This is a genomic window from Paenibacillus ginsengarvi (assembly GCF_003626695.1).
In the GTDB taxonomy this organism is placed as follows: Bacteria; Bacillota; Bacilli; order Paenibacillales; family NBRC-103111; genus Paenibacillus_AB; species Paenibacillus_AB ginsengarvi.
Genome location: NZ_RBAH01000013.1, coordinates 1 through 57,671, shown reverse-complemented (window position 1 = coordinate 57,671; position 57,671 = coordinate 1). Strand labels below are relative to the sequence as shown.

Sequence of the window (57,671 nt, the reverse complement as noted above, 5' to 3'; positions counted from 1 at the left end):
CCTCGTCGTACGCGGGCTTATGAAAGCAGGGATCATGAGCACCCCCGAATCCATGCACTCGGAAGCGGCTCGTTGGCATCTGTTGCTATGGGATCCATGGTGGTTGCTCGGCGGTTTTCTGTTCATTAGGGCGGCCTGGACATTCACCCAGAGTGCGAAATAGCTCAATAGGCTGCCGGTGATGCTAGCAGCCTGAATATGAGAACATCGTACGCATAAAGAAAAACCAAAGCCGCGATACCGGTTGATCGGTAAACGCGGCTTCGGCGCCGGCATCACGAGATAGACGCCGCAAAAGGAGAAGCATATTCGGTAATTCCTTGCAAAATGCGACGTGCGTCTTCGTCCTTCATCGAGCCGAAACGGTTGGCCGCATCCACAATTTTCGGAAACAAATGAATGTCGCCTGCACTTGCCAATGCGACTACCCCGGGGAACGAAAGCGCAAAGTGAACGCAGGCATCGATGATGTCCTGCTGATCGAACGGTTCGTACCAAGTGGAGTAGTTTCGCGGCTGCCCATCGCCCCAAGGGCCTTTCGCAATCGCTTTAATGACTCTGACGGCTGCGTTCTGCTTCCCCGCTTCCTCCATAAACTTATCGAAATCTTCCTTGTACTGCGGGATGGAATACAAATAGTAGTTGAGCGGCAACAGCACCGTATCGAACGGGTATCGGCGAAGCGCTTCCAAATGAGTCGCCGGCGCGCCGTGTCCATGTCCGGTAATTCCGATCGCCTTGACGATTCCCTCTTCCTTGGCTTCGATCAGCGCTTCCAACGCCCCGCCTTTTCTCGTGCATAAGTCCAAGTTTTCGATGTCTCCTACAGCGTGCAATTGAATCAGATCCAGCGAATCGACCCGCAGTCTTTCCAAAGAGCGGCGAATTTGCTCTTTCGCTTTTTCTTTCGAGCGCTCCTCCGTCTTGGTCGCCAAAAAAATGCCGTCCCGAACATTTGGCATCCACGGACCCATGCGCACTTCGGCATCTCCATAACTGGCAGCGGTATCAAAATGATGCACGCCGTTATTCAGTGCGAACGATATCGATGTATCGGCTTCTTCCTGCGAAACAGAGCCCAGCTTCGCAGCGCCAAACATGATGACGGACGTCTTGTAATTCAGCCTGCCCATTGTACGTTCCAGCATAATACCAGCTCCTTGAATAGGATTAAGTATTCCGATACTCATAATTATAAGCTTTCCTGAACCCCCAGTCGAACTGGGGATTAGCAGCTTCTGTTATTAAGCATTTCGAAAATTAGATAATACCCCCATCAGTTGTTTTACGGACGGGGGTTGTGGTTGTTGCTATGATCTCATTCTATTTTATTCGGTTTGCGTGTCGGTATCCTCGTCATCATCAGCGCCTTCGCCAATCTTGTTACCTAAGGCTCCTCCTACGATGCCACCAACAACAGTACCAATAGGCCCTCCTAAAACAGTACCTACTGCAGCACCTACTGCACCGCCGCCGACGGTTCCTACCGCTTCTCCAGCATCAACTCCAGCCGTGTCGGTTGTGTTGCGGTCATAATTATCGTTTCGATTACGTTCGTTGTTTCTAGTCATCTATATCACCTCCTTAGGTTTTAATAAACGAGGTTTTGCAAAAATTATCTTGCCCATACCGATTTAAAAAAATACATCCCCTCCAGCATGTAGTAAGCAGACTGAGCTTTTGGCACTACTCGTTGAGAGGGCAGGAAATAAGGCCTAAGAACGTGACTAATCGTTCATTTCTTGAATTCGTAATGCAGCACCACGTTACCTGATTGGAAAACTCTCGCCTCAAGAAGAGAAAGACCGAACTGGTTTACATGCTGAAACAACGGTTTGCCTTCCCCGGCGACAACGGGTGTCACGATAAAAGAATTTCATCAATCAAACCAGCTTCGGCAAGTTGCTGCACGATAGTCCCACTTCCCATCACCAGAATGTCTGTACCCACTTCCTCCTTCAATTGCAACGCCGTCGCTTTTTAGAGACTCGGGCAGACCTATCGAAATAATAATTTGGATGATCCAGCAAATCTAGTTAAATTCAAAAAAAGCGGTCTTCGTCAGACCTCGCATGGAAAGACCTTTGGTTACAAATTCTAAAACGGTCATTACATTGCCTTATAGGAGGATATTAACCATGAATTGCAACGTTGGTAAAACCGAACAAGCGATTAGAATAACGGTTGGAGTAGCGATTGTCGGTTGGGGCCTGTACGCGAAAAGTTGGTGGGGGCTGATTGGATTAGCACCGATCATCACCGGTGTAACCCGTTATTGTCCGGCGAATGCTGTCCTTGGAATCCAAAATTGTGATGGAAATCGAGAGGAAGGCCGGCGGTTATTATCTTGATGTAGAAAGGCAGCCGATCGTTCTGTCCGGCTGCCGTCATGTCCATTCTTATGTTAAAAACCAAGACTCGTCTATACTGTCCAGCCTATATCGGCCCGTCGGACCCGGAGCCCGGTTAATCCATTTGCCCCTCGTAAAGTCGGGGATGCTGACCGGAGCGCTGCCAAGCGCAATCGAATCTTCGGAAAACACGGTAATCGCCATCCACCCCGCTGTATCGTAGACGTCGATCGGCGTGTCCGTCGCGTTTTTGACGCTTTCGGCAAAGGCGCGGAGCACCAGGTGATCCATGCCGCCGTGACCGCCTTTGACCCCGTCGCGCAAAAATTGCTTCCAGATCGGATGCTCGTATTCCTCGCGGTAGCCGCTGAACGATTCCCACTTATGTTGCGGGCTTCTTCCCTCGATATGAATCGAGTTGTTGTCCTCCATCCACAACCCTTTCGTCCCTTGCACCCGGCCCGCCCGGGAATAGGGGCGCGGAAGCGTCGTATCGTGAACGATCGAGATCGTTTCACCGTCGGCGCATTTGATCATCGTAGTGACGATGTCGCCTTGGGCAAACTCCGTTTTGGCCAGCGGGTCGTTTTCCCCGAACTTGTCCGCTGCCCACTGGCGAATGCCGCGCGCTTTCGACGACATCGAGGTCAAGGTCAAAAGCCGGTTGCCGCGGTTTATATTCAATAGTTTGGACACCGGGCCTAGCCCATGGATCGGATACAGTTCGCCGTTACGATGCAAATAGTTGCTGTAGCGGTTATGACGGTTCTGCTTGCCGAGCGCCACCTGGCTGCGCAGGTCATGCTCGTAGCCGCACTCACAATGAACGAGCTCGCCGAATAACCCCAGCTTGACCATATGGAGGACGGCAAGCTCTTCCCGTCCGTAACAGCAGTTTTCCAGCAGCATACAGGGAATACCGGTTTGCTCCGAAGTCCAGACCAGCTCCCAGATCTCCTCGAGGGCAGCGGCTCCGCCAACCTCGATCCCCGCATATTTGCCGGCTTTCATAGCCGCGCATGCGATCTCGGCATGTGTAATCCAAGTCGTGGCGATAATAACGCCTTGTATGTCGTCGCGGGCGAGCAACTGCTTGTAGTCCGAGTACCCTTCCGCCTTCGGCCTTCCCGTTTCCGCTACAATGTCCAGCGCTTTCTGCAAGCGGTCCTCATAAGGATCGCATACAGCCGGTATTTCCACGTCGTCCATGACTAGCAGATTACGGATCAAGCCGCTCCCTCTCGCGCCTAGCCCGATAACCCCCAATTTAACTTTTGATTCCGATTGCATGAACAATTCCTTCCTTTCAAAGCTCTACTATGACGACGTACTGCCATACGACCGTCACTTCCGAGAGCCTGTCCGACTTGTCGATTAGGTCTGGAGAAAAGCGGACCCCAGTTGATTCAGCTCTTCTTTGGCAACATTCGAAAGCAGCTGTTGCGCAAGAACGGCGGGATCGGAGATATAGGTCAGGAAATCCTGCATATAGGCCGCCGCTTGCGTATCGGCCCCTTGGTCAAGCAGAATGCCGACTATTTGCAGTCGATAATCCAACTGATCGGCAAATACCGCATTCATGTCACCTGTCGTTTCATATTGGCCGATGCGCTCTGCCATGATCGTCAGGATCGTCCGTGCACTCGCAATGGTGAAGCTTACCGAAGTCTCATTTCCGCTAGCACTCTTCACTACGAGCGTATATCTTCCTTCCACACCAACCGTTGTGCCGCTAAGCAGCGACTTCCCATTCAGCTTCGCGGTATACCCCATTACGGAATTGAAAGTTATGGTCACCTCTCCGCTGTAAGTCCCGCCATCGGTCACGCCGCTGATCATCGGCGACGATTTCAATACGGAGATATCTGCAGATCCGTTCGACACGTTCCCGAATAGATCGATTACGTATACCCGGTACAGTTGGGGCGGCAATCCAGTCGTATCCAGCGCCCCGTAAACGTTCTCCACTACCGCAGCCGCTCGTCCGCTGGCCGACTGACCAGCCGTTTCGATGGATGGCCTAGTAGCCTCCGTCTCTTTTGGCACCAAGTACAATATGCCGTCCTTCGTGCTCGTTGCCGACACCGACTCTCCCGCTGTCACCGGACCAGCAGTGACGTTCAGCAATTGCGGGGGAGTGGCGCCTGACGTGTCCTGCCACAGATAAAAGTCATCGAAATAAGCCGTGCCTTCAAAATTGTTCGCATTTAACCAAACCCCGATATAGATGGTGCCATCGTCCGGTATGATGAAGGAGAGCTCATACTTCGTCCAATCGGAATTCGCCGCGGCGCGAATGATGCCCAGATTGCCGCGCAGCAGGTTTTTGGCCGAATCGTATTTGCGCACCATGACTTCGGCCCCGGACGACGAAGACGGGTTCTTTATCCACACATTCAATGTATAAAATTGTCCGGGCAACACCGGCTGCACACTCGCATTGAGCGGGCTCACCGTCGTTTTCGTCGTTGGCGTCAGCGCGATCATCTCTGCCGAATACTGCCCGCTGTGATGTTCCTGGTCATTCCAAGCCATGTTGTTTCGAAAGGTCCAACTGTCCGGCATACCGTTCCTATCGCTGTCCAACTCGAAATCGGGGTTGATCAGCAGATTGGCCGTCTGCGGAGAAGACGATTTCGCCCATCCCGACGAACGGGTAGGTTCCGTCGGAACGTTCCGGACTTGCTCGAAGTCGTACAGAGTATCGGCCCACACGACGTGCCGCGAAGCGCTCTCTTTGCGGAAGGCTTCCAGCTGTTGCAAGCGCTGAACAAATTCCGCCCATGTTGCTTCGGCCGGACGCGTCCTCTCATAGCCGTATTCCACAACATCCCTCGTCAGTTCCAGATTGCGCAGTCCATCGCGAAAGAAGCCGATCCGCGCAAGCGCCTCTGCATCGCCAGTCGCCAGCGCTTCCGCTTGATCGAGTATGGCTCGTGCCTGGGTAAGTACGGTGTCCGTGTACAGATAGGGCAAAATTTCATAGCTGCCGACAATCGGCTCGAGCGTTAATCCATGTGCCCGTGCAAGGGTTTCATACGTTCCGTATGTGTCCCGGGATACCGTCTCGCCCGCATTCACCGTGTAGGCAGCATTGCCTGCGAATTGCTCCCAAAAGTCCAAGTAATCGGCAATCATCGGTTCAGCCGCACCAAACGCCGATGCATATTCCGTCAGCACCTCATCCACCGAAAGATCCGGCCGTTCCGACAGTCTTGCGACGAGGTAATACAAGGGGCCTTGCGTACCCCAGTTGCCCCGCAAGGTGTCGAAATCGAAGCCAACCATCTCATGCTCCCCGGCATACTTGAAGAAGTCGCCCTGCTCATGGAGAGGCAAATAAGGAGCAACCGCTCCGCTATACCACCAATTCGGGCGGAGGAACAGCTTCGCCCCCGCATCGGCCCAGTCTCGCCAGGCGTCATAGGTCCAGTACGTATTCACAAATCCCAGCACCATGCCGCCATTCAGTGTCACTCCGGCTGGAGGTGGTTCGCGGTAAGCGCTGTAAGCATAGGCGGAGAGTTCCACCTCAGGATTAATAAGACGCATTTTCTCCAGCAGCCTGTTCCAGAAGCGGACATACCGGGCGGTCAAATTCGCTTTCCCCGTCCAGATGCCGGCGATCGCCTGTCCGGCCGGCGTATCCATGGCCAGGCATGCCGCACTCACGCAGAAGCCGGTACCGTCATTCGGCGATACATTCCAATTATCGGGTGCTCCGGCCGCTTGCCACTCCTGAATGATCACATCGTCGACGGCGGGGTTACCGATATCCAGCTTGACCCGATCGGTCGGCCCCAAGCTATACCCCGCAGGCGGCATGGCGAAATATTCCGGATGAGTGGCGCTGTACTTGTCCCACCACTTGGTAAACGAATGACCAAACGTATAAGGACTGCGACTGCCCATCTGATGAAGGGACAACCAGTCCACGCCCTCTTGCGGAGTCGGGGCGGGAACTCTCAATCTCCGGTTCAATAGAGAAGGACGATCGATCACATCCATAGCGGGAACGAGGATATCATCCGACTTGGGTACGTACGTCCCGATCTCACCGGGCCAGAGCCAGCGCACGCCCATATAACGGTCGAGAAAATACGTCACGGCCCACAGATCGGCGCGCGACTCGCTTCCCATGAACACGAGATGGTTGCCCGAAGTCACGATCCGATACTCCTCTTCATCAAGCGTATCAGGAACGATGCCCAGCGATTGGGCGAGCGGTCCGGGACCAACGGCGATACGCACCGTCCCTTCCGGTACATGCTGCAGCCCCGCCATATTCACAACCGGCAAAATTACGCCGGTCGCCCGGTAAATGTCGTTCCGAAGCTCTTCCACCGCTTGCGGAAGCTTCGTTTCGCCATTTTGCATAACGATCACGCTGTTCGCCGCTCCGTTCTGCACCAAATACAGCGGATCGCCATATACGGCTCCGGACACCTGCGAAGAGCCTGAATCGGAGGAATTTCCGGTTGGAGCCGGACTTCCCTGCAAATTTTCGCCGCTTTCCCCTATTCCCCGAGCAAACCCGGTTCCAGGCAGCAGCAAACTAAAAAACAGACTAATCGTGACCACAACTGCAAAGGCAGACCTTCCCGCTTTGCCTAGCATACAAACCACCTCCCGAATGATTTATCCTTTCCGTCCAGGGGTTCCTTCCCGCTCCCGGTTCCACCAGCTTGCCTTTCGATTCTCTTTTCGTCGCTTGTCACTGCTTCTTTTTGGCCCGGATCGCCTGCGCCGCCGCATCGTTCGCTTCCCGCAGCACCGTGTTCACATCCGTACCGCCAATAATTTTGCGCTGCGCCTGATCGACGAATTTCACGACATCATCGTAGTACTTTCCTCTGTCTGCCACGCTCGCCTCGAGTTTAAAGATCGATTCGAGATTTTTCCCTTTCAGGAAAGGAAGGTTGCTGCTGTATTCGCTTCTCCATTCCGGTTTATTCAATCCGGGAATTCGTCCTTCCCGATTCATCTCCCGCTGAACTTCCTCGCTGGTAGCAACCGCCATAACCGCAAAAGCCTGCTTTTTGTATTTGCTTGTAGAGGATAAAATGAGCGATTGCGCATCCAGCGGCATCGCTTTGCCGGTACGTTCCGGAAAATCCGGATAAGTGACCATCCCCCAGTTGAACGTCGTACCGGCTTTGTTCATCTGCTTCATCTGATCGACATAATAAACCGATACCCCGGCATACATCGCGACGATCTGATCTTTGAAATACTGCGTTACCGGTACGATCTCGTCATTATTCGGCAAGCTGTAGATGTTCTGCAAGTAAGTGCCTGCTTTCTTCCATTTCTCGGAGTCCAGCAGCGGAGCGTCGGTTTTCGGGTCCGTATAGCTTGGAGTCAGTTGGGAAGCAAATTTGTCCAAGCCTGGGGTTAATAGCGGTCTGTACTTCACGCTGCCATCCGTACGCGCCACCCGTTTCCCCAGATTAATGACTTCATCCCAGGTCATATGATCGGTCGGATACCCTACGCCGAATTTATCGAAGATGTCTTTGTTATAAAATAAAGCCGACCCGTTGAGCGTAAACGGCAATCCAAGCAGCTGCCCCGGCGTTCCTTGACCCTGCAGCCATCCCATGGCAACCGGGTCGAACCGGCTTGTTTCTACCTTCTCCGTCTTCATCAGCTCCGTTATATCCGCTGGCAGCTTCGTATCCAGCAAAGCCGACCAGCCGCCCTGCGAATTATAAATAATATCCATTTGTTCGCCGGCGGCCACCATATCCTGAAGCTGCGTGCCCGTTCCCGCCCGGACCAATTTTAAGGTAATGTGTGGATACTTTTTCTTTACCGGTTTTACAAAATACGCTTCAAATTCCTCATCCGGCAAATCCCCCCTGGCCACATAAAAAACAAGCGTAACCGGTTCCGGTGGAACTTCCGGTTCCTTGGTCGATGGAGCAGCCGATGATGCTTCCTTCGAAACTCCTTCCGCTTGTTGCGGACTGCCGTTACAACCTGCGAGTGACACACTCGCCAAGAAGATGCTGCCAAGAAGCAAAACCAGTGATTTTTCCACAAAAACACCCTCCAATTTCCCTAATTCGAAATCGCTTTCATTTCCTAACGACTTAACACAATCGGTCAATCGGTTATGCCTTCGCGTACCGGAAACATCACCTCCAACCTTTTACTAAACAGTTTACATTCCTTATAAATCATAATAGTATTGGATTTCTAATGCGTATTATACAAAACTGTTACATAATGATCAATCCCATATTTTTTATTATTTTTGAGTTTTCCGGCTTTTTTAAACGTCGATAGACGTTTTTGTATTGCAAACCATGCAACCGTTTCCTATAATAATGATCATCATCCCTACAGAAATTGTGATCGCACAACATAAGGAGAGTTGATTCACCATGACGACGATTCGAGATGTCGCCAAGGCCGCCGGGGTCACCATCGCTACAGTATCCAGGGCACTCAACAATGAACCGGGCGTCAACGAGCTGACGCGACATAAAATCGCAGCTATCGCCCGCGAGATGAATTACGTCCCCAATATGGCCGCCAAACGGCTCGCAAACAAAAAATCGAATTGCATCGGCATTATTTGGTATAACGCGCAAGGTTTGTTTTACAGCCGTTGGTGCAACGACATGCAGCGGCGGGCGGATTTGCGCGGGTTTTCGACGATGATCTCGCTCGCCAAGCCGGATCAAGCGCTTCGACAATTCAAAGAACATTTCATCGACCGGATTATTTATTGGTGCCGTCCGCAATCGACGCCAACCTTGGAGTTCCTTCAGGAAAACCAAGGCTTTGCGGGCTCCGTACTCATAATGGGGGGAAACTCCGTAGAAAACACGCACCGAATCGGCATCAATCGGAAAGACGCCATCTTTAAAGCGGTACAGCACTTGGCAGAGCTCGGTCATCAGCGCATCGCGTTCGTCGGTCAAGACGCGGAAAAGTTGGCGGGCTTTATGCAGGGTTTGCTTGAATTCCAATTGTTTTATCATCCGGATTTCATCATTCATCACAGTTCTCCGTCCCCGCTGCCCGAAGCCAGTTTGTCTGGCCTCATCCGTAAAGGGCCGCAGGAAAGACCGACCGCCTTCGTTGTGGACAGCCATGGTATGCTGTTCGAATTTATTCGGATTACGAAAAAACATAATATTAGCATTCCGAAACATTTTGCCTTGATTGTATATGACAGCATTCCAGAGATGGAACAAATTCTCGACGTCCCGCTGACGACGGTTGGCCCGAGCATCGATCGGCTGAGCGAGGCGGCTCTCGATATTTTGACTGCCGAAGAGCCGGATTCTCCTGACGGCAAATGGATCGACATCACCGTGGAAGCTGAATTGACGATTCGCGAATCGGTGCTTCGCCCCGAGGAGATGATGGACATCTAACTTTTCGATGCTTCGGCTTGAAAGTGCGTTTTCAGCTGATGTTCTTCTCATACGAACTACAAAAAAGACCTAAGTCGCCAATGGCGCTAGGTCTCCTGCATGTATAGGCTTGTACATCAATCGTTACTCATTCTCCATCGTGCTGATATCGATCACAAAACGATACCGGACATCCGAAGCCAATACGCGATCCCAGGCTTCGTCGATCTGTTTCGCGGCTATAACCTCGATCTCGGGGGCAATGTTATGTTCGGCGCAAAAATCCAACATTTCCTGAGTTTCGCGAATACCGCCGATCATCGATCCGGCAAACGAGCGACGATGCGGGATCAGGGAGAATACCTGAACCGGCAGCGGTTCTGACGGCGCACCGACGTTGACCAAGGTACCGTCTAATGCCAGCAACGAAAGGTAGGCATTAATATCGATCTTCGCACTCACCGTATTCACAATGAGGTCGAATGAACCGGCGAGCCGCTTAAACGTCTCCTGATCGCTCGTGGCAAAATAATGGTCGGCCCCTAGCCGCAAACCGTCTTCTTTCTTCTTCAACGATTGTGATAATACCGTAACCTCCGCCCCCATAGCATGAGCGAGCTTCACAGCCATATGCCCAAGTCCGCCCAGACCGACAACAGCAACCTTCTTCCCGGGAGCGGCCCCCCAGTGGCGCAGCGGCGAATAGGTGGTGATGCCGGCACACAAGAGAGGAGCGGCGACGTCAAGCTCCATACCGCCAGGAATTTTAACCACGAAGTCTTCGGTTACGACGATGTGCGTGGAATAGCCACCCTGTGTATAGTGTCCATACCGGTCGATCGCTCCGTAAGTCCCCGTATTTCCACTTAGACAATACTGCTCTTCTCCCTTATGGCAGTTCACACACTTCCCGCAGGAGTCAACCATACAGCCTACCCCTACCCGGTCGCCTACAGCATACTTGCTGACATCCGAACCAACCTGAGTGACAATTCCAGCGATCTCATGTCCCGGAACGAGCGGATATTGTACCGGTCCCCAATCGCCGCGAGCGGTATGGATATCAGAGTGGCATATACCCGCGTATTTTATCGCAATGAGAACATCATGAGGCTTGAGATCCCTGCGCTCTATCGTAGTTTGTTTGAACGAACCTTCTGCGTTGAATACAGCACGTGCACTAGCAGTAATCATATAAATCCTCCTTGAAATAAACAACGCGAAGCCAATAACCAAATCACATTGTTTAATCAACTTATGTCTATTATTATAAAGTGTAGAGGAGCAGATTCAATGGTTAATAAAACGTAAAACGTTGATAAATCAACAAAATATATAGAAAATGTTCATTAACTCAGAAGGCCAGGTGAATGTTGATCGATGACCAAAGTGGACCGGAGAATTGTTAAAACGCAAGAATCCTTGAAAAAAGCGGTTATTGAGCTAATGTCTGAAAAAAACTTTGACGAAATTACGATTCAGGATATCGCAGACCGAGCCAATGTAAACCGCGGAACCATCTATCTTCATTATCAGGATAAATATGATTTATTGGATAAACTCATAGAAACCCACTTCATTCAATTAGTTGAAATGGATAAATGGGCTTGTGAATTGGATTGGACCGATGCTCTTGTGCCCTATTTTGAATATTTCGAGCAAAACTATTTGTTTTTTTCGACGATGCTGGCCAGTAAAGAGGCTAAAGGCGCCCCATCGTCGTTCAGAACACGGCTGCTTGCTTCTTTTATCGAAGGATTCAAAGGAGAGATTGACAGAGAAAGCGGCAAAAATGCTGAATTAAGTGAAGAGGTTCTGCTGCATTACGCCGGAACGGCATATGTAGGGGTTATTGAATGGTGGATTCGGAATGGTATGCCGTATCCGCCGCAAGTCATGGCCAAACAAGTCGGCACTTTGTTAGGGAGAAGTCTTTAGATCATGCGATTGTGCAAAAAGAAGCCCGCAGGCCAACAAGCCGCGGGCAATTTTATATAAAAAAGGGGGTCAACTACATCTTAACCGCGGAATGTTAGCGGAATATAAACCGAATGTTACATTTCGATTACACTCTAAAGCTCAAGCGGCCAATCCATGCTGCCCCTATTTTCGAAATTGAGGATTATTTTTTAACCACAGGCACCCAAAATTCGCCGTAGAAAGTGCCGTCGCCGTTATCCTTGCGATAAGTCGCATTTGGACCGCCGATGTAGGCATAGTCGGTGACTTGGGCCAAGACTTCACCAAAAGCATGGTAAGTCAGCTGATCGAACAAAGTTTCCTTGTCGCCATTTCCTGCGACCACGATGTACTCGCTCTCCGGAAACTCGATGAGGCGCGTTGCGTCAGCTACTGATTTGCCAGCTTCTACCGCGAAATAATTCCACGGTTTCCCTTGATAAACCTCGTTGACTGACCATTCGCGATCGTTTTTTGCCGCGTCTTTGAGCTTCGCGAAACGCCCGTCAGCCTTGAGTCCGCCCCAGAACTCGGATTTTTCCTTCTGCATAGCCGGAACGTCTTGGAAATTCGACCGGATTGAAAAACCATAACCGGTCAATGTGAACGATTTTTTGTGCTCAAGTGTGTAAGCTGCCATGGGAATGCTCCTTTTATCCAAGTTTAACTTCTGCGGGTTGGTTAGCGATTAGCCTTCGACTTTCTTTACGCGAAGCCACATTTCGCCGTAAAATTCACCGTTCTCAGCGGCTTGGACGAATGTGGAGTTACCAGGACCAACGTATTGGTAGTTTTTGATTTCTTGCAGCATGCCGCCGAAAACTTTGCCTGTGATTTCGTCAGCAAGACGGTCTTTGTTTGCGCCTGTGCCAGGTACGACAAGGTAGTCGCCAGCGAGAAAATCGAGGACGACCGCGCCTTCCACCTCGAACTCCCCCATCACGCCGAAGCCGCGCCAAGCCTTGCCGTCGACGACATAGTTGATTTGATATTCTTGCCCGTCAGCGAGCGCGAGAAGTTTAGCAAGCTCGCCGTTTTCTGTGATTTCGGCTTTTTTCGCCGCAGTTTTTGCAGCATTACCTGCCCAGTCGTTGAAATCTTGAAATGTGACACCGAAAGCAGTCATTTTGTAGTTTTCCGAGATGGTTTTGATGGAGTAGTTAGGCATGTTATTTTCTCCTTTGCGGGTTTAGTTTTTACAAGATTGATAGTACCCCTTGAATGTATCAAAAAATGATACGTTTTTATTGCTACATTTTTGGTACAATAAAATCATGAAGAAAACAGAACGAGTGAACTTGATTATGCGCTACATCAATAACCGCGCGCATTTTACGATTGCCGAAATTCAACGGGAGTTCAAGATTTCCCGCGCGACGGCGATTCGCGACATTAACGAGATTCAGGCAATGGGTTTTCCGCTGACGACTGAGCTTGGGCGCGGTGGCGGCTACTTTGTCCTGCAAAATCAGTATTTGCCCGCCGTCCGCTTCACGCCGGAAGAGCTGAAAGCGATTTTTATCAGCTTTATCGCCTCGAAAAATTCGCAGCTGCCTTATTTGCAAAATCGCCGTTCGATCACTGAAAAACTCATCGGCATCGCGTCGCAAACCCAGCAAGACGAACTTATCGAGCTGAATCATATGTTGCTTTTCGAAAATACAAATCCCGCCAATCCGAATCTTCTCGAGCTCGACGATGCGGCGCCTGCGGAGCTGAACCAGCTGATTTCGCTTGCTGTGCGGGATAGGCATTTGCGCTTGACTTATGAGCTGAACCCGGGCTGGCCGCAGCTCATGGACGTTTTTTTGCTGCATATTTTTAACTCGAACGCTCAGTGGCGGGTCGAGGTTTATGATTTTGATACGGATGAGTTTCGGTATTTGCCTGTTGAGATGCTGCGGGATTCCGCCATTTCCGAGCAGGAGATGAAGTGGTCCGAGCAAGAGATTTTAAGCAAAAAGCGGCTTGGCGCACGTGATGCCAATCTTGTTGTGAAGCTTGATATGACTGGAATTCAGCGCTTTAAGCGCATGCACCCGCCGGGGATTATTTTGTCCTTGACCGGGATGTTTCAGTCAAGCGGGATTTTCAATGTTCAACTGGATGTGACCGATGCGGAGACACTGGCGTATTATGCGGATTGGCTTTTGTTTTTGGGGAAAGGGGTCGAGTTTGAGCGGATTCCTGAGGAGCTGCGCGTGATTTTGCAAGAGCGTTTCCATAAGGGAAAATTTCTTGTTTAAAGTAAACTCACTGCAAACATAAAAACGGCCATCCCCGCCCAGTCGGACGGAAATGGCCGTTATGGCGGCGCCGGAGCGCCTTTGGCCTTCAGTTCGCCTTCGTCTTCGTGAGTCTCGTACCGCGAACGGATGCCACTGCGTATACGACGAGCGCTGACCAGATGAGCGCGAAGCCGACAAGCAGAACCGGCGAGACCGCTTCTTTGAATACGAATACGCTCAAAAACAGCATGATCGTCGGTCCGATGTATTGTACGAATCCGAGCGTGGACAGCGTCATCCGTGCAGCCGCTCGCGCAAAGAAAAGCAGCGGCAGCGCCGTTACCACGCCGGACAGAAGCAGCTCGGAGAAAGTGAACGCAGGCAGCGTCCATGCCGTCGTTTTTCCCACGGCGGCCAAGTAGATCCAGTATCCGAGCGCGAAGGGCAGGACGACCGCCGTCTCCGACAGCAAGCCTATAGAAGCGTCTTGCCCGATCTTCTTCTTCGCTAAGCCGTACAAGCTAAACGACGCAGCAAGCGAGATCGCGATCCACGGGAACCGCCCGTAGTCGATGGCGATGATAAGCACCGCGGCGCTAGCGATGGCAATCGCGAGCCATTGGCTGCGGTTTGGCTTCTCGCGAAGGAAAACGACCGCCAGCAGCACGTTCAGCAGCGGGTTCAAGTAATAGCCGAGACTTGTCTCGACCACATGGCCGTTGTTAACCGCCCAGATGAAGATGAGCCAATTCGCTGCGATCAGCAGTCCGCTGGCTGCGAGCGGCAGCAGATGCGCACGGCTAGCCGCAATCCGCTTCATTTCGCCCCATCGCCGCTGGACGGCGACGAGAATACCCATGAAGACGAACGACCAGACGACTCGATGTGATAAAATCTCGCCTGCCGGGACGTCGGTAAACAGCTTCCAATAAAGCGGGAGTACCCCCCACATGATATACGCGATAATGGCGTTGACCAAACCGTTGTTCATAACCAATTCCCCACTTCTCCCTCTATGTCAGAACGGATTATACGCCTCGCTCCGCGCTTAAGCAAAGGAAATATTTGGTCGGCCTTCCACCCGCGAAAACAAAAAAATCCTGATAGTACCAGGATTTTTTACGGGTTTAACTTATCGGCTCTGCATTAGAGCATACCCGCAGATGCGGCTCGGCTTGTTATTTGGCGCTTTTCGCCAGCATGTCTGCTATCAGATCCGCCTGCCCCAGAATGGAAATCGGATCTTAATACAAATACGTTTTATAATCGAGCGTATATACTTTATTGTTTTTTACAGCCGGTATGTTTTTCCAAATGGGACTGTCCAAAATAGCTTTAACCTGCTCTTCCGTCGTGCCGTCGTTCATACAAATAAAGATTCGGTCGACATTCGCATACGTAGGAAGCATCTCCATCGATATTTCAACGATCTGCTTGCCGCTGTCGATGACCTGCTGCTGTACAAACTCCGGCGCCTTCAGCTTCAGCATGTTGTAAATGACTTCCCCGCCGCGGCCGTAATTATCGCCCAGCAGCGATATTTTTTTCTCGCGGACATTGATGATTACAGCCGTTTCTCCGTCCTTGACCGCGCCTTTAATCTTCTCGCGGCTTTCTTTCGCCTTCTGCTCGTATTTGGCCAGCCAGTCGGCCGCTTCCTTCTGTCTTCCAAGCGTGTCCCCGAGCAGCTTTACTTCTTCCCGGACATTTTTGTAAGCTGTGTACGGGATGAACACCGTCGGCGCAATTTTGGAAAATTTATCGTAGTCCGCTTCGGCAAAGCCGTTGATGACAATCAGATCCGGGTTCATGGAGGCTACTTTCTCCACAGAGCCCGGTGCCCCGATATCTTCCATTTTGGCTTCCTGCTCCTTCAGAAACGGACTGCCCATCCACCATTCCTTATTGGCTCCGATGGCGTTTATGCCCAAGGCGGCCAGCGTACCGTGATAATAGGCGGCAACGACGCGCTTCGGCTCCGCGGGAATCGTTACCTCTCCCTTTTCCGATTTAACTACTCTGGTTTTGTTTCCTTCCGCTTGATTCGTTACCGGTTTTACAGCAGTCTGCTGTTCCGTGTTCGTTCCCGATGAAGTGCCACAGCCGCTGCCTATAACCACAAGCGCCGCCATGCAAAGCGCTGCCCAACCTTTTATTGCCAACATGCACTGTCGCTCCCCTGTCTCTTGTTTGTTTGATAATGATAATTATTATCATAGTCATCATAACAAGTACTACAGGAAGCAGTCCATACACATTCGTGATGGTTACAGGCTACGATTGTGACCGGGACCGGGCAGCACACGCTTTAAGATTTCCTGCATTTGCATCTCAAGCGATAACGGATCGAAGCCGTAAAACAACTCGGGATTGACCTCATACACTTGATTTTTTACAACGGCACTGAACTTCTTCCAGTTCGGATGCGCTTTGAACGATTTCACATTATCTGTCCAGTTGGATTCGTAGTTCATCAGAAACAGATGGTCGGCTGAATAATCGCCTAGCTCCGCAGGCGTAACGCACACATTAAGCAAGCCTTGATCGATAATTCGCTCCTTCACGGCGGCAGGAGGCGGAAGCTGCAGTTCCCGGTAAAGCATCGGTCCGCCCATACTTCTCAAATCGCCATAGATGTACATTTTTCCGGATACGACTTTCATAATGGCGAAAGTGTCCTGCCCGTTCAGGATGCCGCTCAGCTTCTTTTTCGCCTCCGTCAGCCGCTGCTCGAACGACCTCAGCCAATCCTCCGCCTCCTTCTGCTTGCCGACCACCTCCGCCATATACCGGAGCTGCTCCCGCCAGCCGATTTTCTCCATATCGATCGCCGCGACTGGCCCAAGCTGGACCACCTTAGCCAAATCCATCTTATGCACATTGCAGAAGACGAGATCCGGATTCAGCTCGCTGATCATCTGAAAGCTCCGGTCGTCCAAACCCTCTATGGGTAGAAAATCGTGCTTGTCCAGCAAACTCTTGTAATGCGATGCCATCCAATCCGTTAGGATCCCGGCACGAGGAATAACGCCAAGAGTAAGCAAGCAGGAAGTCAAGCCTGCGTACAAGGTGACGTATTTTTTAGCCTGATGAATATAGGCGCTTGGCGATACTCCGACCAGCTGTTTGAATTTGCGGCTGAAATAGTACGGGTTCTGAAATCCGACCCGACCGGCAACCTCGTTAACACTGGATTTGGAAAGCAGCAGCAGCTCTCGGGACTTCTCAATGCGAAACTGGAGTAAGTACTCGATGAAGCTCATGCCCTTCTCCTTCTTGAACAACCGGGAAAAATGCTCGGGCGATACGCCAAGCTGCTCGGCTAACTGATCGCGCGTCAAATCGTCACCGTAGCTTTCATGAATCATTTCAACCGCCTGCTCAATAACGTCAGTAGGATCGCTATCGCTAGGATTCGCCTCCAGCCGGCTGCAAGCGATAATATCCAGCAACGTATAAAATAGCAGCTGCCTCTTGATCGAATTTCGCGGATCGCGGCTGTCGCCCCCTTCGTGGAGCTCCTTAAACAATTGCAGCGCCCGATAAGGTGAATGCAGACGCTTCGGTTCCGGGACGATCGCAGAGAACCGCTCCGAACGGTATGTTCCTCCCGCTGCCGGGCTGCCGGTTCTGCTTACCGCTTCGATAGTCATCCGATCCAGTTGCAGGACGCTCCCGCTAGTATTGACCACATGCATGCCGCTGCCCGCAGGCGCGTATACAACGAGCCCATAACGCAGCTCAATCTTCTTTCCGTCCATATACAGCTCGCCGGTTCCTTCCCGAACTAGCAGCAGCATATCCGCTTCCGTCACATTCCATTCCTTTTGGGCATAAGGCTCATAGGCAAGCATCTTGGTCTCGAGCAAGACCGCAATTTGCGCGTTTCGCTGCAAATAAGCCGGATCGTCCGCCTCGCTGCGGATTGCCCGGTTCTGTATGCCGTTCAGCCGTTTGCGCTGCTCCTTGAGCACTTGCCGAATGTTTGCGGCTTCCTCATCGCTGAGCTTGCCCAAATGTTTAACAACCCGATGCTTATGACACCCTGCCCCGTCCTTGTAAGTCTCGACAATTTTATAGTAGCTGTACGTCCTTCCGCTTTTTGTAAACTGAGACTTCTTAAGAAACATAAGAGCGTTTTCCTCCAATGTTTTGGTCACTTTTTTGGGTAACAATTTAAATTTTACATTTCACTGTGGGATTGGTCTAGCAAAAACAAAAAAATAGGAGTGCTGATAAAACGAGACTAGGAAAACGATCCCAAGCCTCGCTTTTGTCAACACTACCACGGCAGGCGTCGGCGCACTCGCGTACGACATCTCAGCGGCCGTTTATCCACGTACTTGACTCGACCAATCGGTCACAGTGGTTACAGTACGCTTTCTTTCCCGGCGCCGGGGTTGCAGTCCTGATCGAACAACTTCGTCACGGCCGTCGCCATGATGGCGACACCGTGCTGCAGCGCCCCCAGATTAAAGCTCATTTCCGGATGATGCAGCCCCGGGCTTAAACCTGCGCCTAATCCGACCATCGTCGTCGCGAGGCCCGGCTTCGCCAATGCATATTGATGAAAATCTTCCCCGCCCGACGTCAGCACCGGCGGATGGAACGCTTCGTCGCCGAGCGCCTCGCGAATCGCCTGACCGACGATCGCCTCCATCGCCGCATTCGGCATAGCCGCAACCATACGAGCCGTCGGAGCGATCGACACCTCGGCGCCGTTGGCCGCGCCGGCCGCTTGCACCGCCCGCACAACGCCCCGGATCAAATCGTCCATCGCTTCATTCGTCTGCGCGCGCAGATCGATCCCGAAGGAGGCGTAGTCGGGAATGATGTTGATCGTGCTGCCCGCAGCCGCCTGCGTCACTTTCGCCGAACTCGGCACGAGCGGATTCGAACGTACGGCATTAACCGCCTGAACAATAGCAGCAAGAGCGTCAATAACGTTCACGCCGAGATGGGGCCTGGCGGCATGCGCCTGAACGCCTTTGATCTCCCCGCGCATTTGCACCGCAGAGCCATGGTAAATCGCTGCCGATGACTTGCCATACGGCATATCCTGAATCGGACGCACATGCAGGCTGAGCAAATAATCGACATCGTCGATAACGCCTTTGCGGATAAACGACAATGCGCCGTCTCCCGTCTCTTCCGCAGGCTGAAACAGCAGCTTTAACCGTCCTTGCGGCCGAAAGCCGCATTGCTTCAAGCAGCTAAGCGTGTGCAGCACGATCGTCATATGAGCGTCATGGCCGCAGGAGTGGATCGCCAATTGCTTGCCTTTCCACTCATGCGGCAGCGCGTCGATGTCCGCTCTCAAACCGACAGTCGGCCCGGGTACGCCCTCGTCCCAAATGGCGACGACCCCCGTCTGGTCGGGAAACGTCTCGTAGCTGACGCCAATCCGATCCAGCGCGCGGCATAAATAAGCGTTCGTATTTACCTCGCTCCAGCTCACCTCGGCCAGCTCGTGCAGTTCGCGATAAGTCGTCTCCAGCAAAGCCTGCTGTTCGGCTGGCCACTGTTTAATCCGCTGCTGCACGGAGAGGTTCTCCATACCCACATTCCCTATATCCATATCGATATCACCTTCCTTATCCGCATCCGTCGCCTGGATTTATTTCCAGCGCTGCAAATCCGGCATGTCGAAATAGCCGAGCATGCCCGGCATGACGATGCCCTCGCTATCCAAGGTGTCGTAGTAGCGGGAGGAGACAAAATCGGCGATGCTTTCTATCCCGTCTACATGCTCGATCCGCTTCAGCCGTCCGTCCAGCGCCTCCGCCAGCTTGGCGTATAAGCTGAAGCGCCCTTCGGCGCGCAGCGTTATGTCGCCGTTCGTGCCGCCGCCGAGCCAATCGACCATATCGAGCGCGCGGATCACGTCAAACGTACGCAGCGCGGCCAAGCTGTCGTCGATCCAAAACAGATCAATCGTCAGCTTATGCAGCGTGCCGTAAAAATCGTGCAGCCCGTGCGTCGTAATGCTGTTCGGCTGCACCGCCCCATCGCCCGATACGTCAAGCACAAACACCGCACGCCCGGCTTTGCATGTCGCGCGAATCCAATCGAGTCGCGGCTCGATGCTTTTCGTTCCGCGCGGCCACAGCGCGATCGTCACCGGACTGTCCTCGCCCGCGCTTTCGCCGGAGCGAAACAGGAAGCCGTGATTGAACAGCGCCGTCTGGCTCCAGTACAGCACGCTTTCCACGGTCAGCTCCTCGTCCTGCCCAGCCTTGCCGAGATTCATCCGGCGCGGATTGAGCCGGCACGGCTTGCGCCCGCCGTATACTCGATCGCGCAGCCAGGCGAGCGCCCGTTCTTTGCGCGCTTCATCCGGCACAGCGGCGGCGGCCTCGTTCAGCTTGGCAAGCCTGTCGCGATTCTCCTCGTGCACGGCGCGCTGTTCGTCGAAGTCGCCGCGCACTTGTCCGCTCTTCGTCACCCACAGCTGTTCCGGCGCGACCGGAGCGATGCCGTCCCACGAGCAGTTCAGCTCTTTGCATAGCAAATGTTTGCTGAAAAAAGCGGCGGCGGCCTTGGCCATCGTCGGCGAATAATTATGCACCGACGCATCCTCGAAAAGCTCCAAGCGGGTATCGCCGCCATACATCGGCCAAAACCGCTGCGTCCGCTCTACAGACCGGCGCGTGCCTTCGATCGGGAAAAAATCGTATTCCGCCGCCAATACGAGCGTAGGGCGCGGCGCCATCGCCAGCAAAATATCTTCATGGTCGAAGCCGATCTTCGTCAAGCCCGGCCATATTTGCTCGGCGTCCTGCGCCTGCCCGGCATGCATATACGATTCGCGGTTCATGATGAAGGCGCATGGCGCGGCAGCCGCGACACGCGGGTCGCTAATCATCATCATGCTCGTCTGCGTTCCGCCGCCGGAGCAGCCGGTTACGCCGATCCTCGCCGGATCGACTTCCGGGCGGGTACACAAGTAGTCGATCGCCCGCATCGCGTCATGGACAAAATAACGGGCGATATTGTCGCCGAGCGGCAAGCTTTGCTTACCGGCATACTCGTGCTCGCGAGTCGACGCCTGCACGTTCAGCTTCGCCGTGTCGCGCTCGTAATAGCTGAGCCGTTCCCCTTGGCCGATTGGGTCAGTCGTCAGCACAACCAATCCGGCGCGCACCAAATGTTGCGAGACGGTCTGGTACAGATCGGCGTGTTTGGCCAGCGGATTATGCCCGCACAAATGCAGTACCGCAGCCGTAGGCGCAGCAATGCCGCCGGGGATGTACAGATTGGCCGTTACATAGCAGCCCGGACGCGATTCGAACATCACCTTCTCGACCGTATAGCCATCCCCCTGCACCGTACCCGTCACCCGCGGATTCAGCGGAGTATCGCTCGGCGGGATACCGCCAAGCGACTTCATAAACGCCGCCTTGATCATCTGCTTGCGCTCTTCCAGTTGCTCGACCGTCGCAATCGCATCCCGCGCCCGGTCCCCTTCTGCGAACGCTTCCAAAGATCTGCCGTATACATGCTGCTTCAGTTGATCCAACACATCGTGGATGCCTATTCGGTAATGTTCCAAATCGGACAGCTTCATGCGACCGGCTCCTTACTTTTTCGGATTTTCCGCGATGTACTTGTTCAACCTCTCGTCAGCGTCTCTTAATGCGGAATTGATATCTTTTTTGCCTTGATATGCTTGCAAAAACTCGTCGTTCAAAATCGTCCCGGCTTGACCGGCGTATTCGTCGCGGAACGGGGAAATGCCGATGCTGCTCTTGAAGATGCTCGCTATCTTTTTGCCTTTCAGATAAGGCAGATCGGCGCCAAGCTGCTGCTTGAATTTCGGGTCCTTCAGCGGAGACAGCTTCGCATATTTTCTCGCCCCCAGCAATTGTACGTCCTCCGAGGTAAATGTGGCAATCGCTTGCATCGCCGCATCCATATGTTTTGTCGTGTTTGGAATGACAAACTGATGAGCGTCAACGTCGGTGAATACGTTCGGGCGCTGCGGCAAGCTTGGAAACTGCGCTACATCCCAGTTCAGCCCGTCCTTCGTCGCGACCTCCAGCTGCGGGAAGTAGTTGTTCGAGGCGAGCATAGCCAGCACTTTTTCTTTCATAAACGGCCCGTCTCCGCCGTCCGTAGGCGGATTTTTCGTCTCATTGCCGGGGATCGTGTAAATTTTCATAAACGTATCGAAGATGAATTTCCATTCCGGTGAGGTCAGCGTCCCTTTTAACGTTTTCGGATCGTAGTACGTATTGCCGATCACCCGCTGCATCCGCGTCAGCCCATACGCATGAAACCCTCTGTATTGGACGCCGCCGTCGACCCGGGTCAGCCTTTTGCCGATGTCGATCGTCTGATCCCACGTCAAGCCGTCGCTCGGGTAGCTGACGCCGAATTTATCGAACAAATCGGTGTTGTAATACAGCGCGCCGAAGTTCATAGCGAATGGAATGGCCATCAGCTGCCCCGGCTTCGTCAAGTAGATCGAGTCGAGAACGACCGGATCGATCCGATTTACATCAAAGCCGTTCTTTTTGGCAAGCGCGGTCATATCCTGCAATATTTTCAAATTATCGTAGAGGTACATGCGGCCGGTGAACGAATAAATGATGTCGGGGACGGTTTTCGCCGCAACCATTTCTTCAATTTTACCGGTCACGCGCTGCAGCGTAATGTTCGGATATTTTTGCTTCAGCGGCTTGACGTAAATTTCGTCAAATTCGGCATCGGTTGGTACGCCCGTATCGAACAGGATCGACAAGGTCACCGGCTCGTTGCTTGGCGCGGGCGGCGCTTTCGTCTCTGTGCCCGCCGTTTGGGCCGGCTCGCTGCTGCTGCAGCCGACGACCGCGATTAAGGATATGACTGCGAGCAGCGTGCTTCCCGTCTTGTTAGCCATACCAATTCCCCCTAAGATTTGGTTATTACGTAATAGTGAACCGGCTGCTCGGTGCGCCATAGTCCGACTGCGCGATAACCTGAGGAAAATGCCTGCATCATGCTGCTGCGCAACAGGAGGCGCCATTCAAGAGCTAATTCCATCCGTTCTAACTTCAACTCGCGGATCGCCTTCGGCACGGGTACGAGATACGTGCTTTCCGTTAGCTCCTGCGGCTTTGGCGAATGCTGCTGCGATTCCGCCTGCATTCGCGGACGCGGCCTAGGGAAAGCGCTTTCCATCTCCCACTCGCACCAATGCGGCGCCGCTGCCCATGCGGACGAATCGATCGCGATTCCTTGCGAAGCGTCTTTACACTTAGCGGATTGGAGCTCCCATTCGAGAAGAAAACGGTCGGTCGGCAAGCTCGCATTCAGCACGTCGTTCATATGGCCGTAGTAGTTGAGATAATACGTGCGGACCGCTCCTCCGAGCTTATTCAAATTCAAATAGCCATTTCTCGTTTCCAGCGGGTCGTACGTCCAAGCGATTTTGTCGTAGCCGTTCCCGATCGCCCACTCGCGCTGACGGATTTTCAAGCTGCTGCCGAGGCCAGCGTCGCGGTAATCCGGGTCGATCGCCATCATATGCGAGAACAAGTACGGCTTGACACCGTCGTATGCGGGGAAACCGTAAACGAAGCCAACTACCTGATCCGCGTCAAAAGCCGCGATGACGACGCCTCCGTGATGCGTAGCAGCCATCATTTGGTGCATGGACGTCACCGAATCGGCCGACCATACCCGTTTTTGCAATTCGACGGTTTCCAGCAGCGTTTCCACGTCGCTTACCGTTTTGTATTGGATCCCCATACCGATGCCCCCTTTTAGAAATCCCAAAATGGACGCGATGCTTCGAAGTCGGGAGCTCCCCCGAAAGTAATCGGATTAAGCTACGCAGCGTCACGTCCCTTTCGGGGGACCCTTATAGCAGCGCCTTACGCAGCGTGTACCGGTCGAGCGTCCGCTCGCCCACTTCATATCCGATGCCTGCTCCCGCCGGTACGGCCAGCGTCCCCGGACGAATGAACTCGACGCCCGGCTCGACGATATCTTGCACCCAGTATCGGCTTGAAGCCGACGTGTCTCCCGGCAGCGTAAAGTTCGGCAGCGACGTCAGCGCGATATTATGCGCCCGTCCGACGCCGGTCTCGAACATGCCGCCGCACCAGACCGGAATTCCATGCTCCTGGCACAAGTCGTGAATCGCTCGGGAATGGGTCAGCCCGCCGACGCGCCCGACTTTAATGTTGACGATTTTGCAGCTGCCAAGCTGAATCGCCTTGCGCGCGTCCTCCACAGTATGAATGCTCTCGTCTAGACAGATCGGCGTTTCGAGCTGACGCTGCAGCTCGGCATGGTCGATGATATCGTCGTGCGCAAGCGGCTGCTCGATCATCAGCAGCTTGTACGGATCGAGCTGCTTCAATAAGTCGGCATCTTGCAGTGTATACGCCGAATTGGCGTCGGCCATCAGTTGGATGTCGTCGCCGAACTGCTTGCGGATCGCTTCGATCAGCCGGATATCGAAGCCGGGCTTAATTTTCACTTTAATCCGTTTGTACCCTTCCTGCAGGAACTTATCGACGTTGCGGAGCACATGGCCGATCGTAGGCTCGATACCGATGCTTACGCCGACGTCGATCTCTCGCTTATGCCCGCCAAGCGCTTCGGCCAGCGATAATCCTTGCTGCTTACTGTACGCATCCCACACCGCGCCTTCGAGTGCGGCGATCGCCATATAGTTGCGGCGGATCGGCGCCATCAAGCGGGCGACGTCTTCGGGCTTCTCCAGCTCCTTTCCTAACAGTACCGGAATAAGGAAACGCTCCAGCATATGCCATACCGTCTCGGTCGTCTCCTCGTTATAATGTGGGGAAGGGAACGCTACACTTTCGCCATAACCTTTAACCCCGTCGCTATACACCGTCACAAATACGCATTCCTTTTCGGCAAACCGCAGGAAGCTCGTTTCGAACGGCGCCTTCAGCGGCATGCTTAACACTCGCAATTCAACCTTCTCAATCTTCATCGCAGTCCATCCTTAGCGTCTTATTCGATAAAAATGCCAGAAGCGGCGTACAGCTGCTCGAGCTGCTGCTGCTTCGCTTGGAACCGCTGGCTGTCCTTCGTCTTGATGCCGTAAACGAGCAGATTCAGCACACTGATCAGCGAGGCGGCGGATACCATGCCCGAGTCGATATTGACGTCGGTCGTCAGCGTAATGTCCGAGATACGCCCCACCGGCGAAAGCAGCCGGTCCGTTACGGCGATCAGCTTGACGTTATGCTCCTTAGCTTGGTTGGCCAAATTCAATATCTCCCGAGAATAGCGCGGTACCGAGATGATGACGGCAACGGAACGCTCGGTCAAATGCGCCAGCTTAACATAATCGTCTCCCGCCGACTGGCAAAGCTGCACATGGCCGCGCGTCATGCCGAGCGATAACGAAAACCAGCAAGCCGCCGCATACGATGCGCGGTATCCGGCTACAAGCACCTGGTCCGCCTCGATCAAGGCGTCGACCGCTTTCCATATGTCCGCCGGATTCAGCTGCTGCAGCAATACTTGCAGTATCGCGATATCGTTCTCGATCAGACTGGCGAGCGGCATCGGCTCGTCTGCGACTTCTGAAGCTTCCAAAGATAACGTCTGCGGCGCGCTGTTCGTCTTCAGTATTCTTTCGCGCAGCCGCTTCTGCATGTCCGAGAAATTGCTGAACCCGAGCGCATACGATAGCCGAATGACGGTCGTTTCGCTGACGCCCGCTTCCCGGCTAATTTGTTTCGCGGTTAGTAAGGCGCATTCGTCCGGGTGCGACAGCAAATATTCGGCGACTTTTTTTTGCGAGGCGGACAATCCGTTAAATTCACCTTTGACAAGTTGTTCGATGGATATCGGTTCGGCGTTCAATCCAATCCCCCTAAGCGAATCTAATAATTCATAATTTTATAGTTTGTGAATTTTAAAATTCAATTATATCCAAGTTATACCATACTCCCATCCGAAAGGGAATATGCACACCGGAAAAAGATGCAATGGCTCGGCACAAAAAAAGACCGTTCCAGCCATTCATAGCCGAAACGATCTTCCCTTCAATAGGTCCGAGAGATATCTACTGCGGCTGCCCGCTAAAGATTGGTCTTACTTGCCCTGCTGCCCGTCGATTTGCTTGTTGATCGCTTCCTCTGCATCTCTAAGCGCCGTATTGACATCCTTCACGCCGTTCATGTAATCGACGTAGTTCCATCTCAATATTTCGGCCGCCTTCGGGTAGTATCGCGAATATTCCGGCGCGGGAGCCGGAGTGCTTTTGAAAATGCTTTCGATTCGTTTGCCCTGCAGCTCAGGAATGTCTTTGCCAAATTGCTGTTTATATTTCACGTCTTTTAAAGTGGAGACCCGGCCCGTCTTCCGGACCATATTCGTCTGCACCTCGTCGGAGAACAACACCTCCATCGTCCTCATCATGTCGTCCTGGTTTTTGCTGTTCCGATTCGGAATGAGAATATGCAGGTCATACATACCGTAAACGTTAGGTTTATCTGGGTAGCTCGGGAATTGGGCTACATCCCAATCGAGCCCGGACGATTGCTTCAACTGTTGAAACAGATTGATTGTGGCGATCATGGCAACTGTTTGATCTTTAGTAAACCGCTCAATCCCTTTATTTTGGTACTTGACCCCCGTCGACGAATATAACTGTTTCGCCATGTCAAACGCTCGCTTGTAAGGCTCGCTGTTGACGAGCGCTTTATTCGTTTTGGCATCGACCGCTCCGAGGGACAACGGGAACGTGAATCGGACATAATCGTCCGTGTCGAGACCATAGTACTGGACATCCCCTTCCTTGCGGGATACTTTTTTGGCAAGCTCGATGGCATCCGTCCACGTCATCCCGTCTTTCGGATACGTGGCGCCGAAACGATCAAAAATCGTTTTGTTATAGTAAAGCGCGTTCAATTGAACCGCATAAGGCAGCGCGTACAGTTCCTTGCCGTTCTCCGATACAGTCCGGATCGCATCCAAAGCGCCCGGATCGAATTTTTCCAGATCGAAATTATTTTTTTTCGCAAGCGGGGTAATGTCTTCAAAAAAGCCGAGGTCTTTGTAAAACGCCATTTGTCCATTCCATGTTACGAAAAAGTCTACCGCTTCCCCGGCTGCTATCAACTTGTCCAGATCGTTTCTGGTAGCAACTTGCTCTACCGTAAGGTGAGGATATTTTTTCTTGACCGGCTCGGCGATCATTTCTTTAAAATCTCGCTCCGAAATGTACGCCAGATCGTTATATATTTTTAACGTAACCGGCAGCAAAGATTTAGTTTCCGTATTTGTTTCCTTTCCGTCGTTTGCGCTATTTTGCCCGCAGCCCGACAACAATATCGCCATACATGCGGCGCCCGACACCCACTTGTTCATTTTCATTGGCTGATTCCTCCCCCAAGTATCGACCTGGATCCTTTACATTCCAATCCTACGATCGCACAAAATTCATGTGATCCATATTCTCCAGGTCTTTCAAGCTAATAGTATAGCCGCAGGGTAAGCGCCATCAATCATACGATTTTAAAACCTATAGCACGATTTTCATATCCGACCGGTGCCTTTAAACGGACTGGTGAAATCTTCGAAACTCAAGGGGGGTCATGCCTTCGTTTTTGCGAAATATTTTAATAAAGTAACTCGGACTCTCGAAGCCGACTTCGAGTGTTACCGTCTTCACTCCCCAATCCGCGTGCTCGAGCAGTAATTCTTTCGCTTTACTGATGCGGTACCGGTTCAAATATTCGATGGGAGTCATTCCCAGAGCTTGACGGAATATGTGGCAGGTGTACTGCGGCGTCACGAGCAAACTGTCTGCCATGTCCTTCAGCGTAATCGGTTCCCGGTAACGACTTTCTATGAGTGACATAACCGGTCTCAGCCTTTCATACGCATACGGCTTCGTGTCCGTCCCGGTCCGAGACGTGTAGCGGGAAATGTCGATGAGCAGATCATACATAAGCTGAGAGCTGTCGTGGCCAGGCACAATGCTTTTTTTAATTTGAAAAAGCGTGTTGATTTCCTTCACGCGGGCGAGGAGCGTATTCGGTTTGGTTAAATAAAGTACCGCCGTTTCGGGAAAATGCAAAGCCCGGAGCAGCTCGAGGACGAGCGCTCCGTTAAACTCGACCCAATGCATCGTCCACGGTTCCTGCAGGGCATAGTACCGGTGCGGGACGGCGGGGAATAGTAAAATCCCTTGCCCGTCCGAGATGGTTACGGTCTCTCCGCCAAGCTCCAGAACACCCTGCCCGCCCTGGCATTGAAGCCATTGGTAAGCACCCCAGCCATGATCCCGAATCACGATGTGCTGGTTAAGCCAATACCCGGTCGAGATAATATACAGCGGCAGATCGTAATCCGGCTTACTCAGGACGTTGTAAAAGCGATTCGACACGTCATCCCATCCTGTTCATAAGTGAAATCAACTTAGGGCGCCTTGTAGAACGTACCATATCGCTGCGAATATTTCTATTTCCACATCCTCTATTTTGATAATAAATTCAAATTGTGAATTTCCTCGAGGCCGCTGCCCCTATCTCAACTTAATCGACTGAACCCAAATGATGATTCAGGCTGCTAATTTTTGAAAAATATCCATACAAAAGGGAACACCGCTAGTAAGGCATTCCCTTTTCCTAAATCATATAAATTTTCACCAATCGCCGCACAAAAATTGCAGGCCGAAGGATTTAGGGCTTATTGAATGGATGAGGGATTAATCGAATGGCAGGAACATTTTCGACAACGTCACTAAAGCTCGCTTTTATCCGCGATTCGCGTTGCGTCCTTCTGACGTACATTAAGCGTAAAACGTCACCGCGTTCAGTTCGTCCAATTTCCGCTTCAGATTGGCAATTTCATCCCCGGGCAGGTCGAGCTGAGGAGCTCTCATATAACCCGCGTCGATGCCTCTCAGCCTGAGCGCTTCTTTGAAGTAGGACATGTTGCTTCCGCTCTTTAGCGTCTCGCAGTATTGGATGGCTATGCGCTGCAGCTTTCTTGCTTTCTCCAAGTCTTTCTCGAGGAACGCATTATAAACCGCAACGAACGGCTCGGGGTAAACACAGGAGACGCCCGAGATGACGCCTTCGCAGCCCATCGCCAGCGCGGCGAGGAACAGGCGGTCGGAGCCTTGCATGACGGAGAAATCGCCACCATTAATGTTCAAATACTCGTTAGTCCGCAAAAAGTCGGGAAAGCTGTATTTGATCCCGATTACGTTGCTGCACGTCGCCGCCACTTTCTCGGCGACTTCGGTTTTCAGATCGTTCGCCGCACATTGCGGGATGTTGTACAAATAAACAGGGAAAGTCTCGGGAACGCTCGAAGCGATCGTGACGAAGTACTGTTCCAGTTCCCTGTCATTCGATCCGAAAAACGCTGGTGTGACGACGCCAATCCCATCGGCCCCGATCTCGCTCGCATGCTTCGCCAGCTCAACCGTGTCGTTCTGCGTCATCGCCCCCACGTGGATGAACACGGTAACTCTGCCGGCTGCTTGGCGCACGACCGTTTCGGCAACAGCTTTGCGTTCCTGTACGGACAGACGAAGCATTTCACCCGTCGTACCGAGCGGGTATAAACAGTGCACGCCTTTCGAGATGAGGAACTCGGTCAACCGCTCCACTTTGCCGTAATCGATCGTTCCATCCTTATGAAATGGGGTAACCATAGCTGTCGTAACGCCGTATAAATGTTTCATGATCCGCTCTCTCCTCTTTTATTCGTTCCATTCGGTTTGCACGGCCTCGACCTCTTGTCGAGTCGGCAATGAGCTTTGCGCCCCATGCCTCGTCACGGTGATCGCAGCCGCAATCTGCGCCTGCCGGATCGCCGCATCGGCGTCTCTTGACGCCAAATATCCGGCGACGAATCCGCCGATAAAGCTGTCGCCGGCCGCCGTCGTATCGGTAGCCTTTACTTTACGGGCCGGGTAGAGCACCATACGATCGCAATCCGCGTAAAAGCAGCCTTCCTCGCCCAAGGTGACAATGACCGCTCCAACACCATGCTCCATGAATTGACGGGCCGCTTGTTCCAAAGTCTGTTTATCGATCCGATCGAGCTTGGCCATGACCTGCAGCTCATGCTCGTTCGGAATCAAGATGTCTACATATCGCAAAATGTCTTCGTCCAGCTTCCGCGCCGGAGCCGGATTGAGCACGGTCGTTTTGCCGAGTTCTTTGGCCAGCCGCAGCGTATACGCAACCGTTTCGAGCGGGACTTCCAGCTGGAGGATGACAATGTCGCATTGCTCGATCACATGTCTCTGGAAGTCGATATCTTCCTTGCTCAGTTCCCCGTTCGCCCCCGGCACTACGATGATATGATTGTGTCCGTCACCATCGACCGTGACAACTGCGATTCCAGTCGGAGCTCTTGGCGTTTTCATAACCGCACTCGTATCCACGCCCGCATCTTCGAGCGAGCGAAGCAGAGCGGTGCCGTTGCCCTCCGTGCCCACTTTACCGATCATGCGCACCGGCGTCTGCAGCTTGCCGATCGCCGCAGCCTGATTGGCTCCTTTGCCGCCGGGAACTTCCGACATTCCTCTCCCGTGCAGCGTCTCCCCTTCAGCAGGCAGCTTATCTACTGTCACTACGATATCCATATTCAAACTGCCGACTACGGCAATACCCTGCACCATTCGTCACACGCCTTTCCTACAATCGATCCGCGATATTGCCCGACGCATCAAACCGCCACTCCCGAGGAGAACCGTCAAGCCTCATCATTGGATGCGCCTCCGCCTCGCACGCCATATTTTCCGAAACCAATATGTCCTGCATAGCCAACGTGTTCCGGATTCGTATGATCCTTACTTGCCCCGGGTCGCGTTTCCCAGCCGTGTACACCGCAGCGGCGATAGCTTCCCGGTCGCTGCTCAGAATAATCGGCAGCTTGCCTCCTGATAGATCCATAGCGGTTAAAACGTTCGTATACATCGTCGCGAAATCGATTTGCTCCACAACTTGGCTCGTCGTAAAATCGGCGATCCCGATGCCGACCGCGCTTCCTTTCGTTTCCGGGGTTAACCCCCTCACTACGATTTTATTGATCGAAGGGCCGTCGCCGAACGATCTGTTCGCGCCGGAACGGCCGATCACGTTCGGGTCCATCCCGCTGCCGCTTATATTTTTGCCGATCTCGTCCACGACCAGCACATCGATCTCGTCCAGCAAGAAACGGGGCATCAGCCGCTTCGCTTCCGTTAGCAGCTCTTCCTCGCGCCCGGGAAGCATTTCCCGGGGGACGGCTTCGAGGAGCGCCGTCTGATGATACGCATTCTCCACGACGGCTACGCCGAACAAGAAAGGCGTTCGCTCTATAATCAGCTTGCCGACCTCCGGCAACAGCATGCCGAATCTGTCCATGCCGAACCGGTGCAAATATGCGGCGCCCTTCTGTTTGCCGAAGCCGATGCCGAGCATTTTCATAATCCCGCTTTCGATCGATGCTTTAAAATCCGTATGCGGCTTGATACGCGCCACCGCGATAATGCCGTCGGCCTGCTCATAAGAAAAACGGTCAAAGTGCACTTCGACCTCGCCAAGCACGTTTCCTAAACGGACAGTGTCCATTGACGCCGCAATCGGCGCACCTACCCCGGGCTCGGTAATCCCATAACCGGCAAGCACGCTTACTTGTCCTTCCGCCGTTCCCCCTCCATGACTGCCCATGGCCGGCACGATGAAAGGCTCCGCGCCCAGCTTTCTCAGCTCGGCCACTACCGCCTTGACGATGCGGGCGATATTCTCGATCCCTCTGCTTCCGACACCGACAGCAATTCGCATGCCCGGGCGGATTTTGCCGCGAATCGAATCCTTATTGAACTCGTCGCCTACAATCCGCTCAATCCGATCCGGATCGATCCCGCCGGATGCGAACTGCTGGACGACCGGCACCATACAAGGAAGACGTACGTCTTCCTCGCTTGCATAGCTAACGCGCCCCAGATTGACATACATGCCCTTCATCCGGAGACACCTCCTCTATCAAGAAGCTGTCAAACCGGATTCGCCGGCTCCTTGCCCGCGAAAACGTCCAGCAGCGCCTGCGCCGTTACAAGCCCCACTCTACGATACGTTTCGGCCGTTTCGGCCGCCGTATGCGGCGTCGTAATGATGTTATCCAGCTTAAATAAAGGGTTGTCAGCCGATACCGGCTCGGATTCGTACACGTCGATTGCCGCTCCCGCGATAGTCCCCGACTCCAAAGCGCGATACAGAGCCTGTTCGTCAACGAGTGCGCCTCGTGCAGTATTTAGGAAATAAGCGCCCCGTTTCATCATGGCGAAAGCGGCGTCATTCATCATATGGCGCGTTTCTTTTAGGCTCGGCAAGTGCATGCTGACGATATCTCCGCGAGACAATACGTCGTCGGAGGTTACGAGCTCGACACCGAGCTCCTCGGCCTTGGCCGTGTTCGGATATTTATCGTAGGCGATGACCGAGACATCGAAGCCGCGCAGCTTTTTGGCGACCATTTGGGCGATGTTGCCGAAGCCGAGCAATCCGACCGTCTTTCCGGCCAGCTCCTCTCCCACTTGCCGGTCCCAGTAACCTAGTCTGGCCGATTGATGCAGCGATGGGATATTGCGGATAAGCGACAACAGAAGCCCTACGGTCAGCTCCGCCACCGCGTTCGCGTTTCCTCCGGGGACGTTCGTGACCTTCACGCCGTATTCCTTCGCTTTGGCCAAATCTATATTGTCCACGCCGACGCCGAATCGGGCGATCGCTTTCAGTTTCGGAGCCAGCTTGAACACCGGCTCGTCCCAAGTGTCCACTCCGGCGATTACGCCGTCGATATCCGCAACGAGGGGAACCAGCTCCTCGAACGTATGCGGCCTGCCCACTTTGTTTTCGATCATTTCGCAGCCGCCCTCTTCGAGCAAACGTTTCGCTTCCGCGCACAACGCCGAATAATTCGTTGCCGTGACGAGCACTTTTTTCAAACCGCTCATTATTTGACTCCTCCTACGGTCATGCCGCTAACCATATATTTGGAAGTGAACAGGTACATGATGACTACGGGAATGGAAGCGAGGATAGAACCGCCCATCAGCGGCCCCCAGGCGAATACGTCTCCTACGATCATATCCGACAATCCCAGCGTTAACGTTTTGTCAGACCCTTTGGTCACTACGACCAGTGCGTATAAGTATTCGCTCCAGCATAAAGTAAAGGCAAAGATGAAGGTTGCGGCAACACCGGGAGCGGCGAGCGGGAAAATGATGCTCCACATCGTGCGCGCCCGGCTGCAGCCGTCGATCATGGCCGCCTCTTCGATCTCGACGGGGATCGATTTGAAATACGAGATCAGCATCCAAGTCGCATAAGGAATCGTAATCGTCGGATAAATCAGCATCAGACCGTAAATCGAGTTGTTCAGGCCGATCAAGGAAACGAGCATATACAGCGGAATGAACAATACGGCCCGCGGCATCAAGTAAGCGTATAAAATGCTTCTGGAAATGACGCTTCTCCCGCGAAAACGAAGCTTCGCGATGGCGTATGCCGCCAGCATGCTGACTGCAATGGAAGCAAATGCGACAATAACGGAAACAACCAAACTGTTCTTCACGTTAATTAGGAAATCTTTCTCGGTCACGAGCTTGACATAAGCGGACCAAGTAAACTGCTTCGGCCAAAACGAAGGCGTCATGTTATAAATTTCGGCATTCGATTTGAACGACGTATTGAACATCCAGTACAGCGGAAACAAGGCGAAAAGGAGCAAAACGGCCAATGTGGCGTAGACGACTATCCGGTTCGCGATCGATTTATGTTCCATACTCTACTCACCTACTCATTCGAAGATAGCGAACGCTTCGTGACGAAGTTGATCAGCATGATCAAAGGCGGCATCGTCAGAATCGCAATCGCGATCGCTTTACCGAGACTCATATTCAGGAACCCGATCGTGTAGCTGAGCGTAGACAGCACTTGCGTACCGTTGGAAGGACCGCCGCGCGTCAGCAGCCAAATGATCTCGAAATCGTTCAGCGTCCAGATCGTGGTCATGACGGCCGCGAGCACCGTTACTTCCTTGACCGACGGCAGCGTCATGTAAATAAACCGTTTGAACGCCCCGGCTCCGTCCAGCATCGCCGCTTCGTACATTTCTTTGGACAGCGTCTGCATGCCGGCTAGAATGGCGATTCCCATAAACGGAATCCCGCGCCATATATTGACCAAAATAACCGAAAACATCGCAAGATCTGGACTGGCCAGCCAGCCGACCGGCCCTGAGATCAGATGGGCTTTCAGCAGCAGGAAGTTGAGCACGCCGCCCACATCGGAATAAATCCATTGCCAAGTAAAGACGGATACGATTGTAGGAATCGTCCACGGCAGGAACAGCAGTACCCGGAATACGTTCCGGAATACGATTTTCTCATTCAGGACAAGCGCCATGATCATCCCGAACACCGTTTTGCCGATAACCGCCACGAGCGTGAATACAACCGTGTTCCAGACCGCCTTCCAGAACAGCGAATCTTTGATCAGCTCGATATAGTTGCCTAAGCCGATAAACTTCGCCGGCACCCCGACAACCTTGTTCGTGAAGCTTAGGTAAAGCGCCCATCCGAAAGGCACGACCATGACGGCAAGCAGATAGATCAATACGGGACTCATCAGCACGTAGGCAAGCTTGTTGTCCGAGTTCGTTCTCAAGTTTTCATCCCGCCTAACTATCAGACTGCGGAATAACCTATACGATACCGGTTATCCGCAGCCATCATTTTAATGATTACTTTTTGTAAATATCTTCGATCTTCGTCTGCAAATCTTTGATCGCCGTCTCCGGCGTGTAGCTCGTCTCGAGCAGCAGCTTCTGGAAGGTATCGTTCACGATGCGCAGATTGAACACTTCGCCAGCCTTCGGGTTGTATTCGCCAGGGTAGCCGAGGAAATAGAAGCCTTTGACCGAATCGACGAACGCTTTGTTCTTCTCATCCTGCCATACCGGCTCGCTCGTAAGCTTCGTATAAACCGGACCGGTGAGCGGCGCGCCCTTCTCGATCCATGTTTTGTACCAGTCGGTTGCGAGCATGTATTCGATGAATTGCTTGGCCAAATCTTTGTTTTTCGAATCTTTGAAAATGCCGAGGTTGTTGCTGATGCCAGGGATGAACGTGCCTTTCGGTCCGGCCGGGTAAGGAGCGATGCCGGTTTTCTCGTACAGATCCGGATTGTCCTTCTTGATCGTGCTGAGCGTGCTGCCGACGTTGAAAATCATCGCCGCTTGACCGCTCAAGTAAGCTTTGTTGTTCCCGCTGTCATCCCAGCCCAGCGCGCTTGGCGGTGTGCTTTTGTCGGTCAGGAAGATGTCGCGGATAAACTTCGTCGCTTCGACCGTTTCCGGCGTATTGGCGATAACCGTCTTGCCGTCCTTCGTATCGACCGAGCCGCCGTACGACCAGATGATGCCGCGAGTCAGGAATTCGGCGTCCGAGTTGCCTTTGCCGTAACCCATACCCGCGCCATATACGCCTTTACTCGGGTCCGTCAGCGCCTTGGCCATCTTTCTGAACTCTTCCCACGTTTTCGGAGGAGCGTCGAAGCCGGCGTTTTTCAGCAAATCTTTCCGGTAGTACAGCACTTGGGACTCCGTCCAGAACGGAATCGCGTATTGTTTCCCTTGGAACGTAATCGCCTTTTTCATACTTGCCTGCATGTCGCCGTTTTTGCTTTCAATCTTTTTGACCACATCGGTCAAATCCTCAAGCACGTCTTTGCCATAAAACTGGCCGATCTCCTGATAACCGAAGAAGGATACGTCCGGGACGGTTTTCGATTCGATCGCCGCAGACCATTTCGGATAAAAATCTTCATAGGCGATCAGCTCGATATTGACGTTCACGTTGTTGTCGATGCCGAATTGCTTGGCCCGCTCTTGAATAAGCTTGTTTTGATCTTCGAATAACTGCTTTTTCATCCAGAACGTCAGTGTCGGTTTTGTTTTGCCGTCCGTCGTCGTCTCGCCCGCCGTCGTTTTGCCTCCCGTACTGCAGCCTGTAACCAGCGCCGCAAGCAAAGTGGCTGCGCCCGCTTTTTTGATCCAGTGATTCATGCTTGATGACCTCCCATATTTGTTGGTCGTTTCAGGCCTCCGATCCCTATCGGTTCTAGACATCGTCGCCTCATGAATTTATAGTAAAGCGTTTCCCCTGCCGTTAAAATGACAACTATTTAACCTGGATGGCACAAAATTAACGAGATCGGATTCGGGCTGCGACTGATATATGGAGCGCAAAAACCGTCCAGGGATATTCCCCGGACGGTTTCGATCAAGCTACTTTTCCTCCGCCGCCTCCAGCTTTTGGCGAAACTCCTGGGGTGTGAGCGAATAGTACTTTTTAAACACCTTGATAAAATAATTCGGATTTTGATAGCCGAGCTGCAGGGCGACTTCATAGTTTTTCAGCGACGGATCGGCGAGCAGGGCGGCGGCCTGCTCCATTTTGAGGCGAAGCACGAAATCGCTCAGATTATCCCCCGTCTCCAGCTTGAAGATGCGCGAAACATGGACGGGATGCATGTACATGTAGTCGGCGATAGCCTGCAAAGACACATCTTCCACCAGATGCTTCTGCACGAACTGCTTGATGCGCCGGACCGTATTCTCCCGGTCGTTTCTCGTCTCATTCTCCATGCACATCTGCAGCAGCTCGAGCGACTGGAACATCCACTGGTGCAAAGCTTCCAGGGAACGGCTCTGCGTAAGGCCGGTAACATCGGAGAGGTGCGGTCCGATCATATCGGTCAGCTGGCGTCCGTTCTTGTGCGCGAACGAGCTGAACGAGGCATAGATGGAGAAGAAAGCTTCCATCAGATGCTCCTGGGAGTCGGCCCACTTCTGGCTCAGCTCGCTCCAGATGCCGGTCAGCTTATCGTGAGTCCGTTCCCAGTCACCGGATTCGAGAAGGTGGACGAGCATCGGCGGCTCGTAAAGACGCTGCAGAGCATGTACGGGAAGCTGTTCCAGCTCTTCCGAGGCATAGATAAGCAGGCCGCTCTGATTCCCTACCTGCTTGCGCATGGTTAACAGAATTTCATCGTATAAGGGCTTGATGTCGACCGGGAACGATCCCCATCTGCTGATCAGAACGGATACGCTCCCTTTTAGAAAACGATCGACACTGAGCTGCAGCTGGGAAGCCATCGATTGCAGCCGGTTCTCAGCCGGTTCCGCTTGAAACTCCTGCCGTTCTCGATGCTCTTCGGAGAGCGTGACGAGGAATACCAAATAACCGTGCAGATCTTTGCAGCTCCATAACCGGAACTCGTCTTCGAACAACTCCTCCGCCATATTGACGACCGCATACTCCATAAGCGACAAGCTGTAGAAATCGAGCTCGGCGAACCGGTCCTCGAGCCGAAACAGCATAAGGGCGAAACGCTCCCCGGCCGGAATCAAGATTTTGAGCGACTCCAGCTTCTGCCGCAGCCGTTCCGGGGAAATCTTCATACCCTGCAGCAGATCGCCCAGCAAATCTCCCTGAAGCTTCGGCAAATGCTCCTGAAACGCCTTCACGACTCTTTCATAGTGCCGGTTCTCATCCCGTTCCTGTTTGAGCGCTTGAACGAGATTTCCGACTTTGGCGAGCACTTCGTCATCCCCGATCGGCTTCAGCAAATATTCGTGGGCTTCGTACTGAATCGCCTGCTGCGCATAAGCAAACTCCGCGTGACCCGACAGCAAAATGCATTTGACTCTTTTCCACTCCCGACGAACGAGCGCAAGCAGCTCCAGCCCGTTCAAACCCGGCATGCGGATGTCTGTCATCATAATATCGATCGTATTCGTCTTGAGCAGCTCCAGCGCTTCATTGCCGGAATAGGCTTTAAACACGGTCGAGATTCCGATCTCGTGCCACGGAATCGTATCGGCAAGGCTGTCTACTACACTGGCTTCATCGTCGACGATTAGCAACTGAAACATCCGAAACCCTCCCATCTTCATGTACCGTTCAGGTCGCTTCCTTCCGGTACTCCCATACCATCTCCACGCGAAAACCGTTCGGTCCGGGCTGCGAGAAGTAAAGACCCGATCTTCCGCCGTACATATGGACGAGGCGCTGGTGGGTATTCCACAAGCCGAAGCTTGCGTTCTCGTCTTTCGGCAACGCTACTTTTCTTTGCAGTTCCACCATCTTGGCCTTGTCCATACCCGGACCGTTATCCTCCACGATAATCCGGTTCAGCCCGTCGCCCTGTTCGCTCGCAATGCGAATGAACCCGAATTGAACACTGTCTTCCACACCGTGGATAACCGCGTTTTCTACGAGAGGCTGCACGAGCAGACGCGGAATTTCGAGCGAGAGCATACTGTCCGCTATATCGATCTCGTAATGAAACCGCTGCATACGCATCGTCTGGATATTTAAATAGTTCTCGATCAGCTTGGTTTCCTCGGCGAGCGTCGCGGTCGGCTTCTCCAGCCGTGTCGAATACCGGTAATATTCCCCCAGATTCAGTGCCATCGCAACGACCGCTTCCTTATCGCCGAGATTGGCCATATTTTTAATATAAAATAAGCAGTTATACAAAAAGTGCGGATTGATTTGCGACTGGAGCTGCTTGAGCGTCGCCTCCTTGGAACGGAGCGTTTCCTTGTACACTTTCTCGATCAAATCCCCGATTTGCTCCGCCATCTCGTTGAAGCTGTGAAACAGGAAATCGAACTCGTTATTCGTCTGTTTCTTCAGCCGTGAAGAATATTTTCCATCCTTGATGCGCTGCACGCCTCGTATGAGCATCTGGATCGGCCGCTGCACGTTTCGATACAGAAGCAGGGTAACCAATATGCTGAGAGCCATCAGCAGGCAGATCGAAGCGTAGAACAAATTCCGGCTCGTGACGATAGGGGCGAAGATGCTTTGCAAGGGGACGATATCGACGAGGAACCAGCCTAGGCTTTCGGAGCGGATGTAGTTGACGATATATTTGCCGTCGTCCAGATCGATCGTCAAGCTTCCGCCGGGCAGAAGCTCCGCCCGGTTTAACCGTTCCACGGTCCGGCTTACGAGCGCCCGGTCCGCCGTATAGCTAATAATCGGCTCCGCCCCGGCCTGGTACAGGAACGGCTCATGCTCCCCTCCCTGCTTCAGCAAATTCAGCATATTGCGCAAATTATCGTCGGTAAACCGGACCTCGACTAGCAGATTCGGGATGTCGCTTTCCTTGATCCGGGAGAAGAACGTTTGGGTGATGCCGAACGTAACCGCGCTTCGGTGCGTCCATTTTCTCCATTCCGGGCTGCGGATGTAGTTCTCGTCGTATTGTACCGAATAATCGGTCGACAGCACTTCCTTGGAATCGGGTAAATGCAAAATAATTTGGTTGTTCCAGGCGCTCGTCGCGATCTGCATATTCAGCATCTCTACGATCCGGCTTTGCCGCTGAAGCTGAATGAGCCGGGAATCCGTATTTTGGCCGTTCAAATATTCCCGGATGCTGTAATCGCGGCTGGCCGTAACCGAATATTTCGTCAACTGGTCGATCATCATTTCCATTTGGCTCATGAAGAAGGAGAGCCTGTTCCGGTTGCCGTCCTCAATCGTGTCGCGAACAACGTTTACGCTTACTTGATTCGAATATCCATATAGCAAAATGATCGGGATGAGCAGCGAGACGACGAGCAAAATGATTTTACCGAATGTGTTCATTTGACATTCTCCCTATCGATCAGCGCCTGGAACTCGCGGTTCGCTTTGTCCGCTGCCGCGGTTATGTCCTCATCCAGCAGCCCTTGAATGACAATATCGCCGATGATGTCGCGGGCTTGACCTACTTGGACGACCTGCGGGCGGTCATGGCCGACGCCCACCCGCATCGATTGCATGACCACGCTAATGTATTCCGAAGGGAATCCGGTTACGCCTTGCGGATCGTTCCATACGGACGTCCGGGCTCCGGGATTGCCCATTTGCTGAGATTTCATGACGACCTCCTTGCTCGTAGCCCAACGGATAAAAAGCCAAGCGGCATCTTTACGGGTAGAGCCCGCGTTCATCCCCAAGCCCCAGGCAGTAACGTTGAACGGCTTCGAGCCGGCTTGTCCCGCCGGAAACATGGCGATGCCGACATTGTCGGCAATCGACGATTGATTCGAGCCCATCGCGATCGAATAAATCGCGCTAGCATCCGTGTAGAACGCCGCCTTCCCTTGCGAGAATAGTCCGGCCGCCTGCTGCCAGCCTATATTGAACACGCCGGGAGGCCCGTACCGCTTCAGAAGGGTTACATAACGGCTGATCCCTCTGATCGCTTCCGGCGTATTGATCGCCGCCTTGCCGCCTACTTGAAAATCTCCGCCTTCCGAGTACAGAAACGACGATAGCTGCGTCACGAGTGCGTTCCGCTGTCCTCTCGCGACGAAGCCGAATACGCCGCCCGCAGGATCATGCAAAACTTTGGCGGCCGCCTCAAGCTCATCCATCGTCTGGGGAACGGGCAATCCGGCCTGCGCCAGCAAATCTTTGCGATAAAATAAGATTTGCTGCTCCGTAGACAGCGGCATGGCTGCGATCTTCCCGCCATAAGTAACGGATTCGATCACAGTCCGCGAAAAATCAGCGAAGTCGTAGTTCGAATCGTTTGCAACGTATTTGTCCAAAGGCTGAAGCCAGCCATGACGGCCGAACGATTTTACTTCTTCCAATGGCCGGGTCATGAATACGTCCGGGCTCGAGCTGCCGGCTGCAAACTGTACGGAAAGCTTCTGACTCAGCTGCTCGTTCGTAAAACTCGTCAAATCTACTTTCAGACCCGTGCGGGCTTCGAATTCCGGCAATAAAGATCGTATGGCTTCGGCTGCCGGGCTGTTGCCCATATATGCCGTTATACTTCTACCCGTAAGCGTTTCGCCCATTCCGCCGGGGTCGGACTCCGAAGGCTTTCCGTCATCACCGCGGCATCCGGCCGTCAAACATGCCAAAAGCGTAATGCCGGATATCAAGACCGCACGGCGATTGCGGCTGAGAGTATGTTTCATGTCGGTCATCTCCTCGGCATTCTTATCTATTCATTATAAGAATAGCTTTACCCGGTTTGAAAATAGTATTTATTTAATATTCACTATACATTGTTAACAGATTGCCGCCGCGAAGACGCCGACCGAGTCCAGGATGCGTCAAAAAAGCTGCCGGATAAACTGGCAGCTTCTTGTATACTTTTAAAGTTAGGTCCATCCGTCTTCAAGGAACCGCCTTAACCGCGGGACTCCGTCTGGTTTAATTCAGCGGAAACCTCGTAAGATCGCGCTATGACCGTTTGGTTTCGGCCCCTTTTTTTCGCCTCGTACAAGGCTTGATCGGCTTGTAAAAATAAAGATTCCGCCGATAGCGCATGCGACGGATAATGCGCGATTCCCAGCGACAGCGTTACCGGCTTCCCCAAAGGCTCATGGCTCTTCTCCATCGTCAGGCGGATTCGTTCGGCGACGATAAAAGCATCCGTCACCGTAGTTCCGGCTAACAGAATGACAAACTCTTCGCCTCCGTACCGGCAGCAGATGTCGACGACCGGAACCAATTGCTTCATGATTGCCGCAAGATGCTTCAGCACTTCGTCACCGGCCTGATGCCCGTACGTATCGTTTATCGATTTAAACTTGTCCAGATCCGTGACAATAATCGAAAAGGGCGCCTGCTCGGCAATCCACCCGTTCATCGCGTCTTCCATCGTCCTTCGATTCATAAGTCCTGTTAACGGATCCGTAACGGCGGCTTGCGTCAGTTGATCCGCTCGTTTCTGAATATCCGCGACCGCTAGCATAATCGTCCGGGTAAGCAGGTCGGCTTCCCTGTTCCAATGGCTCTGCGGCACAGGCAGATCCACCTTCTCCTTCCCTATTTTGCTGACGAGATCGGCAAGGGAAACGAACGGCCTAGCTAATTTTCGCGCGAGCCATATAGCCGACAGCATGAGGAGCAAAAACGGAGGAAGCATATATATCAGCATCAATCGGGTATCGCGGTTTAATTGCTCATACACTTTTTCAATCGGGGAAACGACTACTATCCCCCAGTTATTCTCTTGGACGGTCGAATAACCGGCAAGCAAGGCCACTCCTCTCGTACTGACGACCTGCTCAGAGCCGTTCAGCCCCTGCATCGTCTTCCCGACGACTTGGTTTCTGCTGACGTTCTCGCCGATTCGGCTTTTGTCGGGATGATACAACAACGAACCGTCTGAGCTAACGACAAAGAAGTAGGTCCCCAACTCGTCCATGTTGTTGCTCCCGAATATCGTATGGATGATGTTATTCTCTTGAAGATAAATCGTCCCTGCGATCATGCCCCGGTATAACCCGTCTTTATCGAAGAGAGGCTCGCTCATAAACATAATGAGTCGTCCGGAGGCGGAGATGTAAGGCTTGGATGTATAGGACTTACGCAAAGACAGCGCTTCTTTGCTCGCATCGGTCGTAAGCGGTGTTCCGGTCGTACCGACCGTTTGCGGCGCTGTAGTTCTCACGATGCCTGTTTCATCCACCGCTACGATGGAATTGAAGTAATTGCTGCTTTTCCTCATCAACTCCAAATACTCGTACCTACTCGCTTCATTCATTAGCCGATTATCCGCCATAATGCCGGCGGTATATTGCAAACTGCTTCGCATCGATTTAAAGAGTGAGTCCATCGTCAAGCTCATTTTCATCGCATTGGAATGATTTAATGTGAGCGTCGTATCGAACAAAGCACGTTTTTTGGATTGATAGGATGCGATTAGCTGAATCGTAATCGTAAGTATGACCGATAAGGCGGCAAGCCCCGACAACAGTGTCGCAAGACTGATCTTTCGTTTCGGGCAACGGGTAGTGTTGCGCGGTGTAAGCATGGATTGCCCCCTTGGCATCGATATCCTAGCTAATTTTTAATAGGACTTCGGCATATTGCCAAGTCCATTTCTTTTATGTTAACACAAAATTCTACATAGCATGGAGTACAAAATGGACAAGCAACAGCTCAATCCGGAGGAACTCCCAATGCAAAAAAACATCAGCCAGGAAAGATGACTGATGTTCCGTTATTTTCGCAACTACCCGTTCGACACGGCCTGCGCAGCCTGTCGCTCCTTATCTCGTTTCTATCGTACCTCAATTGCCCTCCCGAACATCAATTGGCGGCCTTTCGTAACATCGAAGGGGAGCCAGTTTCAAATAAATAAATTCACCTTTGCATCGGTTGCATCGCCTAAATAAGTGGCTACACCGGCATATTCGATGCCGTCCAGCAGCTCTTCCTTCTGCAACCCGAGCAGATCCATGGTCATCGTACATGCCACTAATTTGACTCCCTGCTCCTGGGCCATCTCGATCAATTGCGGTAAAGTCAAAGCGTTATGCTTCTTCATGACATGCTTGATCATTTTAGGACCCATCCCGCCGAAATTCATTTTCGACAAACCCAGCTTATTCGCGCCGCGCGGCATCATTTTGGCAAACATTTTCTCCAAAAATCCTTTCTTAACGTAAACCTCTTCATCCTTACGAAGAGCATTAAGACCCCAAAATGTAAAAAAGATCGTTACCTCATGATCATAGGCTGCCGCCCCGTTGGCAATAATAAAGGCTGCTATCGCTTTATCCAGCTCCCCGCTGAACAAAACGATCGTTGTTTTTTCTTTATTCGCATTCATGTCTGATCCCCATTCCATTTAGACTTTTGCTGCATTTACCCCTTCTTGATCCAAAACTTGAATATGCCGTTTTCTTCGGCGTCGCTGAGCAATTCATGACCGGTGCTCTTGGCCCATGCCGCCAAATCGTTCTTTGCTCCTTTATCCGTTGCGTGTACCTCAAGAACCTGCCCGGATTCCAGCTCGTCCATCGTTTTTTTCGTTTTTACGATCGGCATCGGACATGCGAGTCCTTTGGCATCCAATACTTTATGGCTGTTCATTTCCAATTCCCCCTTATTTGTCGTGAACGGCACAGCGGTTAGGACCGATTTCCATCTCTCGCTGCTCCTCTTCATTCGGCGTTTTTTTCCCCATATTCGTTTGACGAATTTCCTTGTACGCATTTGGCTGCGGCGGCAAGTTTTCCGTTACTGTCTTTCGAAACTCGCCTTCATCCCGAATGTTAAGACCGGGATTTTCTTGATAAAGCTTACCCAAACGCCCTGAGACAAGGCCGCCTTCGCCCAGCTCCGTGACTTTACCGAAATGTGCGGGAAGCACGATTAAATCCTCCGATAGATTTTTATAGCGACTGTAGAGCGTTTCGCGCAAATCGCTTACCCAATCCTCCGCAAGCCCTGCAAGATCAGGACGTCCAATCGACTCGAGAAACAAAATATCGCCGGTTAAAAGGTATTTATGATCCACAATAAAGGAAGTAGAGCCGATCGTGTGTCCCGGCGAATAGATCGGTTGAACGACAAGCTTTTCCTTTCCTACATGAATGTCCTCGCCTTCCACCAGCTTTTCGTATTCAAACGTCACTTCCACAGCATCCTTTGGAGGTAAATGGTACGTCGCACCGAATTTTTGAGCTAATGCTCTTCCTCCCGAGATGTGGTCGGCGTGCAAATGCGTATCGATGGTGTGAACTAGCTTTACGCCGTGTTCCTTCATAAAATGCTCGTATGGATCGATCATTCGGTTGGAATCGACGATCGCCGCTTCCCCGTCCGACAGCACCATGTAGGAAAGGCAGCCTTTACCGATCCGGACGAACTGATAAAGCTCTCCCCCACCGGAGAGGTCGGCTACCTTTACCGGCTCGAGATACTCGCTCCACGATTTCATGCCGCCTTCTAAGTAAAACACATTGCTCCTTCCGGCTTCGGCAATTCGCTCGGCAACGAATTTAGACGAGCCTTCTTTCGCGCAAACGACCAGCACTTTTTTGCCGACCGGAATTTGTTCCAGGGCCGGATCGATCCCGTCCAGCAGATCAAAGTACGGAATGTTGATAATATCTACGCTTTTCCCTTCAATTTTCCAGTCGTTATAATCCGACTCGTTTCTAACATCAAGAATGAATAGTTCTTCCTGATTAAGAACGATTCGAGTTACTTCCTTCGCAGTCATAATCTGTACAGCGCTCGTTGTCATATTTAGTCCTCCTGTGTAATTTAATCCTGCTCGACTTCTCCATGCCATGCAGCCATGCCTTGAACAGCGTTTTTAACCTTCTTGAAGCCTTTGTCCGCGAGCGTCTGGCAGGCCAGATCGCTTCGGTTTCCGGTGCGGCATACGATTACGTATTCCTTCTCAGGATCAAGCACGCTAAGCCTTCCTTCCAGCTCGCCCAAAGGAATGGACTTCGCTCCCGGAATTCGTCCGAAGGCATATTCGGCGGGTTCGCGAACGTCCACAATAATGACCTGCTCACCCGCTGCCAGCTTGTTTTGGATCTCCTCGTTCGAGATCGTATGCGGGTATTTCGTTTCTTCCTTCACTTCGGAAGGGTTGGACTTCCGTATAAAATGACGGAAAACGCCGTTTTCTTCTTTTAAGCCGATATATTGATGTCCCGTTCGTTTCGACCAGCTCTGAAGATCGGCAACGGAGCCTTTGTCAGTCGCCCGCACCTCCAGAACCTCACCTGTCTTAAGCTCCTCCATCGCTTTCTTGGTGCGGACTACAGGCATTGGACAAGCTAAACCTTCACATTCCAAGGTCTGATTCACTTGCAGCGTTGTCATCTTCTTACTCCTCCCGGCCTTATTGATTCGATCAGCCACTTCATGCGGCCGTATTTCCTTCGACATGACATTGCCTCTTAAGTTAATAGATCAAACCAAATTTTTATGACTGTAGCCGCAATGAGTGCCGCCAAAATCCATTGTAAAACTTTGATGTTGAGCTTCTTGCTAAATTTAGCTCCTATTGGAGAAGCTATAGTACTAGCAACAACCATGACAATCGACGGAATCAAGAGCATATGTCCTCCCATAAGCTTTCCTGAGGTCGATCCGATCGACGATATAAATGTGATCGCCAAGGAGGAGGCAATAGCTACGCGTGTAGGAATTTTTAAAACGACCAGCATTACCGGTACCGTGATAAATGCTCCGGCGGCGCCGACAATTCCGGACAATACGCCAATAACCGATGCCAATATCGCCGCCAAGGGCTTATTGAACCGAAGCTTCGTAAAATCGGCAGTTTCGTCGCCCTTCTTCGGAAGAAACATCATGACGGCCGCGATTAAAGCGAGAACGGCATAGGTGAAGTTGATCGCTATATCCGGCAAAAATTTAGAGCCGTATCCTCCGATAAAGCTGCCGATTACGATCGCAATTCCCATATATAAAACTAAGGATTTGTTGATAAATCCGCCTTTGCGGAAGGCGAACATCCCGGCTAAGGTTGCAAAGAACACTTGAACTGCGCTGATAGCCGAGACCTCTTGAGCCGTAAAGACTGCAAAGCCGAGCGCCGGCGGAATATACAGAAGCATCGGGTATTTAATGATTGAACCGCCTATACCGACCATGCCTGATACCAATGAACCTACAAACCCGATTGCAAACAGGGTGATAATCCATGCAATATCCATATCGGGCTCCTTTCCGATTTACTGCACATTGCCATAGCTTGTCATGTGAATTGAAGGTTCTAATACGAAGCCGCCATACCCCACTGGGTATATAGTTGAGCAAAAAAAAATTAAAATTATAAAGTTTAAACAAAGGAATTTTCGGTTCTTCCCCCTTTTTCGTAAAACATATACCCGTATAGGTATAAAAACAATATATTCGATTTCTTCTTAGCCGTCAACCCCCTATACTACGATACTGTCTATAAAATGGTTAATAGGATTAACAAACAAATTTATGAAGCCGGCAGCGAATGGCATCTTTGGCTTCAGCCCAATCGTAGACTTCAAACAAACGCTCCGATAGGAACGCTTGTTTGAGTAAAATGTAGAAAATACAAAAAAGCCCTATGGGGGGCATACCTTTAAAAGGTAATACCTCCCCGAGGGCTTTTAACTCGACAAAAGGCTCATCAGAGCAAATTAAGCAAATTGAACACTTTCATCATATCAAGGCATTACTCTTTGTCCATAGACTGTTTTGCCTGACAAGTGAGAGTCACTTCTTGCATATGTTTGGACGGTCTTTACACCTTCCTCAATCTCTTTCACTCTCCTTCATATTCGCAGTTGCATTATACGTTCTTACTCGACTTGCTTATTACCTGTAATGACGTTGTTTGTTGCACTGCCGCCGAGTCGAATCATCTTTGAAGGAGAAAACTTTTGGATCTTATTATTAGAGATGATATTCGAGCTGGCATGGTCCTGATTGCTTTCGCTACTTCCGAAAGTGTAACCCCTATCGAGCTCACAATAGTTTTTGGCTCCATCACGAGAGCTGAGCCAGATTGAGGGAAGCTTACCGTCATATTTGTGGTAGTAAAAATAATTATTAGAAATTACATTGTAGCTCGGTGTTTGATGGCGAATCGTCCCACCCTCCCCACAATTTCTATAGAGAAAGATTCCGCCATTGTTGAGTCCAAATAGTCTATTGTTTATGATCTGATTATTTGCTGAACCGTCGATGGCAATCACTTCACGACTCTTTGTTGTGACATTGAACTCGTTGTTTTTTATAATGTTGAAGGCGGATTCGGCATCGAGATAAATGACTACGCTGCCGCTGGTTCCTTTAAACATGGAGTTGAGAATTTTTGAATAGGTCACCCCTGGAGATAAGTATAGTGGAATTCTGTTTTTTGAATTGATGGTGAGATTGTTAAATTCAATGTTTCTGGGAGCCGCTTGTTGGGCTCTTGCCGTGTGATCGCTGGAGAGCGATGAAAGTAAGACGCTCTCAGCCTCTCCATTTTGTCCAAGTCCCATTACGCGCACGGAACCTTCAACGATGCAATTCGATATCTTTATATTTTCAGGTCGTGAATAAGCGGAACCGTCTTGGATAGACTTGACGGTTATCATGTCTTTTCCGTCACCCACTCCATCATTGCCTTTCAGTTTAGCATTATTGCAGTTCAACGTCAGATTGGAAGCTCCGGCTCCTTCATAAACCAATCGCTTGGTGATGACGTCGCTGGACTTCAGGGTAAGATTGCAATCCACCCTGACAAAAGCGTTTGAAGAAGTCGCTGGGGCAAGAATGTCCTGAAGTTTTGATGCGGAACAGGCTTTGGGGTCAGAACTTGAACCGGAACTGGAATCCGATCCGGAACCCAAGCCAAAGCTCGATCCATAACTTGAAACCAAACCTGAGTGCAATCCCGAGTTTGAACCTGACACCGCTCCGCTATCGCCGTTTTGGGCTTCCAAGCCTGTTTCAGGGATTACCTCTTCTGAAAAAAGGTTTCCGTTTTGGTCTTCATAGGGTGAAATTTGTGATTCAAAATCGCCGCTGCTACAGCTTTGAAAAAGCAGGGCCAAGGAAAAGCCGATGAGGAAGACAGGCAGTAATCGTTTCATATTTCTGCATCTCATTCTTGGATATTTTTTTCTGAAAGAAAAAATGCACCGGATAGGGTGCTTCTATTTTTTGTTCTAATTTACTTTTATAGATATTAAACCGAAAGAATAAGTTCGAGACTATGCTTTACTTCAATAGCAATCAATTGAACAATCGGCTCAAGGTTACCATGATCCGCCTTTTCAAGAGCGATGTAATACTCCTCCTGGCTTTCTTTTCTTATGATTGCCGGAGGAAGCCCACTCCTCATTAAATGGCGTTCATAGCAAGACGGCTTACTCTTCCGTTTCCATCGGTAAAGGGGTGGATGGCCACAAGTTTATGATGGAACACTGCAGCAAGTTGTACGGGGTGCATCTGATCCTTACTTTCGTGATACCACCTTAACAAGGCTTCCATCTCTGATGGTACTTGAATAGCAGGAGTGTAATGGTGAATGTTCCCTGACAAGGTTAGAACATGATTGTCTTTTTTCTTGTAGTTCCCTGGAGAAAAATCGATATTCCGAACTCCTTGGAATAAGATTGCGTGCAAATCTTTAATCAATCGTTCACTCAGATCTCGATCCTGCAGACTCTCCTGCAAAAAATCGATAGCTTCAGCATGATTAACGATTTCAAGGTGTTCCCGAAGTGATTTCCCTTTAACCGTCAGCCCTTCCCTAAGGAAAAAGGCAGTTTCCTGATAAGTGAACGTATTGCCTTCTATCGCATTAGAATGGTAAGTCCACTCTTCACGAAACTTCTGTGCGATTGTATGCATAAGATCTGGCCGGAGCGGACGTTGTTGATCCAATTGTTTACGCAGTTCATCAATTTTCTTTAACATTCCATTTATCCTTCCTAATAGATCTCCTATTAGTATTATATCAGATGCGACGAGCTATATACTCAACTAGCGCAAGCTGTGACAAGCACTTTCTTTTAAGTGGAAAAGGCAGCGAATACCATGTATAGAGATATAGACTCCTTCGGAAAATCCCTTAGCTTCATTGGAAGTCGACCGAAAATCAGCAAAAGCGTTGGTCGGTTCCCGATACCGCCTAAATAGAGGAGCATCTCCTATTACTTAAGGGCTTTGTCAAACGCACTTTCGATTTTCTCAGCATCCTTGGAGACCGAAAACAAAATATATGGGCCTTTGACTTTTAATACATGCTTTTCGACGAGGTAAAATTGCTCGCGACGGTAGTCTTTCAACTTGACCTTTTGAGCATCTATTCTTTTCATGATTTTTTCCTTAACGCTTTCCGCTTGATTCTCTTGTTTCACTTTGATCACGGCCAGTTCATTCGCTTCCACGTTCGATTCTGCCGTATACAGCACAAAATCCTGAACTTCATCTGCATCGAGGTGATATAGCTTCTTAAGCCTGTTCATATCCCCTTTTTCCATATCTTCCATAGAAGCCACTTGCTTGATGCGTTCTTCAATTGTATGGACAGGAACGTCCTTGGCGCCTTCGTTCTTGCCGGAACACCCGATCAAAATGCCACATAAGATCATGGCGGCAGACAGGACAAACAAGTATTTCATTTTCATTCCAGTAAGCATCGTTACTGACCTCCTTTTTTGCATTATTCCACGGAATCCGCCAATGATTTCATTGATGGATCTTCAAAAAATGTAGTCATATTATACAAAATCAATATGTCGTGGATTTGCCGATCTTCCGTAAGTTTCAGTACATCCCCATCATAATATCTGAGGTCTACCACATCAATTTCGCTAAAATGCGATGTTAAAAAAGGGATCAAGCTGTTTGCATACGAATCTTTAACAATAAGCAGCCTTCTCCCTTCCGTATTTTCAGTTGTTATTCGGATCAAGCCATGATTCCCATTAAAAAATACAGTGTATTTATCTTTCTTGGTGAGATTCCCCATGACGTACATCGAATCCGCACTTTGCTGTTCGTCGACATAATCCACGGAAATGGTCCCCGGTGTTTTTGGATAATATAGCTCAATAGAATCCGGTTGTATGTGTCTAAACCCGCTTTTCGAATACAAAGTTCCATAGAACTGACTAGTGACTTGACGAGTGTTGAAATCATTTTCGTTCTTGGCTGTAAAACTCATTGGCGCGCCCAGCTCCCGATAGGCAAGGAAAGCGCCTTTGGTCGTCCAATGATGGTCTGTTTTATAATAGATCGGTTGCTCCTTGTTCGCCTCTAGCGCGGGGGATACATCGATAAATCGAATGTCCCCAAGAAGAGAATCCTTTATCTTTTCCCAATAGACCATCTCATCACCACCGGAAGCATAAGGCGGTAATTTATCCTCAAGCACGGCAGCGGCCGTCGGCACCAACATCATATATTTGCGTAGACCAGGCGTAGCCTTATCAAATGCTTGAATGGCGTTCACCTTGTCTTCCAAATCTCCTTTTTCGGGAGGAGAAAATTTTTGAATCAGGTACCCGTCCATGCCGATGTAAACCCCGCTGCTCTCTTTTTTCCCCATTCCCTGGTCCGTATCGGATTTTAGTCCAATCCAAAAGTCCCTCTCCATAAACTGATCCGATATATACGATTCAAATTCTGAAGTAAACTTGCCTGATACTACTGTTTGAAGCGAGAATTTCGGGAGCTGCTGCAGCATTCGGTTCTCTGATTCGGAAAATACTTGACTCGGGGTCAGAAAGTTGATAACCAATACCGCTCCGGTAAACATCAGCAGTAGAATAGCGAGTGCGCGATAATATACCTGGTCGTACTTCTTCAATTCAATCACCCCATTAAAAACGAAAGTATAAGAATGGATTGTACGTTGCGTTGACCAGATAAGCTGTTGACGCCACCATAAAGATGAAGTAGATGACGGAAGCGACAATCGATCCAGATCGGGCGAACTTGGTTCTGATGCCTGCCAGTGCTTTGCGGGGAAACGGCGTTGCACAAAGGGCCATGACCAGAATTAGCAGAGCATTCGTCGACAAATCGTACAGTGACCGGTTGTCTACGAACCCATTTGCTCCAGCGCCAAACATCGTTCCGATGAATGTCATGGCTGCGGGCAGATGCTCAAATTCGAAAAATACCCAGCCGATGATCACGATAATTAGGGTGTAGACATGGCTTATGAAGGCTGGCAAGCGCTGAAACCATTTCAAGAGAAATAGCTTTTCGATTGTGACAAAAAGACCGAAATATAAGCCCCAAATGATAAAATTCCAGCTCGCTCCATGCCACAATCCGGTTATAAACCATACAACCGCCAAGTTTCTCAACTGTTTCAGCAGACCAACTCGGTTCCCACCGAGCGGGATGTAGATATACTCGCGGAACCAGGCGCCGAGCGAAATATGCCACCTCCGCCAAAATTCCGTAACGCTCTTGGAAATATAGGGATAGTTGAAGTTCTCCATAAATTCAAACCCGATCATTTTACCTAAACCACGTGCCATATCCGAATACCCGCTAAAATCGAAATAGATTTGAAACGTGAAGGCGACAATGCCGAGCCATGCGGAAAGAACTGACAACTCATCCGCAGGCACCGATTTGACGCTTGCCCACAGCAAACCGATATTGTTGGCAAGCAGCACTTTTTTAGCAAGTCCTCTGATAAACAGTTCCGCCCCTTCGCCAAAACGGTCCAACGTCACTTTGCGGTTAACAAGCTGCCCCGCAATATCTCCGTATTTAACGATCGGTCCCGCTACAAGCTGCGGGAACATCGTCACGTAGGCGCCGAAGGAGATTAGGTTCTTCTGAACAGTCACCTTCCCTCGATAAACGTCGATTACGTAAGACATCGTTTGGAATGTGTAGAAGGATATTCCCACAGGAAGCGGAAGATCTGCTGCCTGTAAGTGCAGGTTAAACAACGAATTGATATTGTCGAAGACGAAACCCGCGTATTTAAAGAAGCCCAGAATTCCTAGGCTTCCAATCATGGATACGATCAAAACTCCCCGTGCAATCGCCTTACGATGCCTGTATGTTTCGATCAAGATCCCGTTCACATAGTCGAATACCGTCGAGAAGATCATGATGAATATATAGACGGGCTCACCCCATGCATAAAAGATCAGGCTTGCGACGAGCAGAATGGCATTTCTAATCCTCATGGGCGATATATAGTAGATCAGAATAGTGACCGGCAGAAAGAGGAATAGAAATAGGAGACTACTAAAGACCAATCCCCGTCACCTCCTGTTGATGACCTATATGCATGTTATTTCACTCGATCTTTCAGCAAATCCAGCATACGTGTATAAAACTCCGGTTTAAAATGAACGCCGTCCGAACTGTACAAATTTTGGCTGTCTTTAAATATGGAGGATAAATCGACATATCCGACTTGCTTCTTGCTCGCCAGCTCTTTTAAGCCTTGATTGTAATCGTTGATATTTTTGTAGCGTTGTTCCACTTTCTCAGCTTCCGGCGTAACCGGAGTAACCGGTAAAACCGTTATGGATGCCTTCGGAAGCTTCTCCTTGATGCTGTCGATCAATTTGGCGTAAAACATTAGCGAATACTGCTTAGGGTTATCGGTAATTTGGGGCGGCAATAGGATATCATCAGATCCCAGCATGATAAATACATGCTGCGGATTCCGCTTTGCCAGCTTATCGACATCCCCGCCCTCCAGAGATAGCTCGGTAGTCGTTCCGGCACCTGCCACTACATTAAACTCGTCCAAAATGTCATGGTAGGATAGCGCCTCTGTAATCGAATCCCCCAGAAATACGCTGTTCTTAAAAATCGTTTTATAGGAAGTATTGTTTGACTTCTCTAAGGGAGCTGTTTTATTGACTTGTGGCTGAGACGTCGCGCTTTGCGGGTCTTGTCCATTCCCGCATGCTGCAAAGGTGAGTGCGGTGCTGCCTATAACTAGCGTTGAAATGATTTTTTTAAACATGAACATGGTCCTCTCTTAATTTAATTTTAGGTACTCCTTTATGCCTTCCAGAATAGAAGCAGCTATTCGTCTTTGAACATCTTCTGTCAGCATTGCTTTCTCTTCCTGCAGATTCGTTACATATCCCGTCCCGATCAAGACGGCCGGCATGTCCGTTTCCTTCAACTCTCTCTCCTCCTTCCGAAAAAAGTATAATCGCGCAAGGTCAAAATAAAGTGCAGATTATATCAAAGTGATTTATAGATTTTGGCTTCAAGGATAGAAAAAAAGGAGCCGCCCGACCGAGATTCGCCGTAGACCTCGGGACAGCTCCGGCGTTAATTTAGTGCATACCCGCTCGATGACTATATCGATATAGAACGAACCGACGTCCATCTTATACGTACCGGATTCATATTTTGCCAATTCCAGCATATCCGCAATCAGCAAATTCATCCGATTCCAACGAGGACTGGTATGTATGATGCTACAAAGGTTACCCTATGGAGATAAAGATCATATGCAGACGAGTTGCAGATCAATTAAAAAAACGTAGAACGGATGTTCTACGTTTTCCTTTTCTTGTTTAATTCAAAATAAAACAGGACACCGTCTTCGGTATTGGTTGCTCCGTAACGTGCCTCGTGCAGCTCCAAAATTTGCTTGGAGATCGCAAGACCGAGACCGGTGCCGCCGGTCGAACGATGACGGGAGTGTTCGATACGGTAGAAGCGGTCCCATATTTTCTCCATCTGTTCATCTGGAATGCGGGCGCCTTTGTTTTCGATGCTTACCTTGACCGTTTCCCGTTCTTCGACTGTCGTAACGAAGATGTTCTCGCCTTCCGGCGTGTAGCGGATCGCGTTCGTCATGAAGTTCATAACGACCTGTTCGATGCGCAGCGGGTTAGCTTCAATTTCTACAGGGACGAAGTGGATGTGGAGCTGTAGCCGTTTGCCGGCGATATCCGGAGCCAGCTTCGCACAAACTCGCTCCAGGACAGCATCGATTCGGAACGGGGTCATCTCCATTTTGTAAGTGCCGGATTCGTATTTCGCAAGCTCTAGCATGTCCGTAATCAGCAGGTTCATCTTCTTCACTTCGTCTTCCATGGCAGCGAAGTAATACGATCGCTTCTCGCTTTCGGGCTTGTCTTTTAGAATAAACAGACAGCTCTCGATGACGCTGAGCGGGGTTTTCAATTCGTGAGATACACCGGCGATGAACTCTTTTCGTGTCTGCTCCAGCCGCTTTTCTTGTTCGATATCCTGCTCCAGTCGGACGATATGGTCATGCAGCAAGCCAGAAAGCTCGTTGATGCTGCGGGATAAATTGCCGATCTCGTCCTCGGTCGCAATCGGAAGTCGGACGGAAAAGTCCAGATTTGCCATTCTTTGCGTCGCTTCGTTCATGCGGAGCATGGGACGAGCAATGCGGCGGGCATAATAAAAGGAAACCAGAAGGACGAGCAGAAAAGAGCCTAACACGATATAGCCGTAATAATGGCGCATCACACCAGCGGCTTCGTTCACGGGCTGGAGCGATGTCATGGCAAACAGGTACTCGGTGTTTCCTGTCCGATTGGTCAAACGTTTCACGAATATTTTGTATGGGACGTTATTTTCCTCATAATCGCTGATGGTATCGGTATTTCCGCTAAAATCTCCGTAGAGCAGATCGGCTTGAAAAGCCTTCACCCTTTCCAAAAACAAATGGTTCGTATACCGCGGTTGATCCGCTCCCTCCGGCGTCCGGACTTGCACGACGGTACCGTATACCAGACTGCTCGGGTAACGTTCGCGATATTCGGTCGGGCTCTTAAACCTCGAGACGACTTCGTATTCCTTGCGACGAGCTGGCCGTTTTCCAGACGGTTTTCTTCCCGCAGATTGGAGGCGTTCCTACCGATTCGCTGTGGGAACAGCCGATTGTCAATTAGGATGCCTTCGATGGCGATGCGTTCCCCCGGATTGACGAAGATGAAATCCCGAAGCGGATTGTCTGCGCTCAAATCTTCCACATTCATGACCGTGTAGAGCGGGATGGTAATGGTTTGGCCGGATAAGGTAGGAGCGTCTGCAGAGTTCTCCAATCGCACCTCTGTTTCAAAGTCGTTCGTATATTTCAGGTTGCCCGCGGCGTCCAGTTGGGCGATCCAAGTGTTATATTTCTGATAAAATTGTTGTGCGTTCCGAAATGAGGTTCGGGCGTCCCCGGCATTCTTCCAATCGTCTTGAGAAGCGGTAAGGAGGGCGGATTCGACGCTCTCTACCTTCTGATGCACGTAAAATTGTTTGAAAAACAGGGTTTGTCCGACAAAGAGGCTTACGATCACGAATGCGCATAAGCCTGTTGTGAGCAAAAACAGCTTGAAGACGATGCTCTTTCTCATGGCTGATCCTCAAATTTATACCCCGAACGAACGACGGTGACGATCCGGCTCGCATGATCGCCCAGCTTGGAACGCAGATTGCGAATATGACTGCTGAGCGTACGATCGTCACCAGCGAAATCGTAGCCCCAGATTCTCGTGATGAGTTGCTCTCTTGAGATAATGATGCCTTTGTTATTCAACAGATAGGCCAAAATTTCGAATTCTGTGTGCGTCAAGCTACCAAGCTTTCCGTCCACCATGATGGTTCGGGAAGGGAGATGAAGCATGATCGCCCCGCCGGTCAGCGTGTCCTCCGAATCACGGATATGCCTGCTTTCCAGCAACCGCTTCGTCCGCGCCAATAGGATGGGAGGGCTGCAGGGTTTGACAACGTAATCGTCTGCACCTAACTCAAATCCAAGCAGCGTGTCGTCCTCGTCCGATCGGGATGTCAAAATCAGAATCGGGATGTTCGACTTCTTGCGAATCCGCCGGCAGACGGACCACCCGTCCAATTCCGGAAGCATGATGTCCAGAATGATCAAGTCGATTTCATGCTCCTCAAACAACTCCAAAGCCTGCCTCCCACCGCTCGCCTCCAACACCCAGTATCCTTCATCCAACAAATACTCCTTTATGATTTCCCGTAGTACTTGTTGGTCTTCCACGATCAAGATCGTTTTCGGCATGTCATACCCCCTCGATTAGTTTTAATAATCACGATGGTTGTTCTCTGCAATCATTAGGATTTATACTGAGATCCAAATCACTCAAAGGCGACGACCACGGAGATCAAGGAGCTTTCCTTAAGAAGCGAATATATCAGGGGGATTAAATAAGTCTAACTGGAGCAGGCTCCGCGGCGACCTGCTCCAGTTCGTTGAAGATTGCCGTAGGAAAGCGCACAAAGTTGCCGTGATCGCCTGCGTGTACAAGATGCTGCATCTTTGCCCTGTTGAAACGGAAAACAACTTTCCTTGATCTGGCCTAAGTAGATGCTTTACCAGGTAAACCCTTCCAGATAAAGGTTATTTGTCATATTTTTTATTATAGCATCTACGTTACCCACATTTATTAGAAAAATCTTCACAACTATTAGCTGGTTTAGCAATAACCTGAATTTATTTTTTAAGGTTTGCTTTCATAAGAGAGGCAATCTTTTGTTCGTCTCCGTCCTGAATCCATTCCAATTGTTTTATGACAAGTTCTTGCCTTTGTATGGAATGGTTTTGACTTAGTTTTGCTTTTCCCTCTATCTTATCAATTCTCGTTTTGAATCCTTGAACCCCTTTATTCATTCCAGCAATAAAGTCAGCGTCAACTCTTGCAATCTATATGAACTATCAGGGGCTTCGTACTTCAATATCATATCAAGCAAGGAATCCATTAACTCTTTTTCATCATCAATAAGTTCGACTTCTCCATATACATGAACAGTCACATAATTCCATGTTGGAACTGCTTTATTTGTTTTATACCATAAAGGAGAAATATAACAATGCGGACCATGAAAAATTGCTAAAATAATTTGGTTGCTAATATCCTTCCATTGTGGATTCGGACGTGCAAAATGCCCGTATAGGTATTTGTTCTCCTTATCCAATATTAATGGTAAATGTGTAGCGAAGGGTACTCCACTATGCTGCGAAACCAATGTCGCTCTTATTGCCAGATGGATATCTTTCACAGAAATGTTATTTGAGAGTTTTGGTCATGATAATATCGATTTGTTCTTCATCACCCATATAAAAAGAGTGAGCTCCTGTTTGAGCAAACCCCATTTTCATTTCTTTCCCATACACCTAGCCAAATTATCTTTTTATCATGTTCCATTGCAATTTCTATAGATTTATTCACAGGTATTTGTCCAGCCCATGCTTTTGGAATTTGCTTTTTACATAAATCCTTTCGACTTCAAGTGATTCTTTACCCATTTCTTCAGACTGAGCACCATTAGTGTTGACCTTTAAATACCCAGCAATTTCATTATTACAATAAATAAAAAAGAACTGCGAACTAAACTGGTACCCATACTCTGGACACTTAGAAAAAAGTGTTTAGTGTAGGGGTACCTTTTTGTATACTGGAATTAACAGTGGGGGCGAGCACATGAGTAAAAAACACTTTAACGAAACCGAGCGGGC

General features: G+C 50.8%; 49 protein-coding genes and 3 pseudogenes (1 of these 52 running past the window's edge). 5 read left to right on the top strand and 47 right to left on the bottom strand.

All coding sequences use genetic code 11. The features are described from left to right. Positions 1–163, top strand: partial view of a DUF3995 domain-containing protein gene (locus D7M11_RS18395; RefSeq protein ID WP_120748709.1) — the 3' portion only. It extends 344 nt beyond the left edge of the window; only the last 163 of its 507 coding nucleotides appear in the window; its start codon lies beyond the left edge, outside the window; the stop codon is at positions 161–163. Positions 164–275: 112 nt separating this feature from the next. On the opposite strand, the gene D7M11_RS18390 is transcribed toward D7M11_RS18395, so the two are convergent. The 3 genes from D7M11_RS18390 to D7M11_RS37435 form a co-directional block, all read right to left on the bottom strand. After that, positions 276–1,148, bottom strand: coding sequence for an aldo/keto reductase (locus D7M11_RS18390; RefSeq protein WP_120748708.1), 873 nt, complete (start codon positions 1,146–1,148; stop codon positions 276–278). A gap of 180 nt (positions 1,149–1,328) precedes the next feature. Continuing rightward, positions 1,329–1,571, bottom strand: a complete 243-nt coding sequence (locus D7M11_RS18385; protein WP_120748707.1) for a glycine zipper domain-containing protein — start codon at positions 1,569–1,571, stop codon at positions 1,329–1,331. 289 nt (positions 1,572–1,860) lie between these two features. After that, entirely contained in the window at positions 1,861–1,962 is a 102-nt protein-coding gene (locus tag D7M11_RS37435) for a dihydrofolate reductase family protein (RefSeq protein WP_240041187.1), read from the bottom strand. A 176-nt stretch (positions 1,963–2,138) separates the two neighbouring features. Between D7M11_RS37435 and D7M11_RS18375 the strand changes: the two genes are divergently transcribed. Then, complete coding sequence (locus tag D7M11_RS18375) at positions 2,139–2,351, top strand: YgaP family membrane protein (protein WP_120748706.1); 213 nt, start codon at positions 2,139–2,141, stop codon at positions 2,349–2,351. A 48-nt stretch (positions 2,352–2,399) separates the two neighbouring features. On the opposite strand, the gene D7M11_RS18370 is transcribed toward D7M11_RS18375, so the two are convergent. From D7M11_RS18370 to D7M11_RS18360, 3 genes are all read right to left on the bottom strand, one after another. Further along, a complete protein-coding gene (locus D7M11_RS18370) occupies positions 2,400–3,641 on the bottom strand; it encodes a Gfo/Idh/MocA family protein (protein WP_120748705.1) in 1,242 nt (413 codons plus the stop codon). 84 nt (positions 3,642–3,725) lie between these two features. Further along, entirely contained in the window at positions 3,726–6,968 is a 3,243-nt protein-coding gene (locus D7M11_RS18365) for a DUF4838 domain-containing protein (RefSeq protein ID WP_120748704.1), read from the bottom strand. Positions 6,969–7,065: 97 nt separating this feature from the next. Beyond that, positions 7,066–8,394, bottom strand: coding sequence for an ABC transporter substrate-binding protein (locus D7M11_RS18360; protein WP_158606696.1), 1,329 nt, complete (start codon positions 8,392–8,394; stop codon positions 7,066–7,068). 346 nt (positions 8,395–8,740) lie between these two features. On the opposite strand from D7M11_RS18360, the gene D7M11_RS18355 reads away from it, so the two are divergent. After that, on the top strand, positions 8,741–9,742 hold the full coding sequence (locus D7M11_RS18355; protein WP_120748702.1) for a LacI family DNA-binding transcriptional regulator: 1,002 nt from the start codon (positions 8,741–8,743) through the stop codon (positions 9,740–9,742). A gap of 123 nt (positions 9,743–9,865) precedes the next feature. Here the strand turns inward: D7M11_RS18355 and D7M11_RS18350 are convergent, their stop codons facing one another. Next, positions 9,866–10,915, bottom strand: a complete 1,050-nt coding sequence (locus D7M11_RS18350; RefSeq protein ID WP_120748701.1) for an NAD(P)-dependent alcohol dehydrogenase — start codon at positions 10,913–10,915, stop codon at positions 9,866–9,868. A gap of 186 nt (positions 10,916–11,101) precedes the next feature. Here D7M11_RS18350 and D7M11_RS18345 point away from each other — a divergent pair, with 186 nt between their 5' ends. Further along, entirely contained in the window at positions 11,102–11,659 is a 558-nt protein-coding gene (locus D7M11_RS18345) for a TetR/AcrR family transcriptional regulator (RefSeq protein WP_120748700.1), read from the top strand. Positions 11,660–11,843: 184 nt separating this feature from the next. On the opposite strand, the gene D7M11_RS18340 is transcribed toward D7M11_RS18345, so the two are convergent. After that, positions 11,844–12,320, bottom strand: a complete 477-nt coding sequence (locus D7M11_RS18340) for a GyrI-like domain-containing protein (RefSeq protein ID WP_120748699.1) — start codon at positions 12,318–12,320, stop codon at positions 11,844–11,846. A 48-nt stretch (positions 12,321–12,368) separates the two neighbouring features. Further along, complete coding sequence (locus D7M11_RS18335) at positions 12,369–12,848, bottom strand: hypothetical protein (RefSeq protein WP_120748698.1); 480 nt, start codon at positions 12,846–12,848, stop codon at positions 12,369–12,371. Between the two features lie 106 nt (positions 12,849–12,954). Here D7M11_RS18335 and D7M11_RS18330 point away from each other — a divergent pair, with 106 nt between their 5' ends. Further along, positions 12,955–13,926 carry a helix-turn-helix transcriptional regulator gene (locus tag D7M11_RS18330; protein WP_240041186.1) on the top strand — a complete coding sequence of 324 codons (972 nt, stop codon included), beginning with the start codon at positions 12,955–12,957 and terminating at the stop codon, positions 13,924–13,926. A gap of 88 nt (positions 13,927–14,014) precedes the next feature. On the opposite strand, the gene rarD is transcribed toward D7M11_RS18330, so the two are convergent. The 38 genes and pseudogenes from rarD to D7M11_RS18135 form a co-directional block, all read right to left on the bottom strand. After that, positions 14,015–14,899, bottom strand: a complete 885-nt coding sequence (gene rarD, locus D7M11_RS18325) for an EamA family transporter RarD (RefSeq protein WP_120748805.1) — start codon at positions 14,897–14,899, stop codon at positions 14,015–14,017. Positions 14,900–15,152: 253 nt separating this feature from the next. Then, positions 15,153–16,073, bottom strand: a complete 921-nt coding sequence (locus tag D7M11_RS18320) for an ABC transporter substrate-binding protein (RefSeq protein ID WP_120748696.1) — start codon at positions 16,071–16,073, stop codon at positions 15,153–15,155. A gap of 102 nt (positions 16,074–16,175) precedes the next feature. Beyond that, a complete protein-coding gene (locus D7M11_RS18315; RefSeq protein WP_120748695.1) occupies positions 16,176–18,038 on the bottom strand; it encodes a helix-turn-helix domain-containing protein in 1,863 nt (620 codons plus the stop codon). A 239-nt stretch (positions 18,039–18,277) separates the two neighbouring features. Continuing rightward, positions 18,278–19,486 (bottom strand): M20 peptidase aminoacylase family protein, encoded by a 1,209-nt coding sequence (locus D7M11_RS18310; protein WP_240041185.1) that lies wholly within the window; start codon positions 19,484–19,486, stop codon positions 18,278–18,280. Between the two features lie 39 nt (positions 19,487–19,525). Continuing rightward, positions 19,526–21,475, bottom strand: coding sequence for an alpha/beta hydrolase family protein (locus D7M11_RS18305; protein ID WP_120748694.1), 1,950 nt, complete (start codon positions 21,473–21,475; stop codon positions 19,526–19,528). A 12-nt stretch (positions 21,476–21,487) separates the two neighbouring features. Then, positions 21,488–22,789: an ABC transporter substrate-binding protein gene (locus D7M11_RS18300; protein ID WP_158606695.1), complete on the bottom strand. Its 1,302-nt coding sequence runs from the start codon at positions 22,787–22,789 to the stop codon at positions 21,488–21,490. 11 nt (positions 22,790–22,800) lie between these two features. Beyond that, positions 22,801–23,640 carry a GNAT family N-acetyltransferase gene (locus D7M11_RS18295; protein WP_120748692.1) on the bottom strand — a complete coding sequence of 280 codons (840 nt, stop codon included), beginning with the start codon at positions 23,638–23,640 and terminating at the stop codon, positions 22,801–22,803. 112 nt (positions 23,641–23,752) lie between these two features. After that, positions 23,753–24,859 carry an o-succinylbenzoate synthase gene (gene menC / locus D7M11_RS18290; protein ID WP_120748691.1) on the bottom strand — a complete coding sequence of 369 codons (1,107 nt, stop codon included), beginning with the start codon at positions 24,857–24,859 and terminating at the stop codon, positions 23,753–23,755. Between the two features lie 20 nt (positions 24,860–24,879). After that, a complete protein-coding gene (locus D7M11_RS18285; RefSeq protein WP_240041184.1) occupies positions 24,880–25,740 on the bottom strand; it encodes a MurR/RpiR family transcriptional regulator in 861 nt (286 codons plus the stop codon). 231 nt (positions 25,741–25,971) lie between these two features. Beyond that, positions 25,972–27,255: an ABC transporter substrate-binding protein gene (locus tag D7M11_RS18280; protein WP_120748690.1), complete on the bottom strand. Its 1,284-nt coding sequence runs from the start codon at positions 27,253–27,255 to the stop codon at positions 25,972–25,974. Positions 27,256–27,436: 181 nt separating this feature from the next. Beyond that, positions 27,437–28,270 (bottom strand): AraC family transcriptional regulator, encoded by an 834-nt coding sequence (locus D7M11_RS18275; RefSeq protein WP_120748689.1) that lies wholly within the window; start codon positions 28,268–28,270, stop codon positions 27,437–27,439. Between the two features lie 405 nt (positions 28,271–28,675). Further along, complete coding sequence (locus tag D7M11_RS18270) at positions 28,676–29,578, bottom strand: dihydrodipicolinate synthase family protein (RefSeq protein WP_120748688.1); 903 nt, start codon at positions 29,576–29,578, stop codon at positions 28,676–28,678. A gap of 18 nt (positions 29,579–29,596) precedes the next feature. After that, a complete protein-coding gene (gene rbsK / locus D7M11_RS18265) occupies positions 29,597–30,523 on the bottom strand; it encodes a ribokinase (RefSeq protein ID WP_120748687.1) in 927 nt (308 codons plus the stop codon). A gap of 16 nt (positions 30,524–30,539) precedes the next feature. Then, positions 30,540–31,853 (bottom strand): nickel pincer cofactor-dependent isomerase, group 22, encoded by a 1,314-nt coding sequence (locus D7M11_RS18260; protein WP_120748686.1) that lies wholly within the window; start codon positions 31,851–31,853, stop codon positions 30,540–30,542. Positions 31,854–31,882: 29 nt separating this feature from the next. Further along, positions 31,883–32,842 (bottom strand): phosphoglycerate dehydrogenase, encoded by a 960-nt coding sequence (locus D7M11_RS18255; protein WP_120748685.1) that lies wholly within the window; start codon positions 32,840–32,842, stop codon positions 31,883–31,885. Further along, positions 32,842–33,672 carry a carbohydrate ABC transporter permease gene (locus D7M11_RS18250; RefSeq protein ID WP_120748684.1) on the bottom strand — a complete coding sequence of 277 codons (831 nt, stop codon included), beginning with the start codon at positions 33,670–33,672 and terminating at the stop codon, positions 32,842–32,844. The genes D7M11_RS18255 and D7M11_RS18250 overlap by 1 nt, the downstream gene beginning before the upstream one ends. An 11-nt stretch (positions 33,673–33,683) precedes the next feature. Next, positions 33,684–34,556, bottom strand: coding sequence for a carbohydrate ABC transporter permease (locus tag D7M11_RS18245; RefSeq protein ID WP_240041183.1), 873 nt, complete (start codon positions 34,554–34,556; stop codon positions 33,684–33,686). A gap of 76 nt (positions 34,557–34,632) precedes the next feature. Continuing rightward, positions 34,633–35,955 carry an ABC transporter substrate-binding protein gene (locus D7M11_RS18240; RefSeq protein WP_120748683.1) on the bottom strand — a complete coding sequence of 441 codons (1,323 nt, stop codon included), beginning with the start codon at positions 35,953–35,955 and terminating at the stop codon, positions 34,633–34,635. Between the two features lie 222 nt (positions 35,956–36,177). Continuing rightward, complete coding sequence (locus D7M11_RS18235; protein WP_120748682.1) at positions 36,178–37,827, bottom strand: response regulator; 1,650 nt, start codon at positions 37,825–37,827, stop codon at positions 36,178–36,180. A 28-nt stretch (positions 37,828–37,855) separates the two neighbouring features. Beyond that, entirely contained in the window at positions 37,856–39,553 is a 1,698-nt protein-coding gene (locus tag D7M11_RS18230) for a sensor histidine kinase (protein WP_120748681.1), read from the bottom strand. Further along, positions 39,550–40,881: an ABC transporter substrate-binding protein gene (locus D7M11_RS18225; RefSeq protein WP_120748680.1), complete on the bottom strand. Its 1,332-nt coding sequence runs from the start codon at positions 40,879–40,881 to the stop codon at positions 39,550–39,552. The genes D7M11_RS18230 and D7M11_RS18225 overlap by 4 nt, the downstream gene beginning before the upstream one ends. A 215-nt stretch (positions 40,882–41,096) precedes the next feature. Further along, complete coding sequence (locus D7M11_RS18220; protein ID WP_240041182.1) at positions 41,097–42,728, bottom strand: sensor domain-containing diguanylate cyclase; 1,632 nt, start codon at positions 42,726–42,728, stop codon at positions 41,097–41,099. Between the two features lie 318 nt (positions 42,729–43,046). Then, entirely contained in the window at positions 43,047–43,529 is a 483-nt protein-coding gene (locus D7M11_RS18215) for a DsrE/DsrF/DrsH-like family protein (protein ID WP_120748678.1), read from the bottom strand. A 35-nt stretch (positions 43,530–43,564) separates the two neighbouring features. Then, complete coding sequence (locus D7M11_RS18210; protein WP_120748677.1) at positions 43,565–43,792, bottom strand: sulfurtransferase TusA family protein; 228 nt, start codon at positions 43,790–43,792, stop codon at positions 43,565–43,567. Between the two features lie 13 nt (positions 43,793–43,805). Continuing rightward, the gene (locus D7M11_RS18205; protein WP_120748676.1) at positions 43,806–44,951 is read right to left on the bottom strand and encodes an MBL fold metallo-hydrolase; all 1,146 of its coding nucleotides are present in this window, start codon (positions 44,949–44,951) and stop codon (positions 43,806–43,808) included. A 20-nt stretch (positions 44,952–44,971) separates the two neighbouring features. After that, entirely contained in the window at positions 44,972–45,544 is a 573-nt protein-coding gene (locus D7M11_RS18200) for a sulfurtransferase TusA family protein (protein WP_120748675.1), read from the bottom strand. A 77-nt stretch (positions 45,545–45,621) separates the two neighbouring features. Beyond that, positions 45,622–46,401, bottom strand: coding sequence for a sulfite exporter TauE/SafE family protein (locus tag D7M11_RS18195; RefSeq protein WP_120748674.1), 780 nt, complete (start codon positions 46,399–46,401; stop codon positions 45,622–45,624). A gap of 624 nt (positions 46,402–47,025) precedes the next feature. Beyond that, positions 47,026–48,306, bottom strand: coding sequence for a right-handed parallel beta-helix repeat-containing protein (locus D7M11_RS18190; RefSeq protein WP_120748673.1), 1,281 nt, complete (start codon positions 48,304–48,306; stop codon positions 47,026–47,028). A 250-nt stretch (positions 48,307–48,556) separates the two neighbouring features. Further along, on the bottom strand, positions 48,557–49,135 hold the full coding sequence (locus D7M11_RS18185) for a Fic family protein (protein ID WP_205127069.1): 579 nt from the start codon (positions 49,133–49,135) through the stop codon (positions 48,557–48,559). Positions 49,136–49,371: 236 nt separating this feature from the next. Beyond that, complete coding sequence (locus D7M11_RS18180; RefSeq protein WP_240041181.1) at positions 49,372–49,860, bottom strand: DUF4358 domain-containing protein; 489 nt, start codon at positions 49,858–49,860, stop codon at positions 49,372–49,374. A 23-nt stretch (positions 49,861–49,883) separates the two neighbouring features. Continuing rightward, positions 49,884–51,041, bottom strand: coding sequence for a DHHW family protein (locus D7M11_RS18175; protein WP_338042502.1), 1,158 nt, complete (start codon positions 51,039–51,041; stop codon positions 49,884–49,886). Positions 51,042–51,045: 4 nt separating this feature from the next. Then, on the bottom strand, positions 51,046–52,452 hold the full coding sequence (locus tag D7M11_RS18170; RefSeq protein WP_120748672.1) for an MBOAT family O-acyltransferase: 1,407 nt from the start codon (positions 52,450–52,452) through the stop codon (positions 51,046–51,048). Between the two features lie 35 nt (positions 52,453–52,487). Then, positions 52,488–53,174, bottom strand: coding sequence for a GDSL-type esterase/lipase family protein (locus tag D7M11_RS18165; RefSeq protein WP_338042501.1), 687 nt, complete (start codon positions 53,172–53,174; stop codon positions 52,488–52,490). A gap of 15 nt (positions 53,175–53,189) precedes the next feature. Next, positions 53,190–53,339, bottom strand: a complete 150-nt coding sequence (locus D7M11_RS18160) for an N-acetylmuramoyl-L-alanine amidase family protein (protein ID WP_120748670.1) — start codon at positions 53,337–53,339, stop codon at positions 53,190–53,192. 380 nt (positions 53,340–53,719) lie between these two features. Then, a pseudogene (locus tag D7M11_RS18150) lies at positions 53,720–55,545 on the bottom strand (sensor histidine kinase). Then, a complete protein-coding gene (locus D7M11_RS18145) occupies positions 55,542–56,216 on the bottom strand; it encodes a response regulator transcription factor (RefSeq protein WP_120748668.1) in 675 nt (224 codons plus the stop codon). Before D7M11_RS18145 ends, D7M11_RS18150 begins: the two are co-directional and overlap by 4 nt. Before the next feature lie 432 nt (positions 56,217–56,648). Next, positions 56,649–57,220: pseudogene (locus tag D7M11_RS18140) on the bottom strand (FMN-binding negative transcriptional regulator). Position 57,221: 1 nt separating this feature from the next. Next, positions 57,222–57,545, bottom strand: a pseudogene (locus D7M11_RS18135) (GNAT family N-acetyltransferase); the annotation flags it as partial. Positions 57,546–57,671 lie beyond the last annotated feature (126 nt).

Excerpts from the sequence above, each read along its gene's own strand:
- D7M11_RS18390 (WP_120748708.1), bottom strand. The coding sequence starts at position 1,148 with ATGCTGGAACGTACAATGGGCAGGCTGAATTACAAGACGTCCGTCATC.
- D7M11_RS18385 (WP_120748707.1), bottom strand. The coding sequence starts at position 1,571 with ATGACTAGAAACAACGAACGTAATCGAAACGATAATTATGACCGCAAC.
- D7M11_RS18375 (WP_120748706.1), top strand. The coding sequence starts at position 2,139 with ATGAATTGCAACGTTGGTAAAACCGAACAAGCGATTAGAATAACGGTT.
- D7M11_RS18370 (WP_120748705.1), bottom strand. The coding sequence starts at position 3,641 with ATGCAATCGGAATCAAAAGTTAAATTGGGGGTTATCGGGCTAGGCGCG.
- D7M11_RS18365 (WP_120748704.1), bottom strand. The coding sequence starts at position 6,968 with ATGCTAGGCAAAGCGGGAAGGTCTGCCTTTGCAGTTGTGGTCACGATT.
- D7M11_RS18355 (WP_120748702.1), top strand. The coding sequence starts at position 8,741 with ATGACGACGATTCGAGATGTCGCCAAGGCCGCCGGGGTCACCATCGCT.
- D7M11_RS18350 (WP_120748701.1), bottom strand. The coding sequence starts at position 10,915 with ATGATTACTGCTAGTGCACGTGCTGTATTCAACGCAGAAGGTTCGTTC.
- D7M11_RS18345 (WP_120748700.1), top strand. The coding sequence starts at position 11,102 with ATGACCAAAGTGGACCGGAGAATTGTTAAAACGCAAGAATCCTTGAAA.
- D7M11_RS18340 (WP_120748699.1), bottom strand. The coding sequence starts at position 12,320 with ATGGCAGCTTACACACTTGAGCACAAAAAATCGTTCACATTGACCGGT.
- D7M11_RS18335 (WP_120748698.1), bottom strand. The coding sequence starts at position 12,848 with ATGCCTAACTACTCCATCAAAACCATCTCGGAAAACTACAAAATGACT.
- D7M11_RS18330 (WP_240041186.1), top strand. The coding sequence starts at position 12,955 with ATGAAGAAAACAGAACGAGTGAACTTGATTATGCGCTACATCAATAAC.
- rarD (WP_120748805.1), bottom strand. The coding sequence starts at position 14,899 with ATGAACAACGGTTTGGTCAACGCCATTATCGCGTATATCATGTGGGGG.
- D7M11_RS18320 (WP_120748696.1), bottom strand. The coding sequence starts at position 16,073 with ATGTTGGCAATAAAAGGTTGGGCAGCGCTTTGCATGGCGGCGCTTGTG.
- D7M11_RS18315 (WP_120748695.1), bottom strand. The coding sequence starts at position 18,038 with ATGTTTCTTAAGAAGTCTCAGTTTACAAAAAGCGGAAGGACGTACAGC.
- D7M11_RS18310 (WP_240041185.1), bottom strand. The coding sequence starts at position 19,486 with ATGGATATAGGGAATGTGGGTATGGAGAACCTCTCCGTGCAGCAGCGG.
- D7M11_RS18305 (WP_120748694.1), bottom strand. The coding sequence starts at position 21,475 with ATGAAGCTGTCCGATTTGGAACATTACCGAATAGGCATCCACGATGTG.
- D7M11_RS18300 (WP_158606695.1), bottom strand. The coding sequence starts at position 22,789 with ATGGCTAACAAGACGGGAAGCACGCTGCTCGCAGTCATATCCTTAATC.
- D7M11_RS18295 (WP_120748692.1), bottom strand. The coding sequence starts at position 23,640 with ATGGGGATCCAATACAAAACGGTAAGCGACGTGGAAACGCTGCTGGAA.
- menC (WP_120748691.1), bottom strand. The coding sequence starts at position 24,859 with ATGAAGATTGAGAAGGTTGAATTGCGAGTGTTAAGCATGCCGCTGAAG.
- D7M11_RS18280 (WP_120748690.1), bottom strand. The coding sequence starts at position 27,255 with ATGAAAATGAACAAGTGGGTGTCGGGCGCCGCATGTATGGCGATATTG.
- D7M11_RS18270 (WP_120748688.1), bottom strand. The coding sequence starts at position 29,578 with ATGAAACATTTATACGGCGTTACGACAGCTATGGTTACCCCATTTCAT.
- rbsK (WP_120748687.1), bottom strand. The coding sequence starts at position 30,523 with ATGGTGCAGGGTATTGCCGTAGTCGGCAGTTTGAATATGGATATCGTA.
- D7M11_RS18260 (WP_120748686.1), bottom strand. The coding sequence starts at position 31,853 with ATGAAGGGCATGTATGTCAATCTGGGGCGCGTTAGCTATGCAAGCGAG.
- D7M11_RS18255 (WP_120748685.1), bottom strand. The coding sequence starts at position 32,842 with ATGAGCGGTTTGAAAAAAGTGCTCGTCACGGCAACGAATTATTCGGCG.
- D7M11_RS18250 (WP_120748684.1), bottom strand. The coding sequence starts at position 33,672 with ATGGAACATAAATCGATCGCGAACCGGATAGTCGTCTACGCCACATTG.
- D7M11_RS18240 (WP_120748683.1), bottom strand. The coding sequence starts at position 35,955 with ATGAATCACTGGATCAAAAAAGCGGGCGCAGCCACTTTGCTTGCGGCG.
- D7M11_RS18235 (WP_120748682.1), bottom strand. The coding sequence starts at position 37,827 with ATGTTTCAGTTGCTAATCGTCGACGATGAAGCCAGTGTAGTAGACAGC.
- D7M11_RS18230 (WP_120748681.1), bottom strand. The coding sequence starts at position 39,553 with ATGAACACATTCGGTAAAATCATTTTGCTCGTCGTCTCGCTGCTCATC.
- D7M11_RS18225 (WP_120748680.1), bottom strand. The coding sequence starts at position 40,881 with ATGAAACATACTCTCAGCCGCAATCGCCGTGCGGTCTTGATATCCGGC.
- D7M11_RS18220 (WP_240041182.1), bottom strand. The coding sequence starts at position 42,728 with ATGCTTACACCGCGCAACACTACCCGTTGCCCGAAACGAAAGATCAGT.
- D7M11_RS18215 (WP_120748678.1), bottom strand. The coding sequence starts at position 43,529 with ATGAATGCGAATAAAGAAAAAACAACGATCGTTTTGTTCAGCGGGGAG.
- D7M11_RS18210 (WP_120748677.1), bottom strand. The coding sequence starts at position 43,792 with ATGAACAGCCATAAAGTATTGGATGCCAAAGGACTCGCATGTCCGATG.
- D7M11_RS18205 (WP_120748676.1), bottom strand. The coding sequence starts at position 44,951 with ATGACAACGAGCGCTGTACAGATTATGACTGCGAAGGAAGTAACTCGA.
- D7M11_RS18200 (WP_120748675.1), bottom strand. The coding sequence starts at position 45,544 with ATGACAACGCTGCAAGTGAATCAGACCTTGGAATGTGAAGGTTTAGCT.
- D7M11_RS18195 (WP_120748674.1), bottom strand. The coding sequence starts at position 46,401 with ATGGATATTGCATGGATTATCACCCTGTTTGCAATCGGGTTTGTAGGT.
- D7M11_RS18190 (WP_120748673.1), bottom strand. The coding sequence starts at position 48,306 with ATGAAACGATTACTGCCTGTCTTCCTCATCGGCTTTTCCTTGGCCCTG.
- D7M11_RS18185 (WP_205127069.1), bottom strand. The coding sequence starts at position 49,135 with ATGTTAAAGAAAATTGATGAACTGCGTAAACAATTGGATCAACAACGT.
- D7M11_RS18180 (WP_240041181.1), bottom strand. The coding sequence starts at position 49,860 with ATGCTTACTGGAATGAAAATGAAATACTTGTTTGTCCTGTCTGCCGCC.
- D7M11_RS18165 (WP_338042501.1), bottom strand. The coding sequence starts at position 53,174 with ATGTTTAAAAAAATCATTTCAACGCTAGTTATAGGCAGCACCGCACTC.
- D7M11_RS18145 (WP_120748668.1), bottom strand. The coding sequence starts at position 56,216 with ATGCCGAAAACGATCTTGATCGTGGAAGACCAACAAGTACTACGGGAA.